The 57,671-nt window shown below is 59.5% G+C and carries 52 protein-coding genes and 4 pseudogenes; 28 read left to right on the plus strand and 28 right to left on the minus strand.

Features of this window, described 5'->3' with window-relative positions; genetic code table 11:
• Positions 1–99, plus strand: a pseudogene (locus tag BUE92_RS28715) (SDR family oxidoreductase); the annotation flags it as partial.
• A 26-nt stretch (positions 100–125) separates the two neighbouring features.
• Here BUE92_RS28715 and BUE92_RS27695 read toward each other — a convergent pair.
• Positions 126–995 carry a hypothetical protein gene (locus BUE92_RS27695; protein ID WP_143169946.1) on the minus strand — a complete coding sequence of 290 codons (870 nt, stop codon included), beginning with the start codon at positions 993–995 and terminating at the stop codon, positions 126–128.
• A gap of 178 nt (positions 996–1,173) precedes the next feature.
• On the minus strand, positions 1,174–2,484 hold the full coding sequence (locus BUE92_RS05095; protein ID WP_073522301.1) for an MFS transporter: 1,311 nt from the start codon (positions 2,482–2,484) through the stop codon (positions 1,174–1,176).
• Between the two features lie 157 nt (positions 2,485–2,641).
• On the opposite strand from BUE92_RS05095, the gene BUE92_RS05100 reads away from it, so the two are divergent.
• Positions 2,642–3,742 (plus strand): sugar diacid recognition domain-containing protein, encoded by a 1,101-nt coding sequence (locus BUE92_RS05100; RefSeq protein WP_073522302.1) that lies wholly within the window; start codon positions 2,642–2,644, stop codon positions 3,740–3,742.
• Between the two features lie 205 nt (positions 3,743–3,947).
• Positions 3,948–5,087, plus strand: coding sequence for a glycerate kinase (locus BUE92_RS05105; protein WP_073522303.1), 1,140 nt, complete (start codon positions 3,948–3,950; stop codon positions 5,085–5,087).
• Between the two features lie 4 nt (positions 5,088–5,091).
• Here BUE92_RS05105 and BUE92_RS05110 read toward each other — a convergent pair.
• A pseudogene (locus BUE92_RS05110) lies at positions 5,092–5,475 on the minus strand (class II histone deacetylase); the annotation flags it as partial.
• Positions 5,476–5,580: 105 nt separating this feature from the next.
• Here BUE92_RS05110 and BUE92_RS05115 point away from each other — a divergent pair.
• Positions 5,581–6,093: a GNAT family N-acetyltransferase gene (locus BUE92_RS05115; protein ID WP_073522304.1), complete on the plus strand. Its 513-nt coding sequence runs from the start codon at positions 5,581–5,583 to the stop codon at positions 6,091–6,093.
• A gap of 123 nt (positions 6,094–6,216) precedes the next feature.
• Here the strand turns inward: BUE92_RS05115 and BUE92_RS05120 are convergent, their stop codons facing one another.
• On the minus strand, positions 6,217–6,924 hold the full coding sequence (locus BUE92_RS05120) for an aspartate/glutamate racemase family protein (RefSeq protein ID WP_073522305.1): 708 nt from the start codon (positions 6,922–6,924) through the stop codon (positions 6,217–6,219).
• Positions 6,925–7,413: 489 nt separating this feature from the next.
• Between BUE92_RS05120 and BUE92_RS05125 the strand changes: the two genes are divergently transcribed.
• Entirely contained in the window at positions 7,414–8,772 is a 1,359-nt protein-coding gene (locus tag BUE92_RS05125; protein ID WP_073522306.1) for a M10 family metallopeptidase C-terminal domain-containing protein, read from the plus strand.
• Positions 8,773–8,887: 115 nt separating this feature from the next.
• Entirely contained in the window at positions 8,888–9,559 is a 672-nt protein-coding gene (locus tag BUE92_RS05130) for a DUF3313 domain-containing protein (RefSeq protein WP_073522307.1), read from the plus strand.
• A 54-nt stretch (positions 9,560–9,613) separates the two neighbouring features.
• On the opposite strand, the gene BUE92_RS05135 is transcribed toward BUE92_RS05130, so the two are convergent.
• Both BUE92_RS05135 and BUE92_RS05140 read right to left on the minus strand, forming a co-directional pair.
• Positions 9,614–11,014, minus strand: a complete 1,401-nt coding sequence (locus BUE92_RS05135) for a DUF1254 domain-containing protein (RefSeq protein ID WP_073522308.1) — start codon at positions 11,012–11,014, stop codon at positions 9,614–9,616.
• Between the two features lie 114 nt (positions 11,015–11,128).
• A complete protein-coding gene (locus BUE92_RS05140) occupies positions 11,129–11,482 on the minus strand; it encodes a response regulator (protein ID WP_073522309.1) in 354 nt (117 codons plus the stop codon).
• Positions 11,483–11,743: 261 nt separating this feature from the next.
• Between BUE92_RS05140 and BUE92_RS05145 the strand changes: the two genes are divergently transcribed.
• The 5 genes from BUE92_RS05145 to BUE92_RS05165 all read left to right on the plus strand — a co-directional run bounded on the left by BUE92_RS05145 (position 11,744) and on the right by BUE92_RS05165 (position 18,311).
• Positions 11,744–15,241, plus strand: a complete 3,498-nt coding sequence (locus BUE92_RS05145; RefSeq protein ID WP_073522310.1) for a response regulator — start codon at positions 11,744–11,746, stop codon at positions 15,239–15,241.
• Positions 15,242–16,072: a CheR family methyltransferase gene (locus BUE92_RS05150; protein ID WP_178380686.1), complete on the plus strand. Its 831-nt coding sequence runs from the start codon at positions 15,242–15,244 to the stop codon at positions 16,070–16,072. It abuts the gene before it with no gap.
• A complete protein-coding gene (locus tag BUE92_RS05155) occupies positions 16,069–16,668 on the plus strand; it encodes a chemotaxis protein CheB (protein WP_073522311.1) in 600 nt (199 codons plus the stop codon). The genes BUE92_RS05150 and BUE92_RS05155 overlap by 4 nt, the downstream gene beginning before the upstream one ends.
• On the plus strand, positions 16,662–17,855 hold the full coding sequence (locus tag BUE92_RS05160) for a hybrid sensor histidine kinase/response regulator (protein ID WP_073522312.1): 1,194 nt from the start codon (positions 16,662–16,664) through the stop codon (positions 17,853–17,855). The genes BUE92_RS05155 and BUE92_RS05160 overlap by 7 nt, the downstream gene beginning before the upstream one ends.
• Positions 17,856–17,933: 78 nt before the next feature.
• Positions 17,934–18,311: a response regulator gene (locus BUE92_RS05165; RefSeq protein ID WP_032897270.1), complete on the plus strand. Its 378-nt coding sequence runs from the start codon at positions 17,934–17,936 to the stop codon at positions 18,309–18,311.
• Between the two features lie 155 nt (positions 18,312–18,466).
• Here BUE92_RS05165 and BUE92_RS05170 read toward each other — a convergent pair whose 3' ends face one another.
• The 4 genes from BUE92_RS05170 to BUE92_RS05185 form a co-directional block, all read right to left on the minus strand.
• Positions 18,467–20,137 carry an ATP-binding protein gene (locus BUE92_RS05170; RefSeq protein WP_073522313.1) on the minus strand — a complete coding sequence of 557 codons (1,671 nt, stop codon included), beginning with the start codon at positions 20,135–20,137 and terminating at the stop codon, positions 18,467–18,469.
• Positions 20,137–21,636, minus strand: a complete 1,500-nt coding sequence (locus tag BUE92_RS05175) for an ATPase domain-containing protein (RefSeq protein WP_073522314.1) — start codon at positions 21,634–21,636, stop codon at positions 20,137–20,139. Before BUE92_RS05175 ends, BUE92_RS05170 begins: the two co-directional genes overlap by 1 nt.
• 205 nt (positions 21,637–21,841) lie before the next feature.
• Positions 21,842–22,900: a tetratricopeptide repeat protein gene (locus BUE92_RS05180; RefSeq protein ID WP_073522315.1), complete on the minus strand. Its 1,059-nt coding sequence runs from the start codon at positions 22,898–22,900 to the stop codon at positions 21,842–21,844.
• A 70-nt stretch (positions 22,901–22,970) separates the two neighbouring features.
• Entirely contained in the window at positions 22,971–23,864 is an 894-nt protein-coding gene (locus BUE92_RS05185; RefSeq protein WP_073522316.1) for a bestrophin family protein, read from the minus strand.
• Positions 23,865–24,294: 430 nt separating this feature from the next.
• On the opposite strand from BUE92_RS05185, the gene BUE92_RS05190 reads away from it, so the two are divergent.
• From BUE92_RS05190 to BUE92_RS05210, 5 genes are read left to right on the plus strand one after another with little or no spacing between them, the layout of a single operon-like run.
• The gene (locus tag BUE92_RS05190; RefSeq protein WP_073522317.1) at positions 24,295–25,944 is read left to right on the plus strand and encodes an AMP-binding protein; all 1,650 of its coding nucleotides are present in this window, start codon (positions 24,295–24,297) and stop codon (positions 25,942–25,944) included.
• Positions 25,945–25,965: 21 nt separating this feature from the next.
• On the plus strand, positions 25,966–26,733 hold the full coding sequence (locus BUE92_RS05195) for an SDR family NAD(P)-dependent oxidoreductase (RefSeq protein ID WP_073522318.1): 768 nt from the start codon (positions 25,966–25,968) through the stop codon (positions 26,731–26,733).
• A gap of 12 nt (positions 26,734–26,745) precedes the next feature.
• The gene (locus BUE92_RS05200; RefSeq protein ID WP_003191238.1) at positions 26,746–27,930 is read left to right on the plus strand and encodes an acetyl-CoA C-acyltransferase; all 1,185 of its coding nucleotides are present in this window, start codon (positions 26,746–26,748) and stop codon (positions 27,928–27,930) included.
• Positions 27,931–27,939: 9 nt separating this feature from the next.
• Entirely contained in the window at positions 27,940–29,067 is a 1,128-nt protein-coding gene (locus BUE92_RS05205) for an acyl-CoA dehydrogenase (protein WP_073522319.1), read from the plus strand.
• Between the two features lie 11 nt (positions 29,068–29,078).
• On the plus strand, positions 29,079–29,852 hold the full coding sequence (locus BUE92_RS05210) for an enoyl-CoA hydratase (protein ID WP_073522320.1): 774 nt from the start codon (positions 29,079–29,081) through the stop codon (positions 29,850–29,852).
• 157 nt (positions 29,853–30,009) lie between these two features.
• Here BUE92_RS05210 and BUE92_RS05215 read toward each other — a convergent pair whose 3' ends face one another.
• The 12 genes from BUE92_RS05215 to arnC all read right to left on the minus strand — a co-directional run bounded on the left by BUE92_RS05215 (position 30,010) and on the right by arnC (position 43,122).
• A complete protein-coding gene (locus BUE92_RS05215) occupies positions 30,010–31,161 on the minus strand; it encodes an acyl-CoA dehydrogenase family protein (protein ID WP_034127451.1) in 1,152 nt (383 codons plus the stop codon).
• A 3-nt stretch (positions 31,162–31,164) separates the two neighbouring features.
• Positions 31,165–32,268: an enoyl-CoA hydratase/isomerase family protein gene (locus tag BUE92_RS05220; RefSeq protein ID WP_073522321.1), complete on the minus strand. Its 1,104-nt coding sequence runs from the start codon at positions 32,266–32,268 to the stop codon at positions 31,165–31,167.
• 130 nt (positions 32,269–32,398) lie between these two features.
• On the minus strand, positions 32,399–33,109 hold the full coding sequence (locus BUE92_RS05225; RefSeq protein ID WP_073522322.1) for an HPP family protein: 711 nt from the start codon (positions 33,107–33,109) through the stop codon (positions 32,399–32,401).
• 165 nt (positions 33,110–33,274) lie between these two features.
• Positions 33,275–33,463, minus strand: coding sequence for a type VI secretion system contractile sheath small subunit (locus BUE92_RS05230; protein WP_256673939.1), 189 nt, complete (start codon positions 33,461–33,463; stop codon positions 33,275–33,277).
• A 320-nt stretch (positions 33,464–33,783) separates the two neighbouring features.
• Positions 33,784–35,406 (minus strand): ArnT family glycosyltransferase, encoded by a 1,623-nt coding sequence (locus tag BUE92_RS05235; protein WP_073522324.1) that lies wholly within the window; start codon positions 35,404–35,406, stop codon positions 33,784–33,786.
• A complete protein-coding gene (locus tag BUE92_RS05240) occupies positions 35,407–36,789 on the minus strand; it encodes a UDP-glucose dehydrogenase family protein (RefSeq protein ID WP_073522325.1) in 1,383 nt (460 codons plus the stop codon).
• Positions 36,786–37,199, minus strand: coding sequence for a 4-amino-4-deoxy-L-arabinose-phosphoundecaprenol flippase subunit ArnF (arnF, locus tag BUE92_RS05245; protein WP_073522326.1), 414 nt, complete (start codon positions 37,197–37,199; stop codon positions 36,786–36,788). The genes BUE92_RS05240 and arnF overlap by 4 nt, the downstream gene beginning before the upstream one ends.
• Entirely contained in the window at positions 37,196–37,543 is a 348-nt protein-coding gene (gene arnE, locus BUE92_RS05250; RefSeq protein ID WP_073522327.1) for a 4-amino-4-deoxy-L-arabinose-phosphoundecaprenol flippase subunit ArnE, read from the minus strand. The genes arnF and arnE overlap by 4 nt, the downstream gene beginning before the upstream one ends.
• On the minus strand, positions 37,540–39,195 hold the full coding sequence (gene arnT, locus BUE92_RS05255; RefSeq protein WP_073522329.1) for a lipid IV(A) 4-amino-4-deoxy-L-arabinosyltransferase: 1,656 nt from the start codon (positions 39,193–39,195) through the stop codon (positions 37,540–37,542). Before arnT ends, arnE begins: the two co-directional genes overlap by 4 nt.
• On the minus strand, positions 39,192–40,076 hold the full coding sequence (arnD, locus tag BUE92_RS05260) for a 4-deoxy-4-formamido-L-arabinose-phosphoundecaprenol deformylase (RefSeq protein ID WP_073522330.1): 885 nt from the start codon (positions 40,074–40,076) through the stop codon (positions 39,192–39,194). Before arnD ends, arnT begins: the two co-directional genes overlap by 4 nt.
• A complete protein-coding gene (arnA, locus tag BUE92_RS05265; RefSeq protein WP_073522331.1) occupies positions 40,076–42,079 on the minus strand; it encodes a bifunctional UDP-4-amino-4-deoxy-L-arabinose formyltransferase/UDP-glucuronic acid oxidase ArnA in 2,004 nt (667 codons plus the stop codon). The genes arnD and arnA overlap by 1 nt, the downstream gene beginning before the upstream one ends.
• Positions 42,076–43,122, minus strand: coding sequence for an undecaprenyl-phosphate 4-deoxy-4-formamido-L-arabinose transferase (gene arnC, locus BUE92_RS05270; protein ID WP_073522332.1), 1,047 nt, complete (start codon positions 43,120–43,122; stop codon positions 42,076–42,078). Before arnC ends, arnA begins: the two co-directional genes overlap by 4 nt.
• Positions 43,123–43,533: 411 nt before the next feature.
• Here arnC and BUE92_RS05275 point away from each other — a divergent pair, with 411 nt between their 5' ends.
• Both BUE92_RS05275 and BUE92_RS05280 read left to right on the plus strand, forming a co-directional pair.
• Entirely contained in the window at positions 43,534–44,346 is an 813-nt protein-coding gene (locus BUE92_RS05275; RefSeq protein ID WP_073522333.1) for a M949_RS01915 family surface polysaccharide biosynthesis protein, read from the plus strand.
• A gap of 108 nt (positions 44,347–44,454) precedes the next feature.
• Complete coding sequence (locus tag BUE92_RS05280; protein ID WP_073522334.1) at positions 44,455–45,369, plus strand: site-specific integrase; 915 nt, start codon at positions 44,455–44,457, stop codon at positions 45,367–45,369.
• Positions 45,370–45,469: 100 nt separating this feature from the next.
• On the opposite strand, the gene BUE92_RS05285 is transcribed toward BUE92_RS05280, so the two are convergent.
• Positions 45,470–46,681, minus strand: coding sequence for a multidrug effflux MFS transporter (locus BUE92_RS05285; RefSeq protein WP_073522335.1), 1,212 nt, complete (start codon positions 46,679–46,681; stop codon positions 45,470–45,472).
• Between the two features lie 157 nt (positions 46,682–46,838).
• Here BUE92_RS05285 and BUE92_RS29240 point away from each other — a divergent pair.
• The 7 genes and pseudogenes from BUE92_RS29240 to BUE92_RS05310 form a co-directional block, all read left to right on the plus strand.
• Positions 46,839–47,594, plus strand: a pseudogene (locus tag BUE92_RS29240) (MCP four helix bundle domain-containing protein); the annotation flags it as partial.
• A 132-nt stretch (positions 47,595–47,726) separates the two neighbouring features.
• Positions 47,727–48,452, plus strand: a complete 726-nt coding sequence (locus BUE92_RS29245; protein WP_370712708.1) for a methyl-accepting chemotaxis protein — start codon at positions 47,727–47,729, stop codon at positions 48,450–48,452.
• A gap of 194 nt (positions 48,453–48,646) precedes the next feature.
• A complete protein-coding gene (locus BUE92_RS05295) occupies positions 48,647–49,396 on the plus strand; it encodes a carbonic anhydrase (RefSeq protein ID WP_073522337.1) in 750 nt (249 codons plus the stop codon).
• Positions 49,397–49,624: 228 nt separating this feature from the next.
• Positions 49,625–50,176 (plus strand): hypothetical protein, encoded by a 552-nt coding sequence (locus tag BUE92_RS05300; RefSeq protein WP_073522339.1) that lies wholly within the window; start codon positions 49,625–49,627, stop codon positions 50,174–50,176.
• Positions 50,177–50,209: 33 nt separating this feature from the next.
• On the plus strand, positions 50,210–50,575 hold the full coding sequence (locus BUE92_RS05305; protein ID WP_073522341.1) for a hypothetical protein: 366 nt from the start codon (positions 50,210–50,212) through the stop codon (positions 50,573–50,575).
• 127 nt (positions 50,576–50,702) lie between these two features.
• Positions 50,703–50,903 (plus strand): annotated as a pseudogene (locus BUE92_RS27395) (IS4 family transposase); the annotation flags it as partial.
• Positions 50,904–50,992: 89 nt separating this feature from the next.
• Positions 50,993–51,277 (plus strand): EF-hand domain-containing protein, encoded by a 285-nt coding sequence (locus BUE92_RS05310; RefSeq protein WP_073522343.1) that lies wholly within the window; start codon positions 50,993–50,995, stop codon positions 51,275–51,277.
• A gap of 307 nt (positions 51,278–51,584) precedes the next feature.
• Here BUE92_RS05310 and BUE92_RS05315 read toward each other — a convergent pair whose 3' ends face one another.
• The 4 genes from BUE92_RS05315 to BUE92_RS05330 all read right to left on the minus strand — a co-directional run bounded on the left by BUE92_RS05315 (position 51,585) and on the right by BUE92_RS05330 (position 54,883).
• Positions 51,585–51,770 (minus strand): hypothetical protein, encoded by a 186-nt coding sequence (locus tag BUE92_RS05315; RefSeq protein WP_073522345.1) that lies wholly within the window; start codon positions 51,768–51,770, stop codon positions 51,585–51,587.
• Between the two features lie 58 nt (positions 51,771–51,828).
• A complete protein-coding gene (locus BUE92_RS05320; protein ID WP_073522346.1) occupies positions 51,829–52,104 on the minus strand; it encodes a hypothetical protein in 276 nt (91 codons plus the stop codon).
• A gap of 366 nt (positions 52,105–52,470) precedes the next feature.
• Complete coding sequence (locus tag BUE92_RS05325; protein ID WP_073522347.1) at positions 52,471–53,085, minus strand: dTMP kinase; 615 nt, start codon at positions 53,083–53,085, stop codon at positions 52,471–52,473.
• An 88-nt stretch (positions 53,086–53,173) separates the two neighbouring features.
• Entirely contained in the window at positions 53,174–54,883 is a 1,710-nt protein-coding gene (locus BUE92_RS05330; RefSeq protein WP_073522348.1) for a hydrogenase maturation protein, read from the minus strand.
• 247 nt (positions 54,884–55,130) lie between these two features.
• Here BUE92_RS05330 and BUE92_RS05335 point away from each other — a divergent pair, with 247 nt between their 5' ends.
• The 3 genes from BUE92_RS05335 to BUE92_RS05345 all read left to right on the plus strand — a co-directional run bounded on the left by BUE92_RS05335 (position 55,131) and on the right by BUE92_RS05345 (position 56,698).
• Positions 55,131–55,358 (plus strand): hypothetical protein, encoded by a 228-nt coding sequence (locus tag BUE92_RS05335; RefSeq protein ID WP_034127424.1) that lies wholly within the window; start codon positions 55,131–55,133, stop codon positions 55,356–55,358.
• 56 nt (positions 55,359–55,414) lie between these two features.
• Positions 55,415–55,675, plus strand: a complete 261-nt coding sequence (locus BUE92_RS05340) for a metallothionein (protein WP_073522349.1) — start codon at positions 55,415–55,417, stop codon at positions 55,673–55,675.
• A gap of 117 nt (positions 55,676–55,792) precedes the next feature.
• Positions 55,793–56,698 carry a LysR family transcriptional regulator gene (locus BUE92_RS05345; protein ID WP_073522350.1) on the plus strand — a complete coding sequence of 302 codons (906 nt, stop codon included), beginning with the start codon at positions 55,793–55,795 and terminating at the stop codon, positions 56,696–56,698.
• A 1-nt stretch (position 56,699) separates the two neighbouring features.
• Here the strand turns inward: BUE92_RS05345 and BUE92_RS05350 are convergent, their stop codons facing one another.
• Complete coding sequence (locus tag BUE92_RS05350; RefSeq protein ID WP_073522351.1) at positions 56,700–57,632, minus strand: cupin; 933 nt, start codon at positions 57,630–57,632, stop codon at positions 56,700–56,702.
• Positions 57,633–57,671: the final 39 nt, after the last annotated feature.

The following is a 57,671-nucleotide window of genomic DNA, read 5'->3' on the forward strand; positions in this document are numbered from 1 at the left end:
GGGCGGGCACAAGAAGTGGCGGTGGGGTATGTGCTGGCGATGGAGAACAGTTTTATGACTGGCAGCATCATTGACATTGACGGCGGGGGGCAACTGTAAACCACCCCGCCAGTGAACCGATTGACTCAGCGGCGGGCCCTGGTCAGTCGAAACCTCCCCTCGGCAGTGAACACAGGTCCGTCATTTCTTCGAAAGGAACAGGAAAATTCACCTGAACCATGATCGTCGGTGACTTCTTCGTTGAGTTTCAGCTTACCCGCATGGGCTGTCACCGTCCCGTACGTGTCGAGTCGTTGAAACTGAACCCGGACGTTGTTGTTATCGGCCAAATCATGGATCAGTCCTTTCGCCTCCTTATTGATCACGATGGAAAAAATATTACGGGTCAGCGGCAGGTCTTTATCGTAATGGTCGCCAATAAATATTCGGCGGTCTGGGCGGTGGCCGCCAAAATCAGAGCTATCGATCCTAAATTCAGTCGCGAAAAATTTCGAACCAGGTAATGGTCCGCCCACGAAATCCACGCTCAACTCGCCCGTTGCCGGGTATTGTGCGGTCAAGCCAGCTGAAAGACCGGTCAGGTCTACCTCTCCGTTAGAAAGCGTCAGCTGGCGACTTCCAAATGCAGCGGTACAGGAGAACGATGCTGTTATATGCGTACCGTCTAAGGCCACTTTTACTGATCCATCAACTGCGACATAAGTTTGGCTGCCTTGATTTTCACGGGTCCAAAAGTGAAGTCTGGCTGTGTTGTTTCCAAACTGGTAAATCTTTGGGGTTCCGTCCGTGGGTAGATCAGCCGGCAGATACACATCACAAGCTTCATAGTCCTCGGGCTTATTGGATAAACGGCGGAGTCCCACCAAATGCCATTCATTGTTTAACTCGCGTTCCAGCCGCATTTCGTTGGGATCGCCTTCGAAGTCTATGGTTTGGGCACCTCGGACTGTGACTACAAACGTCCCGTTGGTGCCTTTTACTGTTTCGCTGCGCATGTCAGTGCCCCTCTCAGGTGAATGTGGAATAGCCACACCGGCAGCGTACGTAACTCTGGAGGGACTGAGTACTGTCAAATATGACAGGTTTAAAACGCATTATTCTTATTCCACCTTGTACTTGCGGCCGGCGCCCTTGAGGCTTACCTCTGCTTCAAAGACGCTTATCGCGACGTTGTTACGCCTTCAACGTCCGCGTCATCCGCAACGCCAACACACTCCCGCCCACAATCACCGCCGCCAGCAGATACAAAGCCACATCCGTGGACCCGGTGGCATCCTTCACAAAACCCACGATATACGGGCTGAGAAAGCCCGCCATCTGCCCCATGGAGTTGATCAGCGCCAGGCCACCCGCTGCCGCGCCCGCGCTGAGCATGGCGGTGGGTACCGGCCAGAACATCGGCAGGCCAGTGAGGGCGCCCATGGTGGCGATAGTCAGGCCGAGAATGGCAATAGCTGGGGTGGTGGCGAAGTTGACCGCAATGACCAGGCCGACTGCGCCCATCAACATCGGCACAACCAAATGCCAGCGGCGTTCCTTGCGCAAATCGGCGGAGCGGCCCACCAGCAACATGAACACCGCCGCCAACAGATACGGAATCGCGCTGAGCCAGCCAATCACCAGGTTATCGCTGAAGCCCAGGTTCTTGATGATCGAAGGCAGCCAGAAGTTGATCGCATACACGCCACTCTGGATGCAGAAATAGATCAGGCCGAATGCCCAGATCGCCGGGTTCTTGAACACTTCGGCCAGAGAGTCGCTGGTGGTTTTCGGTTTGTTCGCCAGGTCCGTGGCCTGGTCGGCTTCCAATACTGCACGCTCATGGGGCTTGAGCCACTTGGCGTTGGCGAAACTGTCACTGAGCAGGAAGTAGGCGAGGGCACCGAGGATTACGGTCGGGATGCCTTGCAGCAGGAACATCCACTGCCAGCCCGCCAAGCCACCTTGGCCGGCGGCGAAGTGATTGAGAATCCAGCCGGAAAACGGGCTGCCGAGTAAGCCGGACACCGGAATAGCCGACATGAACAGCGCCATGATCCGGCCCCGGCGGAAGGTCGGGAACCACTGCGAAAGGTACAACACCACCCCTGGGAAGAAGCCGGCTTCAGCGGCACCGGTAAACAGGCGCAAGGTGTAGAAATGCGTGGGCGTGGTCACAAACAGCAGGCATGTGGAGAGCGTACCCCACACGATCATCATCAACGCGATCCAGCGGCGCGGGCCGAACCGGGTCAGCGCCAGGTTACTCGGCACGCCGCACAGCACGTAGCCGATAAAGAAAATTCCGGCCCCCAGGCCGTATACGGTTTCACTGAATTTCAACGCATCGAGCATCTGCAACTTGGCAAAGCCAACGTTTACCCGGTCGAGGTAATTGAACAGGTAGCAGATAAAGATGAAGGGGATCAGGCGCAGGGTGATGCGCTTGTAGATGGCGTTTTTATCGTCATCGCTGGCCAGTGCGGCAGTGGCGCTCTGTGACATGGGATTCTCTCTTTATTATGATTTTTCGCGGTGTGAGGGTAACGTTGACCGCCCCAACAGTCTCGGTGACATGATGGGCGACTGTCTTTGTGCTGACGCACAGCGAAGCAGCCTTTGCGCTGTGCCGGTGAACAACCTTTTTCAGGAAATTAGCCCCATGTTCGAGCTGGATCATGCCCTGGCGCAGGAGATTGTCGATCGCACCATGGCGATCCTGCCCTATAACGTCAATGTCATGGACAGCCAGGGCTTGATCCTCGGCAGCGGCGAGCCGGAGCGTATCAACACTCGCCATGAAGGGGCGCAACTGGTGTTGGCCAATGGGCGCGTGGTGGAAATCGACGGGCCGACCGCCAAGCATCTCAAGGGCGTACAGCCGGGCATCAACCTGCCGTTGCTGCATGATCAACGGCTGATCGGCGTGCTGGGCATCACCGGTGAGCCGGACGGGTTGCGCACCTATGCCGAACTGGTGCGCATGACCGCTGAAATGCTGGTCAGCCAGCGCCACCAGCAAGCCGAACAACAATGGCGGCGCCAGCGTTGCGATGATCTGCTGGCCCTGCTGTTGGCCGACAGCGGCGACTCCCCGCGCCTGGTGGACGAAGCCAGGCAACTGGGTCTCAAGCCACAACTGGCGCGCACACCGTACCTGTTTGAACTGGGCGCGGGCCAAACGGCGGAGGCCCTCAGCGCCTGGCTCGCCAGCCGCTACCCAGACAGTTGGTGCGTCAGCTCTGCGCAGTTTTCCTTGCTGTGGTGCCGACCTGCTGCGGTGCAGGTCGATAACCCCCGCTTGCTGGAAAAGCTCGACGGCCTGGGTTGGAACATCCTGCGCGTTGCCATCGGCGGGCAAGCGGAGGGTTTGGCGGGGCTGCGCCGCTGCTATCGGCGGGTGGGTGATCTGCTTGCTTATGGCCGCGATATCCTGCCGCAATCACGCCTGCTGACCCTCACCCGTTATCGCCTGCCGGTGATGCTGTGGCGTCATCGCAACGACGACGCCCTGGAGGAACTGCTCAACCCGTTGCGCAAAGTGTTGGCCAAGGACAGCAACGGGCAACTGCTCGCCACGTTGCGCAGTTGGTGCGAGCACGATGGGCAAAGCCAGGCGTGCGCAGATGCACTGGGCATCCACCGCAACAGCCTGCGCTACCGCATGGAGCGCATAGCCGAACTCAGCGGGGTAGACCCGCTGACCCTCGACGGTATGCTTGCCCTGTACCTGGGCGTGCAACTGTTGCCCCATCCCCTGTAGGAGCGAGCTTGCTCGCGAAAAACGTCAACGATAACGCAGGGAACCTGATTCTCTGCGGCGCGCTCCGGTTTTTCGCGAGCAAGCTCGCTCTTACAACGGGCATTGTAGGAATGAACAATAAACCTCACCCACACTTGTGCATCGGCCCCGCGTCATTGCCCCAGCCAACTGGCAGCATGGGCGTTATAAAAACCGGAGAAAGCCCATGAAAATCGTGATCGCCCCCGACTCGTTCAAAGACAGCCTGAGTGCCGCAGGTGTCGCCCAGGCGATTGCCGAGGGGTGGGCCGAGGTCTGGCCGGATGCGCACATGCTTCAGTGCCCGATGGCCGATGGCGGTGAAGGCACGGTAGATGCGGTGCTTGCCGCATGTAAGGGGCAATTGCGCAGGCAAACGGTCCGAGGCCCGCTGGGCGGCAGCGTCGAAGCGCGTTGGGGATGGTTGGCCGACAGCCATACCGCGATGATCGAGATGGCCGAGGCCAGCGGCCTGCAACTCGTCGCGCCGGGGCAGCGCGACGCGTGTGCAAGTACCACCTATGGCACCGGCGAGTTGATCCGCGCCGCGCTGGATGCCGGGGCGCAGCGAATTATCCTGGCGATTGGTGGCAGTGCTACCAACGATGGCGGCGCGGGGGCGATGCAGGCCCTTGGCGTGCAGCTATTGGATAGCGAACGCCAGCCACTGCCGGCGGGTGGGTTGGCGTTGGCACGCCTGGCCCATATCAGCCTCGAACAACTGGACCCGCGCCTGGCACAGGTGCGTTTTGAAATCGCGGCCGACGTCAACAATCCCTTGTGCGGCCCTCACGGAGCGTCGTCGATTTTCGGCCCGCAAAAAGGCGCGAGCCCCGAGCAGGTGGCACAACTGGACGCGGCCCTTGGGCACTTCGCTGACCATTGCACCCAGGTGCTGCCCAAGGATGTGCGCGACGAACCTGGCAGCGGCGCCGCCGGTGGCCTGGGCTTTGCTGCCAAGGCGTTCCTCGCCGCCCAGTTTCGTCCAGGGGTCGAGGTGGTTGCTGAATTGGTTGGCCTGGATGAAGCGGTGCGTGGCGCCGATCTGGTGATTACCGGCGAAGGCCGCTTCGACGCCCAGACCCTGCGTGGCAAAACCCCGTTTGGCGTGGCGCGCATTGCCCAGCGACAGGGCGTGCCGGTGGTCGTCATCGCGGGGACATTGGGCGAGGGCTACGAGCAGATGTATGCCCAGGGTGTGGACGCAGCATTTGCTTTGCCGTCGGGTCCGATGTCACTGGAACAGGCCTGTCACGAGGCGCCGCGCCTGTTGCGTGAGCGGGCCTCGGACATTGCGCGGGTGTGGCGCTTGGCAGCTACTCGCTGACCCCGCGCGCCAACGGGTCCACGGCGTTGGCGTCATAACCGCAAGCAACGATGATCAGCTCCGGCTCGAAGCGCTCCAGCACCGGTATTACGATGCGTTCCATGGCGTGTAGATAGGTGGCGTGACCACTGCCTGGCGGCAACGGAACATTGATGTTGGCCCCAACGCCGGCCCCGCGGCCTCGATCCTGCTCGCCGCTGTAGCCAGGCGGGTAGCAGCCGTCCTGATGCAGGGAAATCGTCAACACATCGGCTCGTTCTTCGAAGATCGACTGCGTGCCGTTGCCGTGGTGCACATCCCAGTCGATCACGGCGACTTTGCCCAGCCCGCTGCGGACCTTGGCGGCCTCGATGGCAATGGCAATGTTGGCGAGAAAGCAAACGTTCAGATGCAGGATGGTGCTGGTTGACCGGTGGGAAAACTCCCGGCTCGTCAGCTATGCGCCTTAGCCTCTACACTGGCCGTCCCCCTGTCTTTCATAGGATGAAATGCAATGCACCCACCTGAACCGTCTATCGTGATCCAGCGTTTTACCGAGGCCCACCTGGAGGGCGTGGCCGCGCTCTACAACGAACCGGCTGTTTGCCGCCAGGTGCTGCAAATGCCTTTTCAGTCGGTTGAGATGTGGCGCAAGCGCCTGGTGATGGATAACGAGCGGCGCCTGCAACTGGTGGCGGTGCAGGGCGGTGAGGTAATTGGCCAACTGGGGCTTGAGCAATACCTGCGTGTACGCCAGAGCCACGTTGGCTCGTTGGGTATGGGCGTGGCGCCCGCCTGGCAGGGCAAGGGCGTAGGCTCGCGGCTATTGAAGGCTGCGCTGGAGGTGGCTGACAACTGGATGAACCTGCACCGTGTGGAGCTGACGGTCTACGCGGACAACGAGCCTGCACACAACCTGTACCGCAAGTTCGGTTTCGAAGTGGAAGGGCTGCTGCGCGATTACGCCCTGCGCGACGGTATGTTTGTCGACACCCTGAGCATGGCGCGCCTGCGCACCTCGGCTTGATGCTGTAGAACTGTGGGAGCGGTCTTGCCCGCGAAGGCGGAGTGTCAGTCACTGAATCTTCAACTGAACCACCGCTATCGCAGGCAAGCCAGCTCCCACACGGGTCATGCATTGCCCACAGAATCAGCGCCCGGTACAGATGCCCTGTAAGGCAAACCCCACTGCGGCCTGCGCGTGCAACGCGGTGGTGTCCAGCAGCGGCAGGGCGCTGTGTTCGGGCTGGATCAGCAGGCAGATTTCCGTGCAGCCCAGGATGATTGCCTGGGCGCCTTGTGCAGCGAGTGCCTGGATCACCCGCTGGTATACCTGGCGCGAGGTGTCACTGATGACACCCACGCACAATTCTTCATAGATGATTCGGTGTACCGCCTTGCGTTCGTCCGCGTCTGGCACCAGCACGTTGAGCCCCTGGGCGGCAAGGCGGGACTTGAGGAAGTCCTGCTCCATGGTGAATGCGGTACCCAGCAAGCCTACCGTCAGGGTCCCAGCCTCCAGAGCCGCCGCCGCCGTGGCATCAGCAATATGCAGGAAGGGGATCGACACCGCCGCCTCAATACGCGGAGCCACCAAGTGCATGGTGTTAGTACACAGCACCACACAATCAGCGCCCCCGACCTGCAAGCGCCGTGCAGCATCTTCCAGGATCAGCGCGGCATCGTCCCAACGCCCGGCATGCTGAGCCTGTTCCACCGGGCCGAAATCCACGCTGTACATCAACACTTGCGCCGACCGCAGCGGACCAAGACGGTCGCGCACACGCTGGTTGATAAGGCGGTAATACTCGGCGCTGGACTCCCAGCTCATGCCGCCGATAAGGCCGATGGTGCGCATAGGGTGCTCCTGAAAAGGGATGTGCCTTCACCTTACCCACTCGAGGCTGATGAGTCATACGCAGTTGCCGACCAATTCACCGGAGCAGTTCAAGCAACGTGGGTGATCGATCATTGTTCGGTGCTCAGCACGAACGACCGATCAGCCCATGAGCGCTCATGAAACGGCTGCGTGCGCATGCGCTTGCTTGGCGCAGCGATACGGTTTGATCGGCAGGCGTGGCGCGCGTCGGTTGACCACCACGGCACTGCTCGACCTGGGAATAGCATTGTGCGGGCGGGCGCCCACGCACCGAGCGCAGACTCTGGTGTGTTGGTAGGGGCCCGCGATCCAACTGTGTGCGGGCTTGCCAGCGAAGGCTGCCTCACTGCATGCCTCAATTGCCAGGTCAGGGTTTGGAACTGTTTTGCGTAGGAATACCACTGATACTCAGGTTACGGGTCGGCCGCCAGACGAGTAAAAAATTCCCAGTTCCTTCAGGACCACCTGATGAATATTGATCCGAACACTGCTCTGGCAAGGGCATATGCCACCAGCGAGGCACACAGGACTGTCGTCGAGATTGCTCATGCAGGCGACCGCGGCAATCAAATTAAACATCGCCAAGCTTCATTGTCGATGGACCAGGTATTAGAGGGGGCAAAACATGCAGGCGGATTTGCGGGTTCACTGCGTTCCGGGGACCCCGCGCAAGTAACGTATGAGTTCTCCAATCGTCCCGAAACGGGCGCCACGACCAGCCAGTTCACAGAAGCACAAAAAGGCGTCGTCCGTGAGACCCTGAATAATTTCAGCGATGTTGCAAAAGTTCGGTTCGAAGAGTCTGTCAATGCAAAATCCCATCATATGCAGCTTAAGGTTGATGGCAGTAGCTTCAAGTGGCAGGCCCCCTGGTATGCGCCCGTTTCCGATGACGAGCCCGGCAAGGTGCAGGTAACGCTGAACCAGAGCAATGCCGATGGGCTGGAAAAACCCAATAATTTTGGGCGGCACATCATTGCAAAGGCTGCGGCCTTTAAATTAGGTCTTCCTGACCTGGCGTCCGCAGCACCGGGAAACAAGTACGCGGAAAATACGCTGGCTTACACGGTAAGAAGTCCTTTTCTGGAAACCCGCTCAGACCATCGCTTCAATAAAGGGCATGGGGAGGACAATCAGTATTCAAGTACACCGATGATGGATGATATTGCAGTCATGCAAGATCAATTCGGTGCGAACCTCCAAACGCGTACCGGAGATACGACGTATGGCTTTAACTCCAATGCCGATCGTGAAGTATTCAAATTGAAGTCGGTCGATGATTTACCAGTGTTTTGCGTGTGGGACGCCGGTGGTAGAGACACATTCGATTTTTCCGCATTCAAGCAAGATCAGGTTATCAACTTGAGATCGGGCAGCTTCTCTAATGTCGGGGGAGGCATAGGGAACGTTTCGATCGCCAATGGCGTCACCATCGAACGGGCTATTGGCGGTGCTGGCAACGACATTCTTATTGGGAATGACTCCGGCAACGAACTGGAGGGCGGCGAGGGCGATGACATTCTTTATGTCAAGGCGAACTCTGGCTTTAACAGGCTGTCAGGCGGGCCTGGTAAAAATACCTTCGTTATCGGCGCGAGCGACTCATCCGCCAGCTTCGCAAACACCGCAATAATGGACTTCGTCAGCGGCAAGGATAAATTGGATATTTCAGCCCTGCGCGCCGCCCACCCTCAACTCACCGTCACCCGGGAATATTATCGCAGCCATAATCTCACCTTGTTGCGTTTCGATTTCGATGGCGACAAAAAAGAGGACTTCATGATGAGCACAAGTGGGCGAATCGTGCCTTCCGATTTCCGTGCTTGACCTGAATGTTTTGATGCTTGCAATGGCTGGCACCGAGCGAAATTAGGTGTACTGCCCAAGTATTGGCTATACCTACAACTCATTCTTACGATGATGGTCGCCAGGGAGTTCACTAATGAAGCTAAGGCTAATGATCGGCACACTGTGTGTTGCCTCGTTCGGTTTGGCCGGTTGCGCCAGCAAGGTGGTGCAGCCGGATGAGTATTCAGGGTTTCTTTCCAACTACAGCCAGCTCAAGGAGGCCAAGTCACCCTCGGGGGCCGAGGTGATGCGCTGGGTTGATCCACAGCTGGACCTGAGCCGCTACACCGCGGTCTACATCGAGCCCACCCAGTTTTACCCCAAGCCCCAGGCCACCTCCCGGATTCCCGAGAGCACGTTGCGCGGCATCAATGACTATTACAACCAGGCGCTCAAGCGCGAGCTGGCCCAGTCACTGCCCGTGGCCAATGCCCCAGGCCCAGGGGTGATCGTGGTGAGGGCGGCGATTACCGCCGTGAGCAGCAAGACCGAAAGCCTCAAGCCTTATGAATTTATTCCCGTCGCCCTGGTGGCTGCGGCAGTGAGTACGGGCACCGGCATTCGCGACCAGGAGACCACCTTGGGCACCGAGGCGCAGTTCCTCGATGGTGCCACTCATAAAGTTCTGGCCCAAGTGGTGCGCAAAGGCACCGGCAAGCCGCTGGCTAATGACTCCCAAGTGATGAAGGCCGACGATGTGAAAAGCGTCATCGACGGTTGGGCGTCGGACCTGCACCAGTCCTACGTGAAACTGAAAAAACACTGAGCCAAAAAAAAGCGCGGCGGGTAATCACCCGCCGCGCTTTTTTATTCGCAAAGCTTATTTAAGCGGCGTCAACGCTGGTAGCTTCCACTGGCCGCTAGCGACTTCAGGCTTGGGCAGGTAAATACGCAAGACCGCATAGAACGGCCCGGGCGGGGCCGGCAACCAGTTGCTCTGCTCAGCCTTGGGGGGCTCGTGGTGTTGCAATGCCAGGGTCAAGCCACCCTCCGCGTCGAGCTTGAGGCTGGGCAACATCTGCGAGTTGATCAGGTAGCGCTTCTTGTGGTTTGGCACCAACAATCTGGTCTTGGCGTCGTACATCGTCAGCGACCAGAACGCATCAGCCGGCGGCAGCTGGTCCTTGGCAAAATGCACGGTGTAGCTGTGACGTGCACCATTGGCCGGCTTGCCCTCGCTGTCGATGACATAGCTAAAGTGCGCGGCTTCATCACTGGAGTTGCCGAACATCCCCAGCTCGGCACCGGCGTAGCGGTACAGGTAATTGTTTTGCAGGTGGTCGCGGTTGCCGTACAGGTCTGCGCTGTTCACTTGGTGGGTATCCACCTTGGACTTCTTGAACGCGGCGTATTCGGCGCGGCCATCGGCGATGCCGTCTTCCAGGGCCTTGCGCTGCTCGGCGGTCAACTGGTTCACCTTGAACGGCCCGCCCGGGACGATACCGATTTTGGCAAAGCGCGCCAGCAGGTCTTTTTCGCTGTCCTGGGACGCGGCGAAGGCCAGCATGAAATTCAGGTAGCGAAACAGCTGCGGGCCTTCGGTCATGGTTGCCATCGGCTTGGGCCACTGGATCTTCGGCACCTTGGCCGGGGCCGGTTGCTTCACATAGCTGCTCAGCGCCTGCACTTTGTAGCCGCTCTGGATCTGCTTGACCTTGCCCAGGTCTTTGTCATCAAACAGTTGCGTGCGGTAAAGGGCGTAGGCGATGTTGCTTTCGCTGTAGACCACACGGTCAATGTCCACCGGCTGCTGACCTTTCCAGTCTGGCCCGGCAATCATGTAGTGGCCGCCGTTATTGCCGGTACTGCGGGTACCCAGGTAGGCAAAATTCTGCGTATAGAGGTCGATCAACTGCACCGAGTAATAGCGGTTGTCTTCAATCTTGGGCAGGGTCAGCACCAGAGGCTCTTTGCGCAGGTCCATCCACACGAACGAGTAGGGCGTGTCGACGTTCGGGGTGGTAACTGCGCTGTCCTTGGGGGGGAGCACCTGGGCATTGTTTTCGATACGGTTGAACGGCGCCTTGAAGTGGGCGCCGCCCTTGTCAACGGCCTGGGTGTAGAGCGTCTTGTACATCTGCACCACCGGGAAGCCGTACAGGTAGGCTTCCTTGGCGATGGCCCTGGCTTCGCTGGGGCTTGCGGTGAAGTCAGCCCAGGCGCCTGAACTTATGAGTATCGAGAGGCTCGCCAACAGCAGGCGCGTCGGTTTTCCAATCATGTTGTTGCGTCCTTCCTGAGTGCTAGCTAAGAGCGTGGCGTAAAGGCGCTGAGTTTCCTGTTTTATTGGCCGGTCGTCACGTTAATCTCTGCAAAGGACGATGGAAGAGGGGCGTTAGAGCATGGATTTGACTTTGTCACGCAATTGATCGATCGAGAACGGCTTGCCAATCACCTGCATGCCGGCGGGCACATCAATATTTTCGGCATAGCCGCTGGCAAACAGAATCGGCAGAGTGGCGCGCAGTTCGCGCACTTGGGTTGCCAGTTGTTTGCCGTCCATGTCGGGCAGGCCAACGTCGGTCATCATCAGGTCGATGATCTGGTCGGTATTTTTAACCATCGCCAACGCTTGCTCAGCATCCGCGGCTTCGAGCACCTGGAACTCCAACTCTTCGAGGACATCGACGATCAGCATGCGCACGATGGCGTCGTCTTCGACTACAAGGATGGTGGAGGCGTGGGGCATAGTGAACTTTCCTGAACAGTGAGAGCGCTGGGCTTAAAGGCAACTAGATTGTGAGTGATAACAATGCCAGCAAGTTCCGAAGCAATTGCTGGCATTGTGACCTTAGCGACGCAAAAAGTCCCGTCAGCTTGTGTGCTGACTCAAAAGGTACCGTCGCCATCCGCTTGAGCGCATCCGCTGCCAATCGACGCACAAACATAGCGTTGAGCCATGTTATTCGGGCAAACTTGCGGTTTTCCCGCATTTGGCCAAGGCATGCCCATGACTCCCGCGTCATCCGTCGATGAAAAGAGCTTTCGTACCCTGCTGAGCCGAAACGTGGCCCTGCCGTTGGGCGTGGGCGTGCTCAGCGCGGTGTTTTTCGTCTGCCTGATTACCTATCTGCTCTCGGTGATCCAGTGGGTGGAGCACACCGACCGCGTCATTAACAACCTCAATGAGACGTCCAAACTGACGGTTGACCTGGAAACAGGTATGCGCGGGTTCCTGATCACCGGTGACGAGCACTTCCTTGATCCGTACGAAGTGGCCAAGCCGCGGATCATTGCCGACCTGCGCAATCTGCAAGACCTGGTAGCCGACAATCCGCAGCAGGTTGACCGGCTCAAGCGCTTGGAAGCCTTGCAGATCGAATGGAACAACTACGCACAGTCGATGATTGAGCTGCAGCGCAACAGCGGTGATTATCGTGGCGCCGTCAAGGGGGGCCGGGGCAAGCGGCTCACCGATGAAATTCGCAAGGAATACGAAGACGCGGTAGCGATGGAGCAACAGTTCCGTATTACCCGTAACGCAGAGGTCACTCGCACGACGGTGATCAGTGTCACGCTGTACTTGGTGTTTGTCCTGGGGTTGAGTGGGTTTCTGGCCTACATTGGAAGGAGGAATTTACTCTCACTTTCAGTGAGCTACAGTGCAAACCTCGCGTCGCAACAGAAGATTGCACGGCGCCTGGAGCAAACCGCCTGGCTGCGCAATGGCCAGACCGAACTGGCCGAGCAAGTGCTGGGCCAACTGACCCTGAACATGCTGGGACGCAATATCCTGCAGTTCTTCGCCCAGTACATGGGCTCGGCCGTCGCCGCACTGTATGTGCGCGAGGAACATGGCGGCCTCAAGCGTGTGGCCACGTATGGCTTCTCCCGCGAGCAGGAACAACACGAACAGTCGATCTACAGTGACGAAGGCATCGTTGGGCAGGCCGCCCAGCACGATCGCCTGATTCGCCTGGACGATGTGCCGGTGGATTACTTCAAGGTCAGTTCCGGCCTTGGCGAAGGCGCCGCCCGCAGCGTATTGGTGGTGCCCACCAGCGATGATGACCGTGTCAATGGCGTGGTCGAGCTGGGTTTCCTGCGCCCGCTGGATGAGCGTGATATCGAACTGCTGGAACTGATCGCCGGCAATATCGGCACCTCCATCGAAGCCGCGCGCTATCGCCAGCGCTTGCAGGAGGTGCTGGCCGAGACCCAGCAGCTCAACGAAGAACTGCAAGTGCAGCAGGAAGAACTCAAGACCGCCAACGAAGAGCTGGAAGAACAGTCGCGCATCCTCAAGGAGTCCCAGGCCCACCTGGAGACCCAGCAGGCTGAGCTTGAGCAGACCAACGAGCAATTGGCCGAACAGACCCAGACCCTGGCCGACCAGCGCGACGCCATGGACCGCAAGAACATCGAGCTGAACCAGGCCCAGCTGGAGCTGGAAGACCGCGCCGATGAGCTGCAGCGCTCCAGCAAGTACAAGTCCGAATTCCTGGCCAACATGTCCCACGAGCTGCGTACGCCGCTGAACAGCTCGCTGATTCTGGCCAAATTGCTGGCAGATAACCCTCAGGAAAACCTCAGTGCCGAGCAGGTCAAGTTTGCCGAGTCGATCTATTCGGCCGGCAATGACTTGCTCAACCTGATCAACGACATCCTGGATATTTCCAAGGTCGAAGCCGGCAAGCTGGAAGTGCGCCCCGAAAACGCCAGCGTCGAGCGCCTGGTGGATGGCCTGCGCGGCATGTTCGAGCCGCTGGCAAAGGACCGCAAGCTGGGCTTCCAGGTGGACGTGCAGCAAGGCTCGCCAACCTTGCTGTTTACTGATCGCCAGCGCCTTGAGCAGATCCTCAAGAACCTGTTGTCCAACGCCATCAAGTTCACCGAACAGGGCGAGGTCAGCCTGTCGGTTTCCCGCGCGCCGGGGGAGGGCATTGCCTTTACCGTGCGCGATTCCGGCATTGGTATCGCCCCGGATCAACAGGAAAGCATCTTTGAAGCCTTCCGCCAGGCCGACGGCACCACCAATCGCCGTTACGGCGGTACAGGCCTGGGCTTGTCGATTTCCCGTGACCTGGCCACCTTGCTGGGCGGCTATATCAGTGTGACCAGCGAACCGGGCAAGGGCAGCATTTTCACGCTCGTATTGCCTGAACAGTATGTCGAACGCGACGCGGACGCGGCGCCGATCGAGCCACCGCGCCAAGTGGTGGTCGCACCAGCGCCTGCGCCGGTCAAGGTTTCGCCGCTGCCGGTAGCCGACGCCAAGCTGATCCCACGTTTTGCCGACGACCGCGAAAAGGCGCCGTTCAGCACCCGTTGCATCCTAGTGGTGGAAGACGAGCCGAATTTTGCGCGAATCCTGTTCGACCTCGCCCACGAGCTGGGTTACCACTGCCTGGTCGCCCACGGTGCCGACGAGGGCTACAGCCTCGCCGAGCAATACATCCCCGACGCCATCCTGCTGGACATGCGCCTGCCAGACCATTCCGGGCTGACCGTGCTGCAGCGCCTCAAGGAACACGCCAACACGCGCCACATCCCGGTGCACGTGATTTCCGTGGAAGACCGCGTCGAAGCCGCCATGCACATGGGCGCCATCGGCTACGCGGTCAAGCCCACCAGCCGCGAGGAGCTCAAGGACGTGTTCGCGCGCCTGGAAGCCAAGTTGACCCAGAAGGTCAAGCGCATCCTGCTGGTGGAAGACGATGACCTGCAGCGCGACAGCATTGCCCGCCTGATCGGCGACGACGACATCGAGATCACTGCCGTAGGCTTCGCCCAGGAAGCCCTGGACCTGCTGCGCACCAACATTTATGACTGCATGATCATCGACCTCAAGCTGCCGGACATGCTCGGCAACGAGCTGCTCAAGCGCATGGCCACCGAGGACATCTGCTCGTTTCCGCCCGTGATCGTCTACACCGGGCGTAACCTGACCCGGGATGAAGAGGCCGAACTGCGCAAGTATTCACGCTCGATCATCATCAAGGGTGCGCGCTCGCCCGAGCGTCTGCTGGATGAAGTCACGCTGTTTCTGCACAAAGTCGAATCCCAGTTGTCCCATGACCGCCAGAAGATGCTCAAGACCGCCCGCAGCCGCGACAAGGTCTTCGAGGGGCGCAAGATACTGTTGGTGGATGATGACGTACGCAATATCTTCGCCCTGACCAGCGCCCTGGAGCACAAAGGCGCCGTGGTGGTGATCGGGCGTAACGGCCAGGAAGCCATCGACAGACTCAATGAAGTGGACGATATCGACCTGGTGCTGATGGACGTGATGATGCCGCAGATGGACGGTTACGAGGCCACAGCCTTGATCCGCCAGGACCCACGCTGGAAAAAACTGCCAATCATTGCCGTGACGGCCAAGGCCATGAAGGACGATCAGGAGCGTTGCCTGGCAGCAGGCTCAAACGATTACCTGGCCAAGCCGATTGACCTGGACCGCCTGTTCTCACTGATTCGCGTATGGCTACCGAAGATGGAACGCATTTAAGTGGAGCAGTGTTTCTTGGATAAGAGCAGCGATATTGAGCTGCGCCTGTTGATCGAGGCGATTTACCTCAAGTACAGCTATGACTTTCGCGACTACTCGGGCGCGTCGGTCAAACGCCGTGTGGCCCATGCCTTGCGTCAGTTCGACTGCGCGACCATTTCCGCACTGCAAGAGCGCGTGTTGCACGACCCGGCCGCGTTCATGCAGTTGCTGCAGTTCTTGACCATCCCTGTGAGCGAGATGTTTCGCGACCCGTCGCACTTCCTCGCGATTCGCCGGGAAGTCGTGCCGCTGCTCAAGACCTACCCGTCGATCAAGATCTGGATCGCCGGCTGCAGCACGGGCGAGGAGGTGTACTCCATGGCCATCCTGCTGCGTGAAGAAGGCTTGCTGGAACGCACCATCATCTACGCCACGGACATCAACCCGGCGTCGCTGGATAAAGCCAAGCAGGGCATCTTTTCCCTGGAGAACGTGCGCGCTTATACCGCCAATTATCAGCAGGCCGGCGGGCAACGTTCATTTGCCGACTACTACACGGCGGCTTACGATTACGCGATCTTCGACAAGACATTGCGCGAGAACGTAACCTTTGCCGACCACAGCCTGGCAACTGACAGCGTATTCTCAGAAACTCAATTAATTTCATGTCGTAATGTATTGATTTATTTCAATAAAAAATTGCAAGATCGAGCGTTTGGCTTGTTTCATGAATCGCTGTGTCATCGCGGCTTTTTGGTGCTGGGCAGCAAGGAAACCCTGGATTTTTCCGCCTACAGCAAGCAATTCGAGCCCTTGGTCAAGCAGGAACGGATCTACCGAAAATCATGAGCGACGCGCCAGACACCCCGATTCGCGGGATCGAAGCCATCGTCGTCGGCGCTTCCGCCGGCGGCGTTGAGGCGTTGCTGAGTATTTTCGGCCAGTTGCCGAGTACCTTCGGCCTGCCGATCATTGCCGTGCTGCACCTGCCGGACGAACGCCGCAGCCAACTGGCGGAAGTCTTTGCGCGGCGCCTGAACATCCCGGTCAAGGAGGCCCGCGACAAAGAAGCGCTGGAGGCGGGCACCTTGTACTTTGCCGGGCCCGGTTATCACCTGTCGGTAGAGCAGGACCGCAGCCTGTCCCTGAGCCAGGAAGACCGGGTGCACCATTCCAGACCCGCCATCGACTACCTGTTTTCCTCGGCGGCCGATGTGTATGGGCCTCGCCTGCTCGCCATTTTGTTGACTGGCGCCAACCAGGACGGTGCAAGCGGGCTGGCCCACGTCAAGCAATCGGGTGGCATTACCATTGTGCAGGACCCACAAGAGGCACGCATTGCCGTCATGCCCCTGGCGGCCCTGGCCTTGCACACACCTGACCATATTCTTTCCTTGAGCCGAATCGGCTCATTGCTGGCTTCCCTGGAACCCTTCCCATGTTAAGTACTGTCCAGGCCAAACTGCTGATCGTCGACGATCTGCCGGAAAACCTGCTGGCCCTCGAGGCGCTGATCAAGCGTGAAGATCGCCAGGTCTTCAAGGCATTGAGTGCCGACGAGGCGTTGTCTTTGTTGCTGGAACATGAATTCGCCATGGCGATCCTCGACGTGCAGATGCCTGGCATGAACGGTTTCGAACTGGCCGAACTGATGCGCGGCACCGAAAAGACCAAGAACATCCCCATCGTGTTCGTCAGCGCCGCTGGCCGCGAACTCAACTACGCCTTCAAGGGCTATGAAAGCGGCGCGGTGGACTTCCTGCACAAGCCGCTGGATATCCATGCGGTCAAGAGCAAGGTCAATGTGTTCGTCGACCTGTATCGCCAAAGCAAGGCGATGAAGCTGCAAGTCGAGGAACTGGAGCGCAGCCGCCGTGAGCAGGAGCTGTTGCTCACGCGCCTGCAGGCCACTCAGGCTGAACTGGAGCAGGCGATACGCATGCGTGACGACTTCATGTCGATTGTTGCCCACGAAGTGCGTACGCCCCTCAACGGGCTTATCCTGGAGACCCAACTGCGCAAGATGCACCTGGCCCGGGACAACGCCGCGGCGTTTACCCTGGACAAGATGCACGCCATGGTTGACCGTGATGAGCGCCAGATCCAGAGCCTGATCCGCCTGATCGAGGACATGCTCGACGTGTCGCGCATCCGTACCGGCAAGCTGTCGATTCGCCCCGCACGCATCGACCTGGCGCAACTGGTCCGCAACCTGGTGGATAACTTCGCGCCGCAAGTGGCAGCCGCCGAGTCGTCCATGCAATTGCAGGCCGAAAGCCCGGTGGAAGGCTGTTGGGACGAGTTCCGCATCGAGCAGGTGATCACCAACCTGCTGACCAATGCCCTGCGCTATGGGGCCAAGAGCCCGGTGCAGGTGCGGGTGTATACCGAGCATGGCGAAGCGCGGGTAGAGGTACGCGACTATGGCATTGGTATCAGCGAGGAGAACCAGAAGCGTATTTTCCAGCAGTTCGAACGGGTTTCGGCCAACCATTCGGCAGCCGGCCTGGGCCTGGGACTGTTTATTTCCGAGCAGATCGTGGCAGCCCATGGCGGCACGATTGAGGTCGAGAGTCAGATAGGTGAGGGCGCCCTGTTCCGGGTATGCCTGCCCTTGGAAGTGGCCGAGTGAAATCAATCGTCACCCCGACGCAACCTCTGCGTGACCCCATGGTCGTAACTGCAGCAATTGACCGGACAAAGGCTTCCCATGAGTGAAGATGCACAAGATGTCGTACTGATCGTCGAGGACGACGAATCCATCATGTTTGTGCTGGGCGAGTACCTGGCAGGCTTGGGCTACCGGGTCTTGAAGGCGATCGACGGGGAGCAGGCCTTCGAAATCCTTGCGACCAAGCCGCACCTGGACCTGATGGTGACTGATTACCGCCTGCCGGGTGGGATCTCCGGCGTGCAGATTGCCGAGCCGGCAATCAAATTGCGCCCGGAGCTGAAGGTGATTTTTATCAGCGGTTACCCGCAGGAAATTCTGGACTGCCACAGCCCCATCACGCGCAATGCGCCGATCCTGGCCAAACCGTTTGATCTGGATACGCTGCAGGAGCATATCCAGCGGTTATTGGCGTAATACCAGACAGTCAAGTTTTTTGTAGGAGCGAGCTTGCTCGCGAAAAACTCACAGTCGCCGCGTTCACTCAGGAAGCACGCTTTATTGTTGACGTTTTTCGCGAGCAAGCTCGCTCCTACAGAAGGGGATCTGCGCTTGACTGACTGGCATTAGCCCTAGGCCTTGATCATTTCTCGGACCTTGGCGGTCAATAAATCGAAGGTAAACGGCTTGGTGATCAACTGCATGCCAGGATCCAGGAAGCCCCCTCGCACGGCGGCGTGCTCGGCATAGCCGGTGATGAACAATACCTTGAGTTGAGGACGAATCTGCCGGCCGATTTCCGCCAGTTGCCGGCCGTTCATACCGGGTAAGCCGACATCGCTGATCATCAGGTCGATGCGCTGTTCGGATTCAATGATCGGTACCGCCGTATTCGCGTCCCCAGCCTCGATAAACCCATACCCCAGTTCTTTGAGCACAGCGCTGACCAGCACCCGAACCGCGGGGTCATCCTCGACAATCAATACCGTTTCCCCAGCATTGGCAAACGGCAGCAGTGTCGGGTTGAGCGGCGCCTGTGCCTGGGGCTCACCGATGAAGCGCGGCAGAAACAGGCTGACCGTCGTGCCTTTGTTGACTTCGCTGTGGATGGTCACATGCCCACGAGACTGGCGAGCGAAGCCGTAGATCATCGACAGCCCCAGCCCCGTGCCCTGGCCGATGGGTTTAGTGGTGAAAAACGGATCGAACACGCGGCCCATCAAGTGTTGTGGAATACCGCAGCCGTTGTCGCTGACACTCAGCTCTACGTAATCGCCTGGGGTCAAGGTGCCGTAGGCGGCGGTAAAGACACTGTCGAGGTGGCGGTTAGTGGTTTCCACGGTCAGTGTGCCACCGGCGGGCATGGCGTCGCGCGCGTTGATCACCAGGTTGAGCAGGGCGCTTTCGAGCTGGTTCGGGTCGGCTTCGGCGGTCCACAAGGCATCGTTCAGACGCATGTCCAGGCTGATGCTTTCGTTGATACTGCGTTGCAACAACTCACCCATGGCGGTGACCAACTGGTTGATCTGCACCGGCTTGGAATCCAGCGATTGTCGACGGGAGAATGCCAACAGTCGGTGGGTGAGGCTGGCCGCGCGGTTGGCGGAGGTCACGCCCAGGTCGATCAGGCTGTCCAGGTCATCCAGTTTGCCTCGCGCTACACGCCGGCGCAGCAGTTCCAGGCTGCCGATAATGCCGGTAAGCATATTGTTGAAGTCATGGGCGATACCGCCGGTCAGCTGGCCGACGGCTTCCATTTTCTGCGACTGGCGCAGGGCTTCTTCGTTGTGACGCAGTTGAGCTGTGCGTTCTTCTACTTGCTGTTCGAGGGTTTCCAGGGTGCGTTGTAGACGCAGCTCACTCTCGCTCAAGTCAATCAACCGGTCCCGCGCTTCGTACTGGCGACGCCGACCGCGCAGGGCGGCGCTGACCAGGCTGATCAAGGTGATGGGATGGAACGGCCGCTCCAGAAACGTGACGTTGCCCAGCAAGCCGCTCAGCCGGGTCGAGCCGTTCTGCTCTTTGCCGCCATGCTGGGTCATCAGCACGATAGGCAGGTCGGACCAGGCCGGTTGCTGATGCAACTGCTCAAGCAAGGGTTCCAGATCTACGCCACGTAGCGCCTCAGCGGCAATGATGAGCAGGCCGGCGCCCTGCGTCAGCTCTTGGCACAAGGCTGCCAGGCTGTCGGCGACGATGCCGCTGTAGCCGGCTTCGTTAAGCATCATCAGCGCCAATGAGCCATCGCGGCCCATGGGTGCCAGCACGATGGCGCGCTCGGAGGCGGGAGAAAGGGCCGGCACTAGCCCTCATCCTTGAGCAGAGGAGAGCCGGCGCCCATATAGGTCGGAATGCCCCGCAGCACACCCTGGAAGTTATCCAGTGGGACACCCACCGTCATGCCGCGGCTGCCGATGCGATATTCGCGAATGGTCGACTCATGGGAGCCGGTTCTTTTCTTGATGACCGAAATCGCCCGGCGAACTTTACCCAGAGCCTCGAAATAACGCAGCAGGATCACGGTATCGGCCAGGTAGGTGATGTCGACCGGCGTCTGCATGTCGCCCACCAGGCCATGCTGGGCCACCGTCATAAAAGTCGCGGCGCCTCGGCGGTTGAGGTACAGCAGCAGCTCATGCATATGCAGGATCAGCGCGTTCTCTTCGGGCATGGCGGCTTGGTAGCCGTTGATACTGTCGATGACCACGGTCTTGATGCCGCGTTCATCCACGCAGCGGCGAACCCGATGCGAAAATTCGCCGGGGGAGAGTTCCGCGGCGTCGACCTGTTCGATCAGCAGGTTGCCGGTGTCTCGCATAGCAGCCAGGTCGATGCCCATGTTCTTCATGCGTTCGAACAGCAGGCCCAGCTCTTCATCGAAGATGAACAGCGCAGCCTTTTCGCCTCGCGACACGGCGGCGGCGGCGAAGACCATCGATATCAGCGACTTGCCGGTACCCGCCGGACCGAGAATCAGGCTGCTGGAGCCGGTCTCGATACCGCCGCCGAGCAAAGAGTCCAGCTCCTCGATGCCACTGCTCAAGGTCTGACGGTTGTAACCGCCCCGATGCTCGGCCGCCACCAGGCGCGGGAATACGTGGATGCCGTCGCCCATGATGGTGAAGTCGTGAAAGCCGCCACGGTATTTCTGGCCACGGTATTTCACCACCCGGACGCGACGACGCTCGGCGCCGTAGTCGGGGGTCAGTTCCTCCAGGCGAATCACCCCGTGGGCCACGCTGTGCACGGTTTTATCCAGGGACTCGGTGGTCAGGTCGTCCAGCAGCAGTACGGTGGCGTCATAACGCACGAAGTAGTGCTTGATCGCCAGGATCTGCCGGCGATAGCGCAAGGAGCTCTGCGCCAGAAGGCGGATCTCAGACAGACTGTCGACCACCACGCGGGTTGGCTTGACCCGTTCTACCACTTCAAAGATCTGGCGGGTGGCTTCACCCAGCTCCAGGTCGGAGGAGTACAGCAGGCTTTGCTGGTGATCGGCGTTGAGCAGGCTTTCCGGTGGAGTCAGCTCGAAGATATGAATATGTTCATCCAAGTCCCAGCCGTGGGATTTGGCACCCTGGCGCAATTCGTGCTCGGTTTCGGACAGAGTGATATATAAGCAACGTTCGCCATTCTGCGCACCGGCTCGCAGAAAGTGCAGGGCCACGGTGGTTTTACCGGTGCCGGGTTCACCCTCGAGCAAAAACACGTGGCTTCGCGATAGCCCCCCGGCAAGAATGTCATCAAGACCTTCGACGCCGGTGGCCGCCTTTTCACTCAACAGCTGTTTGGATGTACTCAAGAAGTGCCCTCAGGTCACGTACAAGTAAAGGGGCACGCCGACTGGGACGCGCCATATTCACTTGACCGTAGTGGCACGTAGCGGTTCAACGTTTTGTACGAATTGCAGCGGTGTAGGAGCGAGCTTGCTCGCGAAAACCCCACAGGCGCCGCGTTCATTCAGCAAGCACGCGTTATCGTTGACGTTTTTCGCGAGCAGCTCGCTCCTACAGGCCCTGCTGTAGCGCCGGATCATCCGGGTTCTGTTGCTCCAGTTGAGCGAGCAGCACCTGGACGTTCTGCAACTGGCCGGTCTCTTTCCAGTAGTTGACCAGCAGCACGCGGGCTTTGCGGTTGGCGGGATGACGCTGGACGATTTCTTCCAACTGGCGCTGGGCCGCCTCTACTTCGTCCTGGGCGTGCAGGGTCGTGGCCAGGTCGTAGCGATAATCCGGGTTGTCCGGCGCAAGCTCCACCGCCTTGGACAGGCCTAGCAGGGCGTAGGGGCGCTCGCCATGGTGCAGCAGCCACATGCCCAGAGCATGTTGCAGGTAGGCCGATTCGGGGTGCGCAGCCAACTGTCGGGCCAGCAGTTGACGCGACTCGTCAGTCTTTCCTTGTTTGTCCAGCAGTTCGATTTGCGATACCACCGCTTGCAGGTTGTCCGGCTGCAAGCGCATTGCCTGCTCCAGGGCGTTTTGCGCCTCCGGCAGCAGGGCACTGTGGATGTACAGGCGCGCCAATTGAATCCAGCCTTCAGCTGTTTCGGGCTGGGCCTTGAGCGTTGTCACGAATTCATCGAGCACCTGCTGCAGTGGGCCAAAGTACAAGCCCAGGGTATCGGGCGACAGGCCGAGCAAGGCGTTGGCGGCGGCAAAGCGCACCGGTTGTTCGGGATCGTCCAGCACTGGGCCGAGCAGTAAGGTGCGTTGGCCAGTGGGCACCAGGCCGACGATGCTGTGAATCGCGGCTTCGCGCACCAGCGCCGACTCATTGGCCAGGTCTTTATCGGCCAGTTTCAGCGCCTGGGGGCTGGGGTAATTGGGCAGCTCAGCGTGCAAGGCGGCGCGGCGCTCGGGCGACAGGTCCGGCCGGCCCAGCTGTTGGTACAACACCCGTGCTGCGCCTGGCTCGCCGTTATGCGCCTGCTTCAAGGCCTTGGAATAGCCATGTGCGATGGCCGGGGGGACGGCCACTGCCGGGGTGCGGGAGAAAAACCAGGTGATCAGTACGATCAGCAACAGGGCGCACAGGCCGATGATGGAGTAACGGCGTGACTTTGACATGCAGGCGTCCGAAAGCTTGGGCAGCAAAGTTCCAAGCTTCGGTCAGTGCGAGGCGAGTGTCAAACCCGCGTCAGGTCAGCACGTAGTCCGCTGGCTCCAACGCAGGCGGCAGGTTGACTTCGCCAAGGGCGGCGAGGATCTCGCGCTCCAATGTCCGCAGGATGGCGTCACACGGCAAGTCGTTTTCGTCGAAGCCGAAGGGGTCTTCCAATTCATCGCCAATCGCATCCAGGCCAAAGAAGGTGTAGCTGACAATCGCGGTGAACACCGGCGTCAACCAGCCAAGTGGCTCGGCCATGGCGAATGGCAGCAAGATGCAGAACAGGTAAATGGTACGGTGCAACAGCAGGGTGTAGGGAAAGGGCAGCGGCGTGGTCTTGATGCGCTCGCACGCCGCCTGCACCTGGCTCAGGCTGACCAGCCGGGCTTCCAGTTGGGTGTAGCGCCATTCGCTGATCACGCCCTGTTGTGCCAGGACCGAAAAGCGCGCACCGACCGTTTGCAGCACGCTGTCCGGCAGGTTGGGGTGGCCCGCTGGCACGCTGATCCACGGGTGTATCGCCCGGGATTGATCTTCATGGCGCAAATGCGCGACCAAACCATGGGCAAAACCGCACAGGCCGCGCAGCAGGCCAGCACGCTCGGCGGTGTCCCCCAGCACCTGCGTCTCGCGAATCAGCGAGCGCACGTCAATGACCATTTGCCCCAGTTGCTTGCGGCCCTCCCACCAACGGTCGTAGCAGGCGTTATTGCGAAAACTCATGAAGATCGACAGTGACAGGCCCAACAAGGTGAAGGGCGTAGCGTTGACCTTGGAAAAATAGGCGGGGTGCAGGGTTTCCACCAGCACGATGACCGAGGCCAACAGCGTGACCAGCAGACTGCGCCAGGCAATGCGCTTGGCAATGGAGCCTTTGAGGGAGAACAGGATACCCAGGACGTTGGGTTTAGGGCGAACGATCATGGAGGGCTTCTGTGGCGGAGCAGGCCGTCAGATTAGAAGCTGCTATGCATCGCGTCCAATCACTTGGATCGACCGTCTGATCAGTCGACTCAATGACTAACGTGGGAGCCGGGCAGTACATAACCCTCTGTAGGAGCGAGCTTGCTCGCGAAAAACGTCAACGATAACGCGTGTGTCCTGATTGAACGCGGCGCCTGTGAGTTTTTCGCGAGCAAGCTCGCTCCTACAAAAAGCCTTAACTGAACGGCATTAGGGCAAGCCCGCTCCCAGAAAGCGAAAAAGCCCCCCGCGTTTCACTACGGACTGGCCAAACCAGTCAGCCAGGTTGAAGGCTTTGACCATTGCCGCTGCGCCGCTCTGGAGCGACTATTTCAGCGGTTTATCGAGTTGTAAACGTCCTGAAAATAAAAACACAGAAGGATAGGAAGCGATGCGTGAGTATTTGGCTGCCACCAGCGAGTTTGATTACCAGCACACCGTCGACGCCGCACTGGCCGGCAATCTGCAGGCGCTCAATGCCTGTGTGGAATGCTGTGACCGTCACGCACTGCCGGGGCGCATCGCGTTGTTCTGGGAAGGCAAGGACGGGCGCAGCGCCACGTCGACCTTTACCGAACTGCAAGAGCAGGCCGCACGTTTCGCCAACTTCCTGCTGGCCCAGGGCGTCAAGCGCGGTGACAAGGTGGCGGGCCTGTTGCCCCGCACTGCCGAACTGTTGGTGGTCGTGCTGGCGACGTGGCGCATCGGCGCGGTCTATCAGCCGCTGTTTACCGCGTTCGGCCCCAAGGCGATTGAACATCGCTTGAACAGCTCTGGCGCAGCGCTGGTGGTCACCGATGCAGTGAACCGCCCCAAGCTGGGCGAAGTCGCCGACTGCCCGACCATCGTCACAGTCGCCGGGGCCAAGGGCGAAGGTATCGTGCGGGGCGACTACAGCTTCTGGGCCGAACTGCCCAATTACTCTTCTCACTGCGAGCCGGTGCTGCTGGGCGCAGAGGAGCCGTTCCTGCTGATGTTCACCTCCGGCACCACCGGCCCGTCCAAGGCGCTGTCGGTACCGCTCAAGGCCATCGTCGCGTTCCAGGGCTACATGCGCGACGCCGTGGACTTGCGCCCCGAGGACGCGTTCTGGAACGTTGCCGACCCTGGCTGGGCCTATGGCATCTATTTCGGCGTGACCGGGCCGTTGTCCATGGGGCACCCGATCACCTTCTACGATGGGCCGTTCACCCTGGAAAGCACCTGCCGGGTCATCAATAAATACGCGATCACCAACCTGACCGGTTCGCCCACGGCGTATCGGCTGTTGATTGCCGGTGGCGAACAGTTCGCCCGTTCGATCAAGGGCAAGCTGCGCATCGTCAGCAGCGCCGGCGAGCCATTGAACCCGGAGGTGATCCGCTGGTTCGCCGACAACCTGGGCGTGACCATCCACGACCATTACGGCCAGACCGAGCTGGGCATGGTGCTGTGCAATCACCATGGTTTGGCGCATTCGGTGCATGTCGGCTCGGCGGGTTTTGCCTCGCCAGGGCATCGCATCGTGGTGCTGGATGACAACCATCAGGAGCTGCCGGCCGGCCAACCCGGCATCCTTGCCATCGACCGCGAGCAATCGCCCATGTGCTGGTTTGCCGGGTACGACGGCGTGAAAACCAAGGCGTTCGTCGGCAAGTACTACCTCAGCGGCGACACCGTGGAGCTGAACCCGGACGGCAGCATCAGCTTTGTCGGGCGCAGCGACGACGTGATCACTACATCCGGCTACCGCGTCGGCCCTTTCGATGTGGAAAGTGCGTTGGTGGAACACCCGGCGGTGGTCGAGGCTGCCGTGGTCGGCAAGCCTTGCCCGGAGCGCACCGAGCTGGTCAAAGCCTTTGTGGTGATCAGTGAGCAATACCGTGCCACCCCGCAGCTGGCTGAAGAACTGCGCCTGCATGTACGCCAGCGCCTCGCCGCCCATGCGTACCCGCGGGAAATCGAATTTGTCAGCGACTTGCCCAAGACCCCGAGCGGCAAGCTGCAACGCTTTATTTTGCGCAATCAGGAAATCGCCAAGGCCCAGGCGGCCGTGGCTTGATCCCTTTAAAAGGAAACAACGATGCAGATTGAAAACAAGGTATTCCTGGTCAGCGGCGGCGCGTCGGGCCTCGGCGCGGCCACGGCGCAAATGCTGGTCGCCGCGGGTGCCAAGGTGATGCTGGTGGACTTGAACGCCGACGCTGTGGCCGCCAAGGCCGAGCAACTGGGCGACAACGCCCGCAGTGCTGTAGCAGACATCAGCCAGGAAGCCGCTGCAGAAGCTGCGGTGAAGGCAGCGGTCGAGGCCTTTGGTGGCTTGCATGGCCTGGTCAACTGCGCGGGTGTGGTGCGTGGCGAGAAGATCCTCGGCAAGAATGGCCCGCACGGCCTGGCAAGCTTTGCCCAGGTGATCAACGTCAACCTGGTCGGCAGCTTCAACCTGCTGCGCCTGGCCGCTGCGGCTATCGCTGAAACCGAGGCGAATGCCGACGGCGAGCGCGGCGTGATCATCAATACCGCCTCGGTGGCGGCATTCGATGGGCAGATCGGCCAGGCTGCGTACGCCGCCTCCAAGGGCGCGATCGCCAGCCTCACCTTGCCGGCCGCACGGGAGCTGGCGCGCTTTGGTATCCGGGTGATGACCATTGCACCGGGCATTTTCGAAACCCCGATGATGGCCGGCATGACCCCGCAGGTGCGCGACTCCCTGGCTGCCGGCGTGCCGTTCCCGCCACGCCTGGGCAAGCCCGCCGAATATGCCGCGCTGGTACGCCACATCATTGAAAACAGCATGCTCAATGGCGAGGTGATCCGTCTCGACGGTGCCTTGCGCATGGCCGCCAAATAAGGAGCAATGGCTATGAACGACCCTATTGTTATTGTCAGCGCCGTGCGCACGCCCATGGGCGGGTTCCAGGGCGACCTCAAAAGCCTGACCGCACCGCAGCTGGGCGCAGCCGCCATTCGTGCGGCGGTCGAGCGTGCCGGTATCGCCACCGATGCTGTCGATGAAGTGCTGTTTGGCTGCGTGCTGCCCGCCGGGCTTGGACAGGCGCCTGCCCGCCAGGCTGCCCTGGGCGCCGGGTTGGACAAGGGCACGCGCTGCACCACCCTCAACAAGATGTGCGGTTCCGGCATGGAAGCGACGATTCTGGCCCACGATTCGCTGCGCGCTGGCAGTGTCGATGTGGTGATCGCTGGCGGCATGGAAAGCATGTCCAACGCCCCGTACCTGCTGGACCGTGCGCGCAGCGGCTACCGTATGGGCCACGGCAAGGTGCTCGACCATATGTTCCTCGACGGCCTCGAAGATGCTTACGACAAGGGGCGCCTTATGGGCACCTTTGCCGAGGACTGCGCCGAGCACAATGGTTTTACCCGGGAAGCCCAGGACGCGTTTGCCATCGCTTCCCTGACCCGCGCACAAGAGGCCATCACCCACGGCAGCTTTGCCAGTGAAATCGTCCCGGTGCAGGTCACCGTGGGCAAGGAACAAAAAACCATCCTGCACGATGAGCAACCGCCAAAAGCCAAGCTGGACAAGATTGCCAGCCTGAAACCGGCGTTCCGTGACGGCGGTACAGTGACAGCAGCCAACTCCAGCTCGATCTCCGATGGCGCCGCGGCGTTGTTGCTGATGCGTGAGTCCGAGGCGCTCAAGCGCGGCCTCAAGCCGTTGGCAGTGATCCACGGGCACGCCGCGTTTGCCGATGAGCCAGGGCTGTTTCCGGTGGCACCGGTGGGAGCGATCCGCAAGCTGATGAGCAAGACCGGCTGGAGCCTCGACGAGGTGGACCTGTTCGAAATCAACGAGGCCTTCGCCGTGGTCAGCCTGGTGACCATGAGCAAGCTGGAGATTCCCCACGAGAAGGTCAACGTGCACGGCGGCGCCTGCGCATTGGGCCATCCCATTGGTGCCTCCGGCGCACGCATCCTGGTGACATTGCTCGCGGCCCTGCGTCAGAAGGGCCTCAAGCGTGGTGTCGCCGCTATCTGCATTGGCGGCGGTGAAGCCACGGCGATGGCCGTTGAATGCCTGTATTGAGGATGACCCATGTTGCCCAATGACGAACAACTGCAGATCAGCGACGCAGCCCGGCAATTTGCCCAGGAACGCTTGAAACCCTTCGCCGCCGAGTGGGACCGCGAGCATCGTTTTCCCAAGGAGGCCATTGCGCAAATGGCCGAACTGGGCTTTTTCGGCATGCTGGTCCCGGAGCAGTGGGGCGGTTGCGACACCGGCTACCTGGCCTACGCCATGGCCCTGGAAGAAATCGCTGCGGGCGACGGTGCTTGCTCCACGATCATGAGCGTGCACAACTCGGTGGGTTGCGTGCCGATCCTCAAGTTCGGCAATGACCAACAGAAAGAGCAGTTCCTCACGCCCCTGGCCAGCGGCGCCATGCTGGGAGCTTTTGCGCTGACCGAACCCCAGGCCGGCTCCGATGCCAGCAGCCTGAAAACCCGTGCGCGCCTTGAAGGCGACCACTATGTACTCAACGGCTGCAAACAGTTCATCACGTCCGGGCAAAACGCCGGGATAGTGATTGTGTTTGCGGTCACCGACCCCGCCGCAGGCAAGCGTGGGATCAGCGCGTTTATCGTGCCCACCGATTCGCCCGGTTATACCGTGGCACGGGTGGAAGACAAGCTGGGGCAGCATGCCTCGGACACTTGCCAGATCCTGTTTGAAGACGTGAAAGTGCCGGTGGCCAACCGCCTGGGCGAGGAGGGCGAGGGCTACAAAATCGCCCTGGCCAACCTGGAAGGCGGCCGCGTGGGCATCGCGTCCCAGTCGGTAGGCATGGCCCGCGCCGCCTTCGAAGCGGCCCGCGACTATGCCCGTGAGCGTGAAAGCTTTGGCAAGCCGCTGATCGAACACCAGGCCGTCGCCTTTCGCCTGGCCGACATGGCCACCCAGATCGCCGTCGCTCGGCAGATGGTGCATTACGCCGCCGCCCTGCGTGACAGCGGTAAACCGGCTCTGGTCGAGGCGTCCATGGCCAAGCTGTTTGCCTCGGAAATGGCCGAGAAAGTCTGCTCGGCCGCCTTGCAAACCCTGGGCGGTTACGGTTACCTGAACGACTTCCCCCTGGAGCGGATCTACCGCGATGTGCGGGTCTGCCAGATTTACGAAGGCACCAGCGATATTCAACGCATGGTCATCTCACGCAATCTTTAAGGAGCCGATACATGAGTTACGAAACCATCCTGCTAGACGTCCAGGGCCGTGTCGGGCTGATCACGCTTAACCGCCCCAACGCGCTGAACGCCTTGAATGCGCAACTGGTCAGCGAACTGAACCAGGCGTTGGACAGCCTGGAAGCCAACCCTGAAATTGGCTGCATCGTGCTGACTGGCTCGAAAAAAGCCTTCGCGGCCGGTGCCGATATCAAGGAAATGGCCGATCTGACCTACCCGCAGATCTATATGGACGACCTGTTCAGCGACAGCGATCGCGTGGCCAACCGCCGCAAGCCGATCATCGCCGCCGTGAATGGCTTCGCCCTGGGCGGCGGCTGCGAACTGGCCTTGATGTGTGACTTTATCCTCGCCGGCGACACCGCCAAATTCGGTCAGCCGGAAATCAACCTGGGCGTGCTGCCGGGCATGGGCGGCACCCAGCGCCTGACCCGTGCAGTGGGCAAGGCCAAGGCCATGGACATGTGCCTGACGGGGCGCTTTATCGACGCGGTAGAAGCCGAGCGTTGCGGGATTGTGGCGCGCATCGTGCCCGCTGATGAACTGCTGGGAGAAGCACTGAAAGTGGCCACCCTGATCGCCGGTAAATCCGTGCCGATCAGCATGATGGTCAAGGAAAGCGTGAACCGTGCGTTTGAAGTCAGCCTGTCCGAAGGCGTGCGCTTTGAGCGCCGGGTGTTCCATGCGGCGTTCGCCACCCAGGACCAGAAGGAAGGCATGGCCGCATTCGTGGCCAAGCGAACGCCGGAATTCAAGGATAAGTAACCCCTGCCAAACGTCGCAGACAGTTAAGGCTTTTTTGTAGGAGCGAGCTTGCTCGCGAAAAACTCACAGGCGCCGCGTTTATTCAGGTAGCACGCGTTATCGTTGACGTTTTTCGCGAGCAAGCTCGCTCCTACAGAAGGCGATTGTGTGATGTCCGTTAGAGCTGGTAGTTTTTCAACTCCCGGGCAATCACCATCCGCTGAATCTCGCTGGTGCCTTCGTAAATCTGTGTGATCCGCGCATCGCGGTAATAGCGCTCCACCGGGTAATCCTCCAGATACCCATACCCACCATGAATCTGCATTGCCTTGGAGCAGACCCGCTCGGCCATTTCCGAGGCGAACAGCTTGGCCTGGGAGGCTTCGGACAAGCACGGTTTGCCGGCAGTGCGCAGGCGCGCGGCGTGGAGGATCAGCAGGCGCGCAGCGTTGAGCTGGGTTTGCATGTCGGCTAGCAGGTTGGCCACGCTCTGGTGTTCGATGATTGCCTTGTCGAACTGCACCCGATCACGGGCGTAGGCCAGCGCGGCTTCAAACGCGGCGCGGGCAATACCCAGGGCCTGGGCGGCGATACCAATGCGGCCGCCTTCGAGGTTGGAGAGGGCGATGGCCAGGCCCTTGCCGCGCTCACCCAATAGATTGGCTTCAGGAACCTTGCATTGGTTGAGGGTGACGGCGCAGGTGTCTGACGCGCGAATGCCCATCTTGTGCTCGGTGCGGTCGACCACGAAACCTGGGGTATCGGTGGGCACCAGGAACGCCGAAATGCCTTTCTTGCCCAGGTCCGGATCGGTCACGGCGAACACGATGGCCAACTTGGCCCGCTTGCCGTTGCTGACAAACTGCTTGGCGCCATTGATGACCCATTGGCCATCACGCAGTTCGGCACGGGTGCGCAGGTTATGGGCTTCGGAACCGGCTTGGGGTTCGGTCAGGCAGAAGCAACCGATGGCCTGGCCGCTGGCGAGTTCCGCCAGCCAGGTGTGTTTCTGTTCGGTTGTGCCGTAGTTGAGGATCGGCCCGCAACCGACTGAATTATGGATGCTCATCAACGCGCCCGTCGCAGCGTCACCGGCGGATATTTCCTCCACGGCCAGGGCGTAGGCGACGTAATCGACATAGGTGCCGCCCCATTCTTCCGGGACGACCATGCCCAGCAGGCCCAGCTCGCCCATCTTCGCCACCAGGGCGTCGTCGATCCAGCCGGCTTTTTCCCAGGCTTGGGCATGGGGGGCGATTTCGCCACGGGCAAAATCGCGCGCCATGTCGCGGATCATCACTTGTTCTTCAGTGTATTCAAGATCTTGCATGGCTTATTTCCCAATCTGCACGAAGTCGCGAAAGAAGCTCTCCACGTGGCTGGCATCCAGCGCATGGAGGGTGGGCGGGTTCCACTTCGCAGACTTGTCCTTGTCGATGATCAGGGCGCGAACCCCTTCGATCAGGTCGCCGCGCTCGAACCATTGGCGATCCAGGTGCAGTTCCAGGGCAAAGCACTGTTCCAGTGGCAGGTGGCGGCCACGGCGCAGCATCTCCAGGGTCACGGCCATGGCCAGGGGCGAGCGGGTCTGCATGAGGTTGGCGGTGGTCAGTGCCCAGTCGTGGCTATCGGCCACGGTTACTTGCTGCAGTTGCTCGACGATGCTGCGCACGTCCGGCAACCCGAAAAAGTGGTCAATGGCCGGGCGCAAGGCCGCCAAGGGGGCGTCGGGCAATTGCTGCACGGCGAGCTTGGCGAGTGCGCCTTGCAGGTCCTTGAGCGGCGAGTCGTGCCAGTGCAGACCGTCGAGTTTCTGATCCAGCTCAACCAACTTGGCGCTGTCGATGTACCAGTCTGCCAACCCGCAGTACAAGGCATCGGCCGCACGGATCTGCACGCCAGTCACCCCAAGGTAAGTACCCAGCTCACCCGGGATGCGTGAGAGGAAATAGCTGCCGCCCACATCCGGAAAGTACCCGATGGCCACTTCCGGCATTGCCAGGCGGCTGCGTTCAGTCACCACCCGCAGGTCTGCGCCTTGCACCAGGCCCATGCCACCGCCGAGGACGAAGCCGTCCATCAACGCGAGTACGGGTTTAGGGTAGTGGTGGATGACCAGATCGAGGGCATATTCCTCGACGAAGAAGTCCTGGTGCAGGGTGTCGCCTTGCTTGAAGCTGTCGTACAGCGAACGGATGTCGCCGCCGGCGCAAAAGGCTTTCTCACCGGCGCCGCGCAGTACCACGGCGTAGACCTCGGGGTCGTCGGCCCAGGCCTGCAAGTGCGCGGTTAACTGGCGGACCATGTCCAGGGTGATGGCGTTCAAGCCAGCGGGACGATTGAGGGTGAGGTGGCCGATATGGTTGCGCACGCATGCCAGGACAGCGTCCTGCTGCACCTCGGCGTGGCTTGCTTGGGATGAAACCTGAGCAGTCATCTCTAACTCCCTGCTTTTATTGTCTTTATCAAGATGTTCGCGGGTGAACTCTCTCGTGATCGTACCAGTGCAAATTTGCCCCGTACAACCCGGAATCCTGCAGGTCGTTGTTGCATTTATGCAGTGCCGGTCAAACCACCCGGCTGGCCAGTACCTCACCGATACTGCGACGTCGGGCATGGCCCTCGGCGGCGTGGATCAGTTGCTCCAACTCTGTCGGTTCGACATCGTAGAACTGCTCCATCTCGGCCAACGCGAGCTTGAGGTCGGCTGCCGTGATGCTCGGCTCGCTCACGGCGGTGGTAGTGCCCAGGATAACCGGGGCAGGCTCGGCAAGGCCCTTGGGATAACGCGTGCGCGTGGCATTGTTATAGGCCAGCGCGCAGACGAGCAGGGCGCCGGCACCGAGCATCACCGGCGCCAGTTCATACCAGCCAAGGGCGATGGACGCAGGATCGGCCAGCACCAGGGTCATGGCCAGGCCACCGGCCGGCGGGTGCAGGCAGCGCAGCCAGCAGATGAGGATCACGGTCATGCCCGCCGCCAGGCACGCGCTGCCCAAGGTGCGCCCCAGGACGCGGGCGACCAGCAACGCGACGACGCCTGCACACAGGTAACTGCCCATGATCGACCAGGGTTGAGCCAGCGCCCCCGACGACACGGCAAACAGCAGTACGGCCGATGCGCCAAGAGGGCCGAGCAGGTGCAGGGCCACTTCCATGCCGAACACCTGGGCACAGGCCCAGACACTGAACAGCGTGCCCAGGGCCATACCGATGGCTGCACGGCTCCATTCGGCGGGACGGGTGTTGATTGCAGCGGGTAACCAGCGAGCGAGCATTGAAAGACGGTCCATAAACAGCGGGCGAAAAAAAAGGCCTGCCTGGTTTCCCGGAACAGCCCTTTGAAGGTTCCAACATTGGGGGAAGGAACCTGTGCAGTGTGCCGTGCTTGATAACGCGGCGCCAATGCAGATTAATGAGGGTTAAATGCAAAATAAATGCAGCTAAAAGGCCTCGCCGTAGGTAATCGGCCCGGAGTCTGCGGGTGTAGCCGGATTGATCTTGCCCAGCACGCGACGATGGGTTTCTTCATTGAACAGGCGTGCTTGCAGGTCTTCGCGCAGCCTTGGATCGTCGGCCAGCGGCCCCTTCAATGCCACCAGTGCGTCACGCAATGCCATCAAACGATCCAGCCTGGGTAAAGGTACGGTTAACAGGTCTTGTCGCACGGCATTGTCCTCTCAATGAAGTAAGCCATCGCGCGTGGGCAGCCTACAACGTCCTTGTTGTCATGAAGTACCCTGACCCAAGCGTTTCAGGGCAGTCCTGACGGTCGGGTGGTAGATAATAAGTGCACGTGGCAGCGAGTCTACCGTTGGGCTCCGAGCACCGAAAGGGAAAGTGCACCAGCCATTACGCAAACAAATGTAGGTGTTTTCTTGATACCTATGATGAAAATCGCCCACTCGTGGAAGAGTGGGCGTTCTTTCTTACACTGCAGCCGCAAAAGCACTCAAGGCGTCGAGGTTTTTGCCAAATGCAGCAACACATAGGGGCTTTTGTCGAACGCTGCGGTGAGTGTCGGCGTGATTGAACGCAGGCGCGGATCGTCCAGCGCCTGGAAGTCGGCCTGGCTCATGACCAACCATGCCGGCGCCTGGACCGTTTTCAGTTCGGCGGGCAACTGGGTAAACAGCGGGACCTTGTCGCAATCGAAGTTGACCATGAACTTGATGGCTTTCGCGTCTTTGCCCAGTGCGTGCAACACCAGCGGCGCCGGTTGCTGCTGAACGTGCGCCTTGACCGCGAGGCTGAAGGTGCGGGTGTCGTACACCTGACGTTGCAGGGGTTCGACCACCATGATGTAGGTGCTCCACAGGGCGAACACGGCGGCCAAGGCAGGGCCGTAGGTGCGCAGCCGCGCTCGGAACAATGCCAGCAGGGCCAGCACCTGTAGCATGCCAAGCACGACAAAGATCAGCGCAAGGTCGGCCAGCGGCTCCGGGTAGCGCCGCCGCGCCACCACCAAGCCAATGGCCAACAGCGTTGGCAACAGCGTCCAGATGCCCAGCATCAAGGCGCGTAGCCACGCAAACAGCCGCCCTTGCGTGACCACGAAGGGATACGCGGCAATGATCGCGGCCATCGGTAACATCGGTAGGATATAGCGCGCTTTCTTGGCTTGGGGTACCGACAGGCCCAGCATCACCAGCACAGCCGCTGCCGCGCAATAGAGCACAAGCTCCAAGGCTGGGTCCGGCGCACGTCGACCGCCCATCAGCACCGCCAGCAGCACTAACAAGGCCAGTGGATAGGCCAGGGCGTAATTGCCCAAAGAACTGGTGAAGTAATACAGCACGCCGCCGGAGCCTTCGCTGCCATCCATGCGCCCCAGGAACTGCATGCGAATCACGTCATGCATAAAGTCTTCGCCGCCGCTGAGCTTGGCCAGCAGCAGCAACAGGCCGACGCAGGCTGCCAGCAGCGCCAGTGCCAGCAGGCCGAAGCTGAACAGCTGGCGCCACTGGCGGTTGATCAGGTAGTAGCTGCACAACATGCCCGTAGGGATCACCAGGCCGATCGGGCCACGGATTGCAAACCCCAGCAGCAACAGCAAAAACACCCAATGCAGGCGCTTGGCAGCGGCGAAGTGGTCATGAGCATAACCCAGGTAGAACACCGCCAACGCCACGGCGGCGAGCATCTGGTCGAGGGAGACTGCGCGGGTTTCGCTGACGAAGGTACTGCTGAGCAGCAGCATCGCAATACTCAGCAGGCCCCAACGCGGCGAGTAGGGCGCCGTGAGGCGATAGACCAGCACCACAATCAGCGCCGACGCGACCGCCGTGGGCAGCCACGCCGTCAGGCTGGTGACCTGGCCCAAGGGTACCGACAGCAGCCACGTCAACAGGGTCGACGTCGCCAGGTAATCGGCATACGGCTGACCATAGGTGGTGGGAAAGAAACTCGGGCCATGGCGCAGCATTTCCTGGGCAAACAGCACAAAGCGCGAATCAAAGCCGATGATCGCCTGGTGCCAGTTGGCGGCGATAAACAACACCAGTGCCATGAGCCCCAGCCCCAGGGACTGGTGGCGGATCGTTGCACGCTGCGCGGACGGTAAGGCGATGTTCACCTAGCAAGCGTCCTTGACCTGTTCCACCCAGTTTTGCTGGGGGATCGGCAACTCGCAGGAGTCGCCGCGGCCGATGGGGAAGTACTTGAAGCCTTTGCGCGTCAGGCGTTCACCGTCGTACAGGTTACGGCCGTCGAAGATCACCGGGGTTTTCAGGCGCTGGTGAATCAGGTCAAAGTCCGGCGCCTTGAATTGCTGCCATTCAGTGCACACGATCAACGCATCGGCGCCGCCCAAGGTGGACTCCGGGGTGCCCATCAGCATCAGGCGCGGGTCATCGCCGTAGATCCGCTGGGTTTCCTGCATGGCTTCCGGGTCGAAAGCACGCACATTGGCGCCGGCGGCCCACAGCGCTTCCATCAGCACGCGGCTGGGAGCGTCACGCATGTCATCGGTGTTGGGCTTGAAGGCCAGGCCCCACAGGGCGAACGTCTTGCCCTTGAGGTTGCCCTGGAAGAACGCCTTGATGCGCTCGAACAGCTTGCTCTTCTGGCGCTGGTTGATGGCTTCCACGGCTTCGAGCAAGTCGCTGGAGCAGTTGGCCTGCTTGGCGCTGTGGATCAGGGCGCGCATGTCTTTGGGGAAGCACGAGCCGCCATAGCCGCAGCCGGGGTAGATAAAGTGGTAGCCGATGCGTGAGTCGGCACCGATGCCCAGGCGCACCGACTCAATGTCGGCACCCAGGTGTTCAGCCAACTCGGCGATCTGGTTGATGAAGCTGATCTTGGTGGCCAGCATGCAGTTGGCGGCGTACTTGGTCAGTTCGGCGCTGCGCAGGTCCATGAAGATGATGCGGTCGTGGTTGCGGTTGAAGGGCGCGTACAGGTCGCGCATCACCTCGCGCACCTCTTCACGCTCGCAGCCGATGATGATGCGGTCCGGGCGGCGGCAGTCGGCAACGGCTGAGCCTTCCTTGAGGAATTCCGGGTTGGAGACGATATCGAACTGCAGCTCACGGCCAGCGGCGCGCAGATTCTTGAGAATATGGTCGCGCAACGTGTCGCCGGTGCCGACCGGCACGGTGGATTTTTCCACCAGGATCACTGGTGCCACGCGATGGCGGGCAACCGCATCACCGACCGACAGCACGTATTTCAAGTCGGCCGAACCGTCTTCATCCGACGGTGTGCCCACGGCAATAAACAGCACTTCGCCGTGCTCGACGGCGAGTTTTTCGTCGTGGGTAAAGCGCAGGCGCCCGCTTTCCAGGTTGTCCTTGACCATGGCTGCCAGGCCCGGCTCGAAGATGGTCACGTGACCCTTCTGCAGCGATTCGACCTTGTGCTTGTCAACGTCCATGCAAATGACATCGTGACCGACTTCGGCTAATACAGTGGCCTGGACCAGACCAACGTAACCACTACCAAATACACTGATTTTCATGGGGTATTCCTGGGACTTGAGGTGCTGGTACGACGAGAGTTGATAACCAGTACGCCGAGGATGACCAAGGCCACCCCCAAGGTTTTTGAAAGCGAGAGCACTTCGTTGAACACCGGCAGGCTGGCGGCCAGCAAGTACACCAGCGCATAACTGATGCTGAGCAGCGAATAAGCGCGGCCCAGGGGTAAGTGCTTCAGTGCGGCGAGCCAGCACAGCATTGACAGCGCATAGGCGATGATCGCCAGGATCACCACGCCCAAGGCGCCCAGGTCGATACTGTTGTGGGTGAGGGCAGCCAGCCATTCAGTCGGGAGCGGCAGGCGCGTCATGCTCCAGCGCATGCCCAATTGGGCGCCACTCACCAGGCCGACACTGCCCAGGGCCAGGGCGAAACCCCGCGCGCGGCTCATACCTGACGCCCCAGCAAGACGACGCCGGCAATCACCAGCCCCACACCCAGCCAGTGACGGCCATCAATGGGTTCGTGAAACACAAAGCGCGCCATCAGCGTGACCAGCACAAAATTCAGGCTGAGCATGGGGTAGGCAATGCCCACTTCCAGGCGCTGCAATACCAGCAGCCACACCAGCAAGCCCAGGCCCAGGCACACCAGCGCCGACCACAACCACGGCGAGCGCAGTTTCGATACCCAGCCGTCTGGCACGCCACGCCAGCTTTCCACGGCAAATTTTTGCGAGACTTGGCCCATGCAGGTGAGCAGGCAGGCCGTGAGCAATAACAGCAGGGTGATCATGGCGCGACCTGCGGGAAAATCAGGATCACGATCTTGCCCTGCGCATAACGCTTGCCGTCGGTAGGCAGCAGCGCGAGTTCTTCTTTTTCGCCGGTGCTATTGACGCGCATCACCACGCCCACCGCGCCGGTACGGCGGGTTTCGGCCATCCACGCCTGAATGCGATTACGGTCGACCAGACGCGGGGCGGTGTCCTCGTAAGCCAGGCCGTACTTGACCTCACCCGAGGTGTTGTACAGCGTGATATCGGGGCGTTTGAGGCGCCAGGACAGCGCCGAGGCGGCGCCCAGGTCGTTGCTCAGCAGGGCAACGCTGGGTTGCAATTCGTCGATGTGATCAATGATGAACTGGTCCGGGGTCTTGTTGTAAACCACCGAATGGGGCAACGCCGCAGGCACCAGCAGCACCAGTAATCCACTGCCGATCAGCGGCGCGGCCCACAATGCCAAGGGGCGTGCCGCTTGCAGCAGATTGACCACGATCCAACCGAACAGAAAGATGAACACCAGCACCAGGCTGAGGGTTTCCTCACCCGGTTCGTATACCGGCTTCTTCAACTGGAACCAGCTGAGGGCCAGCAATACCAGCACGCCGATCACCAGGTTCAACCAGCCATTGATGCGCAGGACGCGGCCGTGGCCTTGAGCCAGTTTGTCGCTCAGGGCCGAGCCCATCAGCAAGGCCAGGGGGAGCATGCACGGCATGATGTAGGAGGGCAGCTTGCCTTTGGCCAGGCTGAAAAAGGCCAGGGGCATCAACAGCCACAGCAGCAGGAATGCAGTTTTCGGCACACGCTTTTGCAGCCAGGCTTGCTTGAGCGCGGACGGCAACAGCGCGACCCACGGCAGCGCGAACCCTACCAGCAGCGGCAGGTAATACCAGAAGGGTTCGGCGTGCTGGGCGTCTTCACCGGCAAAGCGCTGAATGTGCTCGTGCCAGAAAAAGAAATGCCAGTAGTCCGGCTCCTGCAGGTGCACGGCCAGCGCCCACGGCACGCTGACAGCAATCGCCACCACCACGGCAACAGGGCCAAATTTGCACAACTCGCCAAAACGTTTTTGCCAGACGGCGTAGGGCAGGGCGACCAGCACCGGCAGCAACCAGGCCAGGAAGCCCTTGGTCATGAAACCCATGGCGCACGCCAGGCCCAGCAAGGCCCAGGACCACAAGCGCGCACGCCGTGTGGTGCTGTCGAAACAGAACCACAAGGCCACGCCCGTCAGGTTGACCCAGAAGGTGAACTGCGGGTCCAGGTTGGCATAGCCGCCCAGCGCGGCCACGCTGACGAAGCTCATGTAGAGCAGCGTGCTGACCAGGCTTTTTTGCGGGTCGTTCCACAACCGGCGAGAGACCAGATACACCAGCAGAATGCTCAAACCGGTGCTCAATGCCGAGGCAAACCGCACGCCGAACAGGTTCTGCCCGAAGATCGCCTGGCCCAGCGCGATCATCCAATAGCCTGCGGCGGGCTTTTCGAAGTAGCGAATGCCCATGAAGTGCGGCGCGGCCCATTTGCCGGTCAGCAGCATTTCCTGGCTGATTTGCGCATAGCGGGTTTCATCTGGAATCCACAGGCCATGGGTGGCCAGCGGCAGCAGGTAGAACACGGCGAACGCCAGTAGGAGCAGGGGCAAAGCCCAGCGGCGGATCATGCCTGCTGCACTCCCAGCCAACCCTCACGGCCGCTCAAGGCGCCGCGCACCAACTGTTGCTGGGGCAGGGTGTTCGCATCCGTGGGCAACAGCTCGCCCAAGGGTTTGAACTCGATGCCGCGCTGCACGGCCTGGGCGAGCAACTGGCGAAAATCATTGGCCATCAGAATCCCTTCTACTTCCGCGTGGATCGTGTAGACGTTCAGCTTTGACGCGTTGAACCGATCAAGAATGAAGCGGTTGAAATCGTTGGCAGCCACCACCGGCCCGACGACTTCGTCGAAGGTCGGCAGGTCTACCGGAATTTGTGGGGTGCCCGCGCTGCCATCGGCCAAGGTGGGTCGAAACAGGCTGGTGCCCCGGCAATCGCTGTTGTAGCGAAAGTTGAAGCCTTGCTTGGCTTGCACCACTCGCTCATCGGCACGCCAGCCGGCGGCCGCTGAACAGTCGATGCGCTCGCCGAGGATGTCGCTCAAGGTGTCTACGCCGCGTCGAATCTGCTCGACCAGCTGTGCCTCGCTCCAACGCCCGGTGTTGGCCTGCCAGCCATGGTGGTCCCAGGCGTGCAGGCCGACTTCATGCCCGGCAGCCTTGGCCTGGCGCATCAAATGCCCCAGGTCACGGCCAATCGGCTTGCCTGGCCAGGCGGTGCCGGCCAGCAAGATGTCCCAGCCATACAGGCCGGCAGCGTTGGAGCGCAGCATCTTCCACAGGAACTGCGGGCGGATCAGGCGCCACAAGTGACGCCCCATGTTGTCCGGCCCGACACTGAAGAAGAACGTCGCCTTGACCCCGGCTTCGGCCAGGGAGTCGAGCAACCGTGGCACACCTTCACGGGTGCCGCGGTAGGTGTCGACGTCGATGCGAAGACCTGCCTTCATTATTTGGCTTCGTCAATAGACTGGGCGATTTCAAGCATGGCCTCGCGTAAGAAGAAATCGAGCGTGTTGCCGATGGTTTCGCTCATCTGCACGCTCGGCTCCCAGTTCAGCAGGCGCTTGGCGTTTTCGATGCTTGGCTTGCGGTGCGCCACGTCCTGGTAGCCCGTGCCGTAGAACGCCTTGCTCTCGACGTCGCGGAAACCGGCGAACGGCGGGAAGTTGTGGCGCAGCGGGTGAGCCTCGAACTGACGCAGCAGTTCTTCGCCCAGCTGGCGAATGCTGGCTTCGTTTTCGGGGTTGCCGATGTTGATGATCTGGCCGTCGCACACGCCATTGTCGTTATCAATGATGCGCGCCAGGGCTTCGATGCCGTCGGCAATGTCGGTGAAGCAACGCTTCTGCTCACCACCGTCGAACAGACGGATCGGCGTGCCTTCCACCAGGTTCAGGATCAATTGGGTAATGGCGCGGGAGCTGCCGATACGCGCCGAGTCCAGGCGGTCCAGGCGCGGGCCCATCCAGTTGAATGGACGGAACAGGGTGAACTTCAGGCCCTTGTCGCCGTAGGCCCAGATCACGCGGTCCAGCAGTTGCTTGGACACCGAGTAGATCCAGCGTTGCTTGTTGACCGGGCCCACCACCAGGTTGGAGGTGTCTTCGTCGAAATACGGGTCTTGGCACATGCCATAGACTTCGGAGGTCGACGGGAAAATCACGCGCTTGTTGTACTTGACGCAGTAGCGCACCAGCTTGAGGTTTTCTTCGAAGTCCAGTTCAAACACACGCAACGGGTTGCGGGTGTATTCGATCGGCGTGGCGATGGCCACCAGCGGCAGCACCACGTCGCATTTCTTGATGTGGTACTCGATCCATTCGGTGTGGATGCTGATATCGCCTTCCACGTAATGGAAATTCGGGTGACTGCGCAGGCGCTCGATCGCGTCAGAGCCAATGTCCAGGCCATAGACTTCGTAGCGGTCGTCACGCAGCAGGCGCTCGGACAGGTGGTTACCGATAAAACCGTTCACGCCCAGGATCAGCACACGGGTACGGCGCGGCTTGCGGCCCGATTCGGCGCCGCGCAGTACGGAGCCATCCACCAGGCCCAGTTCATCGGCCAGGGACGGGCCGGCCAGATACAGGCCGTTTTCGTTGCGCTGGCCGAACTTGACCACCAGGGAATCTTCACCGCAGGCAATGCGCAGCGGGTTGACGCTGATTACACGGCCAGGCGCCAGACCTTCGTTGCCCTTGACCACATCGGCTTGCCACACGATCAGCTTGTGCTCGCCCACGGCGCAGAAGGCGCCCGGATACGGCTGGGTCACTGCGCGCACCAGGTTGAACAGCTGCTCGGCGGGGTTTTTCCAGTCCAGCTTGCCATCGGCGGCGGTGCGACGACCGAAGTAGGTGGCTTTACTCTCGTCCTGGGCGGTTTCGCTCAGCGTGCCCTGGGCCAGCTGTGGCAGGGCATCGCGCAGCAGAGCAGTGGCCGCATCACGCAGCTTGGCGTGCAGGCTCAGGCCGGTATCGGTGCGCTCGATGGTGACTTTCTGCTGGGCCAGGATGGCGCCGGCATCGGCACGCTTGACCATGCGATGCAGGGTCACGCCGGTTTCGGTTTCGCCGTTGACCAACACCCAGTTGGCTGGGGCGCGGCCACGGTACTTGGGCAGCAACGAGCCGTGCAGGTTGAACGCTCCTTTGCGGGCGGTGGCCAACAGCGGCTCGCTCAGCAGGTTGCGGTAGTAGAACGAGAAAATGTACTCCGGGTTCAGCTTGGCGATGCGTTCGATCCACAGCGGGTGGTTGGCGTCTTCCGGTGCATGTACCGGGATGCCATTGCGGGCGCAGAGTTGGGCGACGGAACCGTAGAAGTTGTTTTCCTTGGGGTCGTCGGCATGGGTAAACACGGCAGCAATGTCGTAACCGGCGCTGAGCAGCGCTTCAATGCCTGCGCAGCCAATATCGTGATAGGCGAATACAACAGCTTTTGAACTCATGACTGGACCTGATCCGAAGAAGAAGTAGAAGTAGAAGTAGAAGTATGGGAAGGCACCAGGCCGTCAACCACGACGACTGGAGCCGGTGCTGCCGGTTGGTTACGCAGTACTTTTTCAATAAAGAAGCGTGGGCGGGCGCGGACATCGCTGTACATGCGGCCCAGGTATTCGCCCAAAAGGCCCATGCCGATGAACTGGCCACCGGTGAACACAAACAACACCGCAAACAGCACGAACAGGCCATCACCGGCCCAGTCGGCGCCGAAGGCCAGGCGCATGACGATCAGGGCAAAGGCAAACAGCACGCCCAGCGCCGCCAGGCTGAAACCGACGATGGACAGCAGCCGCAAGGGCGTGGTGGTCATGCAGGTCAGCAGGTCGAACATCAGGCTGATCAGGCGCATGGCGCTGTATTTGGATTCGCCATGTTCACGTTCGGCGTGGTGCACCAGGATTTCCGTGGTGTGGCGGGCGAAGCCGTTGGCCAGGATCGGGATGAACGTGCTGCGCTCACGGCAGGCGAGCATGGCGTCGACGATGGTGCGGCGGTAGGCACGCAACATGCAGCCGTAGTCGGTCATGGCCACGCCGGTAGAACGTTGCACGGCGAGGTTGATCAAGCGCGACGGCCAGCGGCGGAAGGCCGAGTCCTGGCGGTTATTACGCACGGTGGCGACCACGTCGTAGCCCAGGGCGGCTTGCTCGACCAGGCGCGGGATCTCTTCCGGCGGGTTCTGCAGGTCGGCGTCGAGGGTGATCACCACTTCGCCACGGCACTGTTCAAAGCCGGCCATGATCGCCGCGTGCTGGCCGTAGTTGCGGTTAAGGATCACCGCCACCACATTGCTGCCGTCTTCGGCGGCGGCGTCTTCGAGCAGTTGTGCGGAGTTGTCGCGGCTACCGTCATCCACCAGGATGATTTCGTATTCGTAAGCCAGTTGCTTGCAGGCTGCCGTGGTGCGACGCAGCAACTCAGGCAGGCTTTCTTGTTCGTTGTAGACCGGTATAACGATCGACACGCAATGAATAGGGTAGGGTTTCAAAGATTCATGACCTCGGGTTGGAGCAACTTGGAGCGCGAAAACGGCAGTGATTATCGGGCAAAACTACAGCCCGCAGACTACAACGCGGAGCTAAAGATAAAGTGTAATCAACAGGTTAGTCGATAAACCCCGGATTGCTCTGAAGTGTTGGGTACAAGGTTAAGCGCAAAAATGTTCAACGAATATGAAAGGCGGATGAAAAACCCGTTTATTTGACAGGTAGACAGCTAGGGTTCAGTTAGGTAATCAAGGCGTTACATCTAGATGTCAGATGGCAGTATCGGAGCGTTATACAGGGCGCTTGGTTCAATCTCAGCCTTGTGATCAGGCCAATGCGCGCCCTTCAACAATCTTCTCTGCATTGGCGCTCAAGTGCCGGTAAAGTAAGCGCTCTCTTGCCAGGGTACTCGGATGAATAGCGTGCAGCTTTTACGCGGCCAGTTGCGGCCAGCGCTGATGGGATTGTTGATGACGGTGGCCTGTGTCACCAGCGTGCGGGCCGATCAAGGCGTCGCGCTGACCCCACTGGACCAAGTGCCGGACGGGGTGGAAGTGCGCGGCAAGCAGGTCGCGGCTTATACCTGGGATGACCGCCAAGGCAAAAACCTGCTGGTACTCGCCGAGCAAGTCGGTGAGCGCGATGACGATGGTACCCAGTCGGCCTTTGTCTACGCGGCGCAGTATGTGCTGAGCGGCGAGCGCCCCAAGCGCGTGTGGATGCTGTACGACGATGTGCAGCACTGCGAATTCGACGCCGGGCTGCGCTTTGACCGGGCTGCCACCAAGGTCACCGACCTGCTGGGCGACGGCAATACCCAGGCCACGGTCGGTTATTCACGGGCCTGCACCAGTGATGTCAGCCCCAACGAATTCAAGCTGATCATGCATGTCGGCAAGTCCGGGAAGTATCGTCTGCGTGGCCTTGACCGCGTGGGCGCCAGCTGGTGGGACGAGGACGCTGGTGCTTTGCGCGGCATGCCCCTGCCCACCGACTGCAGCGTCGCGGCGCAGCAAGCGTTGGTCAGCCAATACAAGGAGCAGGGCACCGAACTGCCACTGCCGGGTTGCTATGGTGACGAGAAGGACTTTGCCAAGGCGCCGGACAGCTACCTCGCCTTTATGCGCCAGCATTGGTTCGCGCTGATGCAGCAACAGGACGCTGACTGGAGCCAGTCCCTGGCCCAACCTCAGGCAGCCAGCGAAGACGATGAATCGGCCCCGTGATTTTGTGCCTGGGCCGGTCCTGGGTTAGACTCGGCCTTCGCCAATCCACTAAATACATCGACTAATCAAATAGTTGGTCGATGTATTTAATCCAAAGGCTGATCTACCTTGACCGAGTCCATCTGCAACCCGCTGACCCTTTATCTCACCCGCCTGGCGCCTTCCAGCCAACTGACCATGCGCTACGTGCTGCAGGATGCCGCCGACCGCCTGGGTTTCGAAGACCTCAACCTCGACGAGATTGACTGGCACCTGCTGCAGCCCGAACACGTCACCGCACTGGTGGCTGCCTTGCGCGAGGACGGCTTTGCGCCGAACACCTCGTCGCTGTATGTGAATGCGGTGCGCGGGGTGATGAATGAAGCGTGGCGCATGAGCTTGATCAGCCAGGACCACCTGTTGAAGATGCGCTCGGTCAAGGCCACACCCGGCACGCGCCTGGGCCAGGGCCGCAACCTGCGCCGCACCTTGATCCGCGAGATGCTCGACGTCTGCGCCGCCGACCCTCGGCCTCAGGGCCTGCGGGATGCCGCAGTGATCGGTCTGTTATATGGCTCGGGCATGCGCAAGTCGGAGTCGGTGAACCTGGACCTGGCGCAGATCAACTTTGACGAGCGCAGCTTGCGCGTGATCGGCAAGGGCAACAAAGAGCTGGTCAAGTACGCGCCGGACTGGGCGTTTGCCAAACTGCAGGCCTGGCTGGCGTTCCGTCGCGAGCACCTCAAGGAAGGCGAGCAGGACGACAGCTTCCTGTTCAACCGCATTCGTCGTGGCAGCCATATCACGCGGGAACGCATCACCAAGCATGCGATTTACTACATCGCGCGCCAGCGCGGTGATCAAGTGGGGGTCAAGATCATGCCCCATGATTTCCGTCGTTCGTTTATCACCCGGGTGATCGAGGAACATGATTTGTCGATTGCGCAGAAACTGGCGCATCACACCAACATTCAGACCACTGCCAGCTATGACGTGCGCGACGACAATGAGCGGCGGCGGGCGGTGGATCGGTTTGATTTGTAGGCGGCCAGAGATCAAACGCTAGGCTTGTGGATACACCACTATCCAATGTGGGAGCTGGCTTGCCTGCGAAGAGGGCCTCACAGGCGACCAGGATGCTGGATCAGGAGGGTGGCGGAACGCTTGAGGCCAGGTGAGCTGGCAAGCGGCGCAAGGTCCACAGCGTGGTAACCATCGCGGCAAGCGCACACAGCGCAATGCCGATCAACATCGGCGCCGGTGTATGGTCGGCAAAGATACCCACCAAGGTCATCGCCACAGCCGCCGTGACCATCTGAATCGCGCCCAGCAGTGCAGATGCAGAACCTGCCACCGCACCATGATCCTCCAGCGACAGTACCCCGGCCGCCGGCAATAGCAGGCCAAGAAAGCCGAAACCGATAAACAGCAGGCCCATCATCAAGGCCAGGCTGTCACCCCACAGTGTGGTGCCTGCCAGCAAGCTCATGACCGCCGCCACACCGACCACCGACCAGCGAATCAACGGCGCCAGCCCAAAGCGGGCGCTGAGGCGTGCGGTCAGTTGGCTCATGGCAAAAAACGAGGCTGCGTTGAGCGCAAAGCACAGGCTGAACTGGGTTGGCGTCAGGCCAAAAAACTCGATGTACACGAAGGGCGCGCTGCCGATGAACACGAAGAAGGTGGCCAGGCCAAACCCGCACACCACCGACAAACCCGTAAAGACCGGGTCGCGGAGGAGGGCGCCATAACTGCCGAACGCCTGGCCCAGTGTCTTGCCCAGGCGGCGCTCGGCCGGGTGGGTTTCTGGCAGTTGTACGGCGGTCATCACCAGACACAGCACGGCCACCACCGCCAACACGGCAAACACTTCGCGCCAACTCCAGATCGAAATCACCAGGCTACCGGCCAGTGGCGCGAGGATCGGCGAAACACTCATGACCAGCATCAGCAAAGCCATCAGGCGCGCCGCTTCATGGCCGGTGTACAGGTCACGGACAATCGCCCGCGGGATCACCATCCCCGCACAGGCTCCGAACGCTTGTATGGCTCGAAAGCCGATCAACACTTCGATAGTCGGGGCCAGTGCGCAGCCGACGCTGCCAATGGCAAAGATCACCAACCCTGCATAAATCGGTGGTTTACGCCCGAACACATCGCTGAGGGGGCCGTAGAACAACTGGCACACGCCGATAATCATGAAGAACACCGTCAAGCTCATCTGCACCGCCGCCGGCGAAGCCTGGAGGCTGGCGCCCAGGGTGGGCAGCGCCGGCAGATAGATGTCGATGGCAAACGGGCCGACGGCGGTGATCAAGCCCAGCAACAGGGCGAGACGGGCGATACGTTGAGGCATTTGGCAAACCCAGGTAGAGCAATGGACGGTCAGCTTAAGGGAACCGCGCAGATCCGCAAACTTAGGCTTCACTACAAGCAACAGCTGCCGATACAGCTAGCAGCGACACTGAAACGGTTGGGCTCCCAACCGGCGGTCCTGGCACAGGGATACCACTATGACGATCAAATTACGCTTGGTGCTGTTGATTGCGACCGGGTTGCTCACCGCCTTGATCATGAGCGTGGCCGGCTACCTGGGTAATACGCGCATGGCCGATGCGGTACAGGACAACGACGTCAGCATGACGGTACTGCGCAATCACATGGAAGCCGACATGATGCACGACGCCTTGCGTGCGGATGTGCTGTCGGCCATGTTGGTCGGACTGGGCAAAAGCACCAGCACAGCGGCCGAAGTCAACAGTTCGATCAAGGAGCATGCCGAGCACTTCCACGAGGTGCTGGCGGATAATTTCAAGCTGCCGCTGGACGACTCGATCAAGGCCAGCCTGGAAAAAATCAAACCCAGCCTGGATACCTACATCAGCGCCGGCGAGCGCATCGTCGCACTGGCCCTGGATAATCCCGAGGCCGCGCGTGGAGAACTGCAGACCTTCAATGCTGCGTTCAGCCAACTGGAAGACCAAATGGCGGCGTTGAGCGAATTGATCGAAAATCATACCCACCTCACCAGCACCAGTACCCAGCAAACCATCAGTCACGCCAACTGGACCTTGGCCATCGTATTGGGGGCCAGCCTGCTGTTGCTGCTGGCACAAGGACGTTGGGTGACCCTGAGCATCATGGGGCCGTTGCGCACCGCCAGCCGTATTGCCCAGAGCATTGCCCATGGCAACTTGAGTGAACCGATTGTCGAACCCAAGAACCAGGACGAAGCCAGTGCACTGATTCGCAGCCTGGCGACGATGCAACGGGATTTACGCGGCATGATCGAAGTGGTTCGCAGCAATGCCCATGGCGTGAATGGCATGAGCGAGCGCCTCAGCCAGGGTTGCCATGAAGTGGCAGGCAGCAGCCAGCAACAAAGCGTCGCCGCCAGCACCATGGCCGCCGCCGCGAGCGAAATGACCGCCAGCATCGAAGAAATCACCCGTCACGCCCAACGTGCCCTGGACATGGCCAGCCAGGCTGAAACCCTGGCCAAGGACGGCGGCCGGGTCATCCACCAAGTGGTCAGCGACATGGACGGCATCGCCCGTTCTGCCCAGCAGTCAGCCCAAGTGATCCGCACGCTGGACAAGGAGTCCGAGGCGATCTACAGCATTATCCAGGTGATCAAGGGGATTGCCGACCAGACCAACCTGCTGGCCCTGAACGCCGCCATCGAAGCCGCGCGCGCCGGTGAACAAGGGCGCGGCTTTGCGGTGGTGGCCGACGAAGTACGCAGCCTGGCCGGACGCACCAGCGCCTCCACCCAGGAAATCGCCAGCATGGTCGGGAGTATCCAGCAGAACACCCGGGAAGCGGTGATCAGCATGGAGGAGGGCGTTGCCCAAGTGGACAAGGGCATGGCGGTGACTGCCGAAGTGGAGCGCGCCATTCGCGAGATCCTTCAGGCTACGTTGAGTACCACTGAATTGGTCAACGATATTTCCCGCACCATCAGTGAGCAGAGCCTGGCCAGCAATGAAATTGCCCATCAGGTGGAAAGGATTGCGGGCATGTCGGAAAGCAACAGTCGAGTGATTGGAGAGACGGCGTCGACCACGGACGAATTGTCGAGTTTGGCGGGGAAGCTATCGCAGTCGGTTGATCGGTTTAGGCTGTGATGGATAACGGCTGGTTATAACTCAACTAAATGACTATTTAGTTGAGTTATGCCAACCGCATTTGCCAGAGAAAGGGCGGTTATAGCGCTTTATTTGAGACCGGTCCTAGAGGTTAGCGGGCATGAAATCGCTAATCTATGGGCCCCGGAATGCTGGCCAGAAGGCATTTCATTTAAGGCGCAAGAGATTAAAACATGTTGAAGGCTATACCCGCGTTGTTGCTTGCCACGTTTGTCATCCACACGCCGGTGGCGGTTGCCGAAACTCACTGGACTTATGGCGGCAATCACGGCCCTGCACATTGGGGCGAGGTGGGTAGCCAACTGTGCGCAGAGGGCACCCAGCAGTCGCCGATCAATGTTGATATGAAACAAGTCAAGCCGATCAAAGGGCACGAGTCAGACTTGAAGATCAATTACCACGCGGCGCCGCTCGAGCTGGTCAACAACGGCCACACTGTCCAGGCCAATGTCATTGGCGGCGGGACCGTCGACTTCAAGGACGATCAGTACCGCCTGGTGCAATTTCATTTTCATACGCCTAGCGAACACCAGATCAATCACCAGTCTTATCCGATGGAAATGCATTGGGTGAATCAAGACAAACACGGTCATTTGCTCGTGCTCGGCGTCATGCTCAAAGAGGGAAAAACCAACAAGGCGCTCTCAGAGTTCTGGCGTCAGCTTCCTGCCAACGAAGGAGGAAAAGTTGCGTTGGACGCCAAAGCCTCGCCGGATCTTGGTAGCGTCCTGCCCAGTGCAAGCCACCATCTGTTCTACAAAGGCTCGCTGACGACGCCGCCCTGTACAGAGGATGTTCAGTGGGTCTTGTTCGAACAGCCCATCGAGTTGTCAAAAGCGCAGATTCATAAATTCCTTCAGTTGTTTCCCGAAAATCATCGGCCACCCCAGCGAATCAATGATCGTGAGGTTGATGAGGACTGAGACGCACAGGTTTTGAGGTGGCAGCGTGTAAGTCGTTTTACACGCTGAAATCTGACGAGTACTGGGCCTGATTACGTAATACGATATTACGCATAATGTATATTATGTTAAATAACATGTCATGCCGGAGATGCATTGCCAGTACAAGCGGCCTTTCGTCCTCAGCTTGATATCACTGAGCCATCAGTGCGTAAATTCAACCTCGATAACTCCAACACGAGATTGAGCATGGACGTGCTGCACAGGCTGAAAGATACCTACGTCAAAGAACGCGAAGCTACAACGATGAGACACCATTTCACCTTGCGAGGATTCTTTTCTCGCTTGTTTAATGCTGAGAAATACTGGGATCAACTGACCACGCATGAAAGCCGTTTGCTCGATCTAAGCGCTCAAACGTTGTCCGACATCGTTGGCCAGGAACCCAAAACCCCGGCGGAGCTGAAAACCTACCAACTGATTCTGAAAAACATCAACGCCAAACTCACAGAACGAGGAAATTTTCTTTTAGCGCTTGTCACACTGATCACTGCCTTTGGTTTGACTAAGACTACCGACATGTTCGATTGGAGCAGTATGTCCACGGGCAAGGTCAAGCTGCTTGCGTCCACAGACAGCCTGATGTTGCTTATCATTGCGGGCATTATGATTGTGTTTGCAGTGAAAGATGCGCTGCGCATGCGTAACCGCGCAGCGATACACGAAGAGTTAGTCAACGTAATCGAGCGGTATCTGCAGGGTACGGAAATCAGAGTTGCTCCACCCCCCCCAGCCGATTAACGAATCAAACGGCGTGGAAAGCGCATCTTTAAAATGATTTTCAACCAGAAAACCTATTCCGCTCTGTTCAAGGCAGGCGCTGTGGTGATCGGTATTGCGTTAGTCGGTATGTCGCAAACCGCACTCACACTTTACGAAAAAGAAGTGGATGCTTACACCAGTAAATTCAAATTGGAAGCCATTACCCACCGACCATTGGAACAACCGGACTGCAAATTTCTTGGGGCGCTGGAAGCTGAGTGTTTTATGGCAAAGCACAAAGTCAATACTTCCGACAGCGCTGTAGGTTTGTTGGGCACCGTAGTGAACATCGCATTAGGAGGTGGTTTATGCTGCTTTTTAGCTGCGATATTCGTCTTCGTTTGCACGCCATTTGTTTGCCAAACCATTGCGAAATAAGCCCTGACAAGCTCGACGCGCCCTCACCCATAACTCGGCTTGTTCCCATGGTGGTCCAGGCGGCCAAGCTTATACGAGCTTGATGACGTCCATAAAAATGCGGAGGAGCTTCCCAGCCTCCTCCGCTCTGCCGAGGCGGGCTCAGCTTAAAAACAAGATCAGACGAGTTGATCGCCTTCTGGGGAACAGAGCTCTACAAAGCAATATACCAATGATTTTGATGAATATTATTTCTATGCTGACCGGGCGGTTATCTGTGGACTGGAGTGGTTATCCGTCACAGGATAACCACGTACTCAGGGCCGGCTTTTTATGTGACGGGCGCTCACACCACTTGACAAAAAATACTTCTCTGGCTATACAAACACTGCACATGGTTTTTTTCTAAACAAGAACTATTAATTAACGAGAAATGATATGACCTCATCATCACTGAAAGAAGCACTGCGATTTTTCGAGGAGACTCAGGCTGAAAATGAATTCAAAAGACTTGACTCTGATGAAGATGGCTTTATCACTAAAGCCGAATTTGTTACAGATCTTCTTAGTAGTCTTAGTAATATTGGATGGGATGAAGAAAGAATTAAAAAACAAATCCCACTGCTAGACGAAAATATAAAAAGGCTAGATCTTGATGGCGATGATAAAATTAACCTGCACGAATTTACAGAAGAGCATCTGCGTCTGAAGAAGATAATATAGGTGGCAGCATTAGTTATATCTATAAATTTATCCCAATAGGCTGCTCTCAGCCTTGAATGCTAATATCAATTCATTCTCTTCTCATACGTGAGGTTACGCAAGTTTGTACATTTCAAAAGGAAAACGATACTTTTGCGTATCGTTTTCCAACACTTAACCCGCCAGACACTTCGTTGCACATCCACATTCAAGTCGAATGCTTGATTGCTATCGATATAAGCTCCGACAATATCATTGAAGTCAAACGAAAGTTCACCCTCCTCCTTTGCTAAACGCCTTTTTGCCGCTGACTCTCGCTCCCAGGTTGTCAATTTGCGCGCTCGAACATCGCTAACAGTTCTATGCTCAGTTTATCTGGGTGCATTTGCAGTTCTGTGGAGAGTGATCTAGCTCCCTCGCAGTCGTTTATCAGCAAATAGTCATCAAATACAGCCGGAAACTCCTCGGGCGGCAGGACAAGGCCGCGTGCATGAGCGATTTCGAGAGCAAGCATGCCAATGCTGCTGAATCTTTCCACTTGCCACCCAACGGTGGCAAGTTGATCGAAGGGCCTAAGTTTTATTCGCGCTGTATACGCCGGTACCGTCACCCAAGCAGCCGGCGGCTTGGGCGGCGCCGCCGCCAGCGGCGGCGGTGGCGTATTGAGCACCGCCCCAGTTGGTGGCGTCGCTGGCGTTGCCGATGCCAGCGTTGCTGGTGCCGGTAATTCTAACGTTGCCGTCAGGATGTAGTAAGTTTGCTTGATTTTTTGCGTCCTCTGGGCTACTAGCCTCAACGGTGTCAGTAAGTACGACCTTACTATCGTAATTATAAGAATACGTAGGCATTTTTATGCTCCTCAATATAGTAAGCAAAGGGACCAAGCATCAGAATGAACGTTGCTGCGTATATAAAATAGATCAATTTCAAAAGTCCGCACTCAAGCAACTATATTTTTTTGGAATTAAGCCAGTCACTCTTGCGTCTAAGGAAGTATGAGCGCTCAAAAAATAGGTGACCTGATAAAATCAGGTTTTGACGCTTTTTAATTCATGTCTTTTCCTTGAATTACACCTTTTCTCTGTGCATTTCGCGCATCACAGGCGCACCTCTCCCGCAACCAACAGCCGTTTTCGCATCATTCACATGTTCGACAGGGCAAATAGCGCGGTCTGTTGCAACTTGCGATGATTATTTGTCGAAGCTCGCAACGGTCATTTACTCTGCACTCGATAAATATGCGAAACCACCCGCCTAGTCGCCTCCTCAACCGTTCCTTCATTCCGGCATAGAACCCAACCGTTATCTACGACAGCTCGCTCAAACGCCTCAGTACAAACAATCTGCTCCTCCAGCTTATACATCACCGTACTGCTCAAGCCCCGTGGCCGCGCTGCCGCCCTGGCCCATGAAATCTCGGCAGCGGTAACCACCCCAACATGCAGGTCTGGCATTCGTACCTGTCGATCAAGGTTCATCTGAAGAATGTCGGCAAACGGAATCAGCCGCCGAAACGCCGCATCTGACGGGTACCAGCGGTCCATCAGGATGATGCTGTCAGTTGGCTGTTGAGTCAGCACGTGCTGGGAGATCCAGCGACGGCTCTCGGCAAAGCGTTCACAAACCTCAATCTCCAAGTCCCGGCTGGGGTTTCTGGCGAGTTGGTTAACGAGGGTCATTGTTTCAGCCCTGTAGGGATCGCTTTTTTTCTCGCACAGTCGCACCACCTTATGCTTGTCTGCCCTCAGTGCTTTGGTGACGGCCTCCAACAGCGTGGTTTTGCCGGTTCCCTTGGGCCCATCCAGTGATACAAACAGTGCACGATTCATTTCGATAACAGTCGGTTCTTTACGAGCGCCGATAGTATCTCAATCGGCTGATACAGCCATCAGCAGGTTGGCCTCGCCTTTGAAAGGCTCAGGCGTGTGTGAGCCCCCTCCTCGCTACCGCCCACGTCGCAATCAACCGCTGCGGGGTCTGGCAGGCTTTGCGCTTGAGCACGAAGTTGCGACACTTCTCGGCAAACTGCTGGTGGTTTTCCACCATGTCCAATCGCATCTGTGCCAACTCGCGTTCGCGACAGCGTTCAACTTGCTGGATATCCAGCGTGGCTTTACGTGTGCGTGCATGAAGGTACTTATCATCGGTCAGCGCGCGCTCGGCCTGTTGCAACAGCCACAGGCCAAATGCCTGTGGGCAACGGGGGCCGATAGCCTGAACCATGCCGTACTGCTGGGCCTGGATGGCGCTGATGGGCAGGCATTCTTCGGTAAGCTTATGCGCGATTTCGCTGCCCACGGCCCGTGGCAGGCTGTAGGTCCAGTATTCGGAGCCGTAGAGTCCCATGGTCTTGTAGTGCGGGTTGAGCACGACACCTTCGCGGGCCAATACAATGTCGGCGGCCAGCGCCAGCATCACGCCGCCTGCGCCTGCGCTGCCGGTCAGGCCGCTGATCACCAGTTGCCTGGCGGTGAGCAGTTCCAGGCACACATCGTCGATGGCTTGAATGTTGGCCCAGGCTTCCAGCCCCGGCACTTCGGCGGCCTGGATGACGTTGAGGTGCACCCCATTGGAAAAGCTGCCGCGCCCGCCCTTGATCAGCAACACTTGGGTATCTCGCGCCTTGGCCCAGCGCAACGCAGCGACCAGCCGCTGGCATTGTTCGGTGCTCATGGCGCCGTTGTAGAACTCGAACGTCAGTTCGCCGATGTGGCCGAACTCCTGGTAGCGAATCGGTTGATAGACCCGCTCGTTGAACGGCTGGCGGGCGATTGAGCTGTCCAGCACCGGAATGCCGGCCAGCCTTTGCGCCAATACGTGCCGTGCCGGCAGCTTGAAGGTCTCCGGGCCTTTGGGTTTGAGCGAGCCGATCCACAGGCTGTGATCTCCGGCCGCCACCAACACAGCGTCGTCCTGTACCGCGAGGATTTCTCCGGGAGTGCCCTGGCGGGCGTCCAAGTGCGCGTCGTAGAGGTAATATTGCCCGCCCAGCAGACTCGCCAGCACACCGGGCTGGCCATCGGCAGCGTCGATGCTGCGCTTGATAAAGGCTGCGCAATCGAACCAACTGAAGGTGCGGTCAGCCTGGGTCATGTTCGGCTGCAAGCGTCCGATGACACTGGGTTGGGTGTAATCAAGCGGTGTCGGCACGAAGCCCTTGGCGAATTTCGCCACTACGTCACGGATGCAGGTGATCGCGGCGTCACTCACCAGGCCGTTGTACAGCTCGGATTTGCGCACCTGGTCGGGCATGCCGAATTCACAGGTGGACCATATCGGCCCTGCGTCCATTTCCTCCACCGCTTGCAAGGCGGTGACGCCCCAACGGCGGGCTTGCAGGGTGATGGCCCAATCCAGCGCACTGGCACCACGGTCACCAACGATGCCCGGATGGATGATCACCACCGGGCGCTGCGGATGGCTCCACAGTTGGTGCGGCACACGGTCCTTCAAAAATGGGCAGATCACCAGCTCGGCGCCTGACGCCTCGACCTGCTGGCACACGGTGGCTTGATCGGTGAATACCACAACGCTGGGGTCGTGACCCGCCTGGCGCAGATCCAGCCAGGCCCGTTGGGTCAAACCGTTGAATGCCGATGATAACAACAGGATCTTCAGTGATCGCATGGCTGACTCTTCCTTGAGAATGTGCGACCAGAGCTGCTCGTTGAACCGTCCCTGGCCTTCGATGAGCACCAAAGATTATAGCGCGGGCCAGCACGGTCACCTGATCGAGATCAATAGTCGGGTTCTGTTGTTCTCAAGGCTCGGCCGATGAAAGCGGCTTATTTTTTCTGAATCACTGCGCAGCCCACTCATCAAACGAACATGCCCTGCTCGGGTTTGCCTTGTTAACCGTAACGGAGCCACGTTCATGTTCGAGAAAGCGCATTACCTCATCAGCTTCATCCTCGACAACCAGCCACAAAGCCGCACGCTTGAGCACGATGCCGACACGCTGGACCCGCAATGGGCCGAGTCCCTGCTCAGGCAGCGCTTCGCAGAGCTCAAGGACGCGAAATTGAGCGACGTCCAGGTGCAAAAACGCAACAAGCCCGCCGATGAAGGGCATGACATTCCAGGGCATTACCAGCAGCCATGATTGGCGTATCAGAAAAGCGCTGCCCGTTTATCAATCACTGAATATTCGGAGGACCTATGAACCCGACAACTCAAGGTTTGACCTGTGCCTGCCCAGGCTGCACCTGCCAGGTGACCCATGACACGCGTCACCAGCGCAACGGCAAAGCCTACTGCAGCCAGGCATGCGCCGACTTGCACCCCCAGGGTCAAGCGTGCCCCAGTGCCGATTGCCATTGCGAGTCGAATGTGAAGGTGCAAGACCGCGCTGTCAGCGATAGCCAGCTCGACGAGGCGATCGAAGAAACCTTTCCTGCGAGCGATCCCATATCGCCTTGATCATTCAGACACATTAGGAAAACGGGGGCTGCATCGTGGCTCTAGGGTCTAGCAGTTGACAGCCCCCGGCAAAACTCAACAACCTGCACCTCTCACCGCCCTGCCCTGAGGCTGCCCTTGGACTATTTCACCGCGCTCACCGCCTTCATCGAAGCCGCCGAAGGCAACAATTTCTCGCGTGCCGCCGAGCGCCTGGGAATCAAGGCCTCAACGGTTTCACGCTATGTGAAGGACCTCGAGCAGGACCTGGGCATAGCGCTGTTCAACCGCTCCACACGCACGCTGCATCTGACCGAAGGCGGCCAGACCTTCCTGATACACGCACGCAAGGTATTGGATGAGCTGGAACACGCCAAGGCCGCCACGTCTGCGCTGAACCAGCATCCCCGCGGCGTGTTGAAACTCAACCTGCCACCGGCGTTTGCTCGGCATCACATCCTGCCGGCGTTGAATGACTTTCTGGTGCGCTACCCGCAAATCAGCGTGGAACTGGTGCTGGATAACACCCAGGTCAATCTGATTCATGCCGGCGTCGACTTAGCCATACGCATTGGCGAGCTGGCCGATTCGACGCTCAAGGCACGCAAACTCAGTGACGGCCTCTACCGCTTGGTGGTCAGCCCGGCGTTTGGCATGCAGCACCCTCCTCCTTCCACGCCCACGGACCTGGCCGGTTTGCCTGCGGTGCTGGGCACGGCTATCGCCGGCGATATCAGTTTTGTATCCGCCAGCCGCGCGTTGCCGTTGCTGCATGACGGCGTTATTCGAATCAATGACCTGGACGCGCAACTCATCGCCGTGCGCCAAGGCCTGGGCTTTGCGCTGTTGCCGGACTGGCTGGTGGCACGAAGTATCGAGGCCGGCGAGTTGGTAGTCTGGCTACCGCAATGGCATATCCAGGGCGTGGAGCGGGCGTTTGCCGTGTGGTTTGTCTACCCGCCCAAGCGCATCGTGTCATCCAAGGTCCGGTGTTTTATCGACTTTATCGTTGAACGACTGGGCGAAACACCGCACTGGAAGTGACTCAACTGAAGCGAATATCCAACGCGCGCAAGTAGGTTTGCAGCCCAGCGTCCTGAATCGGGATCAGGAACGCCTCGCTAGCCGATTCATTAAAATGCGCATGCCAGTAACCCGGTGGCGTGACAAACGCCAGGCCGGGCGACCAGTCCACCCGCTGCGGGTTACGGATCTGCCCATCCGCGTCCAGCTCGGTACCCACCAGGGAATAACAACCCTTGGGGCAATCAATAATGAAGTCCAGTGCAATCGACTGATGCCGATGGGGTTTCTGCACCGATCCTGCCGGCAGAATCCCGTACATGGCCCACAGCACGTGGGTCACCGTGCGTGTCTGCGGAAAATGGCGGTTGCCCAGCAGGATGCTGATGCGGCTGCGGTCCTGTGCCCTGGGATCATCGGCCGCTTCACGCAACTTCGCGTTGGCCAGTGCTGCTGGGTACAGGGTCGGCGCAAAGCGATCGGCGCTGGGTGTCACCCCCAGGTAACGCAGCAACGGCTCATCGTGCACATAGTAAAGGCGCGCATCCTCGCGGGCACTGAAGTGCGCCTGCTGTAATCCCGGCAGGGCGATAAAGCAGCCCTTGGACCATTGAATCTCATACTCCCCCTGAACCAGGCTGCCCTCCCCGGCAATCACGTAGAACACCTGGGAAGTGGCGTTGGGTTGCAGGGTCAGCGTGTCGCCACGGTTAAGGCGCATGAAGTTCGCGCATAACCCGGGGCCTGTCGCAGGACCTTCGCAGCCCAAGGCGTCGCTGAGGTCCAGCGGTACCAAGCGGGAGGGGCCACTGTCATACAGCGAGGCCGGAAAGCTGTGGTAGGGAATGCGGGAAATCAGGTTGGCACTGATGGGATTCGCCGCCTTGCTGTACTCGAAGTACTCGGCGTCCACTTGGTTGATATCCGTCAGTGCGGGGTCCAATTCACGGTTCATCAGGCTCACCTCAGTCTTGGGCTGGATCGCGCAGCGCGG

It is taken from the genome of Pseudomonas fluorescens, assembly GCF_001902145.1.
Classification (GTDB): Bacteria; Pseudomonadota; Gammaproteobacteria; order Pseudomonadales; family Pseudomonadaceae; genus Aquipseudomonas; species Aquipseudomonas fluorescens_BV.

Coding starts and splice junctions, on each gene's coding strand:
- BUE92_RS27695 (WP_143169946.1), bottom strand. CDS start 995: ATGCGCAGCGAAACAGTAAAAGGCACCAACGGGACGTTTGTAGTCACA.
- BUE92_RS05095 (WP_073522301.1), bottom strand. CDS start 2,484: ATGTCACAGAGCGCCACTGCCGCACTGGCCAGCGATGACGATAAAAAC.
- BUE92_RS05100 (WP_073522302.1), top strand. CDS start 2,642: ATGTTCGAGCTGGATCATGCCCTGGCGCAGGAGATTGTCGATCGCACC.
- BUE92_RS05105 (WP_073522303.1), top strand. CDS start 3,948: ATGAAAATCGTGATCGCCCCCGACTCGTTCAAAGACAGCCTGAGTGCC.
- BUE92_RS05115 (WP_073522304.1), top strand. CDS start 5,581: ATGCACCCACCTGAACCGTCTATCGTGATCCAGCGTTTTACCGAGGCC.
- BUE92_RS05120 (WP_073522305.1), bottom strand. CDS start 6,924: ATGCGCACCATCGGCCTTATCGGCGGCATGAGCTGGGAGTCCAGCGCC.
- BUE92_RS05125 (WP_073522306.1), top strand. CDS start 7,414: ATGAATATTGATCCGAACACTGCTCTGGCAAGGGCATATGCCACCAGC.
- BUE92_RS05130 (WP_073522307.1), top strand. CDS start 8,888: ATGAAGCTAAGGCTAATGATCGGCACACTGTGTGTTGCCTCGTTCGGT.
- BUE92_RS05135 (WP_073522308.1), bottom strand. CDS start 11,014: ATGATTGGAAAACCGACGCGCCTGCTGTTGGCGAGCCTCTCGATACTC.
- BUE92_RS05140 (WP_073522309.1), bottom strand. CDS start 11,482: ATGCCCCACGCCTCCACCATCCTTGTAGTCGAAGACGACGCCATCGTG.
- BUE92_RS05145 (WP_073522310.1), top strand. CDS start 11,744: ATGACTCCCGCGTCATCCGTCGATGAAAAGAGCTTTCGTACCCTGCTG.
- BUE92_RS05155 (WP_073522311.1), top strand. CDS start 16,069: ATGAGCGACGCGCCAGACACCCCGATTCGCGGGATCGAAGCCATCGTC.
- BUE92_RS05160 (WP_073522312.1), top strand. CDS start 16,662: ATGTTAAGTACTGTCCAGGCCAAACTGCTGATCGTCGACGATCTGCCG.
- BUE92_RS05165 (WP_032897270.1), top strand. CDS start 17,934: ATGAGTGAAGATGCACAAGATGTCGTACTGATCGTCGAGGACGACGAA.
- BUE92_RS05180 (WP_073522315.1), bottom strand. CDS start 22,900: ATGTCAAAGTCACGCCGTTACTCCATCATCGGCCTGTGCGCCCTGTTG.
- BUE92_RS05185 (WP_073522316.1), bottom strand. CDS start 23,864: ATGATCGTTCGCCCTAAACCCAACGTCCTGGGTATCCTGTTCTCCCTC.
- BUE92_RS05190 (WP_073522317.1), top strand. CDS start 24,295: ATGCGTGAGTATTTGGCTGCCACCAGCGAGTTTGATTACCAGCACACC.
- BUE92_RS05195 (WP_073522318.1), top strand. CDS start 25,966: ATGCAGATTGAAAACAAGGTATTCCTGGTCAGCGGCGGCGCGTCGGGC.
- BUE92_RS05200 (WP_003191238.1), top strand. CDS start 26,746: ATGAACGACCCTATTGTTATTGTCAGCGCCGTGCGCACGCCCATGGGC.
- BUE92_RS05205 (WP_073522319.1), top strand. CDS start 27,940: ATGTTGCCCAATGACGAACAACTGCAGATCAGCGACGCAGCCCGGCAA.
- BUE92_RS05210 (WP_073522320.1), top strand. CDS start 29,079: ATGAGTTACGAAACCATCCTGCTAGACGTCCAGGGCCGTGTCGGGCTG.
- BUE92_RS05215 (WP_034127451.1), bottom strand. CDS start 31,161: ATGCAAGATCTTGAATACACTGAAGAACAAGTGATGATCCGCGACATG.
- BUE92_RS05220 (WP_073522321.1), bottom strand. CDS start 32,268: ATGACTGCTCAGGTTTCATCCCAAGCAAGCCACGCCGAGGTGCAGCAG.
- BUE92_RS05225 (WP_073522322.1), bottom strand. CDS start 33,109: ATGCTCGCTCGCTGGTTACCCGCTGCAATCAACACCCGTCCCGCCGAA.
- BUE92_RS05240 (WP_073522325.1), bottom strand. CDS start 36,789: ATGAAAATCAGTGTATTTGGTAGTGGTTACGTTGGTCTGGTCCAGGCC.
- arnF (WP_073522326.1), bottom strand. CDS start 37,199: ATGAGCCGCGCGCGGGGTTTCGCCCTGGCCCTGGGCAGTGTCGGCCTG.
- arnE (WP_073522327.1), bottom strand. CDS start 37,543: ATGATCACCCTGCTGTTATTGCTCACGGCCTGCCTGCTCACCTGCATG.
- arnT (WP_073522329.1), bottom strand. CDS start 39,195: ATGATCCGCCGCTGGGCTTTGCCCCTGCTCCTACTGGCGTTCGCCGTG.
- arnD (WP_073522330.1), bottom strand. CDS start 40,076: ATGAAGGCAGGTCTTCGCATCGACGTCGACACCTACCGCGGCACCCGT.
- arnA (WP_073522331.1), bottom strand. CDS start 42,079: ATGAGTTCAAAAGCTGTTGTATTCGCCTATCACGATATTGGCTGCGCA.
- BUE92_RS05275 (WP_073522333.1), top strand. CDS start 43,534: ATGAATAGCGTGCAGCTTTTACGCGGCCAGTTGCGGCCAGCGCTGATG.
- BUE92_RS05285 (WP_073522335.1), bottom strand. CDS start 46,681: ATGCCTCAACGTATCGCCCGTCTCGCCCTGTTGCTGGGCTTGATCACC.
- BUE92_RS29245 (WP_370712708.1), top strand. CDS start 47,727: ATGGCCGCCGCCGCGAGCGAAATGACCGCCAGCATCGAAGAAATCACC.
- BUE92_RS05295 (WP_073522337.1), top strand. CDS start 48,647: ATGTTGAAGGCTATACCCGCGTTGTTGCTTGCCACGTTTGTCATCCAC.
- BUE92_RS05300 (WP_073522339.1), top strand. CDS start 49,625: ATGGACGTGCTGCACAGGCTGAAAGATACCTACGTCAAAGAACGCGAA.
- BUE92_RS05305 (WP_073522341.1), top strand. CDS start 50,210: ATGATTTTCAACCAGAAAACCTATTCCGCTCTGTTCAAGGCAGGCGCT.
- BUE92_RS05310 (WP_073522343.1), top strand. CDS start 50,993: ATGACCTCATCATCACTGAAAGAAGCACTGCGATTTTTCGAGGAGACT.
- BUE92_RS05315 (WP_073522345.1), bottom strand. CDS start 51,770: ATGCTTGCTCTCGAAATCGCTCATGCACGCGGCCTTGTCCTGCCGCCC.
- BUE92_RS05320 (WP_073522346.1), bottom strand. CDS start 52,104: ATGCCTACGTATTCTTATAATTACGATAGTAAGGTCGTACTTACTGAC.
- BUE92_RS05325 (WP_073522347.1), bottom strand. CDS start 53,085: ATGAATCGTGCACTGTTTGTATCACTGGATGGGCCCAAGGGAACCGGC.
- BUE92_RS05330 (WP_073522348.1), bottom strand. CDS start 54,883: ATGCGATCACTGAAGATCCTGTTGTTATCATCGGCATTCAACGGTTTG.
- BUE92_RS05335 (WP_034127424.1), top strand. CDS start 55,131: ATGTTCGAGAAAGCGCATTACCTCATCAGCTTCATCCTCGACAACCAG.
- BUE92_RS05340 (WP_073522349.1), top strand. CDS start 55,415: ATGAACCCGACAACTCAAGGTTTGACCTGTGCCTGCCCAGGCTGCACC.
- BUE92_RS05350 (WP_073522351.1), bottom strand. CDS start 57,632: ATGAACCGTGAATTGGACCCCGCACTGACGGATATCAACCAAGTGGAC.